We start from the raw sequence: 57,671 nt of genomic DNA on the forward strand, positions 1-57,671 counted from the left end.
ACAGCACGGCTTTCGGTTCCAGCGCCGGGGCGAAAGGCGAATTCCAGGTCTGGAAGGGCAAAACCGTATTGAGCGGTTCGGATCCCGGCTCCGGCGCCGTCAGCAGGATCGGCGGCAGGCGATACGGGATCAGGCCGGATGCGCGGCTCTCGATCGGCTCAGACTCCGGCGGCTTGCCGGTCTTCAGATAGGACAGCAGCTGTCCCATGGCCGCCAGCAACTGATAGTCGGCGAACACGGTGACGCCGCGTGCGGACACCAGCGAGACGTTGGCGTTGAAGTACTGGTTCTGCGAGTTCAGCAGATCAATCAGCGTGCGCTGGCCGAGCTCGTATTCCTTGTTGTAGGCCACGAAAGTACGACGCGCGGCTTCAACTTCACGCACCAGCGCTGCAGCACGCTCCGTCGTGATCGTGCGCGCAGCCCATGCCTTGTCGAGCGACTCCAGCGCATCGCGCTGCAGGCGTGCATGGCGCTGCTGCTGCTCAATCATGCGTTCGCCAGCTTCGGCGCGCTTCCACGCATCCTGACCGCCGCGGAAGATATCCCAGCTCACAACAACCTTGCCGCTGACTTCGTCGCGGTTGCCCGGATAGGTGATCGAGTCCTTGCCGCGCAGCGCGCGGCCTTCCAGGGCGACGTTCGGAACGAATGCGCCGGCGGTCGAGTCGAAAGCACGCTTGGCCGCATCGACATCTGCACCAGCGGCGCGGATCGTCGGATTGTACTTGAAGGCGACGTCAAGCGACTCGTTCTTGGTTGCCGGCATATCCGGCAAGCGACCGGGGAAACGCACATTGAACGGCTCAAGACCGACGGTCTTGCGATACTTGGCGCGCGCAAAATCGAGGCTGAGGCGGAAATCCGACAACACGGCTTCTGCTGCAGCCACCCGCTCTTCCGCCTGCTGGGTATCGCCCTCACCGGCGCGACCGCCAGCGAAACGCGCACGGACGTTGGCGCGCAGTTCGAGATGAACCTTGAGATTTTGTTCGGCCAACGCGACCAGACGCAAATAGCGCGTCACATCGACATAGGCTTCTGCCGCATCGAGCGCGATCAGTTCGGTCCGTTCAAGCACCCGGAACGCAGCAGCATCGACGCGCGCAGCCTGACGCCAGATGTCGTTGATCGACGCAAAGCCGTCGAACACCAGCTGGCGCACCGTTACCGACGCCTCGCTGCCGTTGACATAGGAGCCATTGCCGGCCGGCGCAGGAACGATTGCCCGGTTCAACATCTCGGGACCGGTATTCGCCTGCAGCCTGATCTGAGGCAGCAAAGTACCTTGGCTCTGGCGAAGTTCCGCTTCGGTGGCGCGGCGATTGGCAGACGCCTCGCCGACACCTGGGTTCGTCTTTACCGCCTGATTGATGGCGTCAAGAATGAAAAATGGTTCGGCTGCATGAGCGAACTTGCCGCTCGATCCCAGCAATACAACTACAAGGAAAATCTTTGCGATCTGCTTCATGGATTGAGCGCTAACAAGAAACGGAACTTGCCGCAATCCGAAAGCCACATTTTGGATCGAAAACTGACTCATTGTTGCAAGAATGCATTACCTCGTCCGGAGGCGGCACGGTCCGCTTATCCGTCACGGCGCTGTCATTTTCGTCTCTGATTTCAGGCATTTATCAATACCTAACAACAGGTTAATACGATTTCGTGAGTGGCAGAACCGGCCCCAGGACAACGAATGCGCGTTGGCCGGACCAGCGCGCGCCCAATTGTGGCAATCATCGCTATTTCGTAAAATGGAAAAAGATACGACATGAAGGGATCGTGGTAGCCCCTCACCGGCACCAATTCAGGCGAATGCACGCTGTGGGTGCATCGATTCGGGCGAGTATCGCCCGGCGCCCGCTAGCTCCGCTTGTAGTCATCCTCGATGCGAACGATGTCGTCCTCGCCAAGGTAGCTGCCCGTCTGCACCTCAATCAGCTCGAGCGGAATTTTACCAGGGTTTTCCAGACGGTGCGTGGCACCGAGCGGGATGTAGATCGACTCGTTCTCGTGGACGGTCTTGTTCTGATCGTTGATCGTCACCTTCGCGGTACCACGCACAACGATCCAGTGCTCGGAGCGATGGTGGTGCATTTGGAGTGACAGCCGCTCTCCGGCTTTCACCACAAGGCGCTTGACCTGATAGCGCTCGCCATCCTCAAGGGCCTGCACGGATCCCCATGGGCGATGCACCTTGAGATGATTCTCGGTGACCTGCGGCGCCGTGACCTTCAGCTTCGCCACAAGCCGTTTCAAGCCGTTGGCATCCTTCTGACGGGAGACCAGCACGGCGTCGTGCGTCGCCACCACCACGAGATCGTCGACGCCCTCCAGCGCCACCACCGGACCATCGCTGGCCACGTTGCAGTTGCGCGAGTCCTCGAACACCGCCACCCCCTGCGCGGCATTGCCCTGCGCATCCTTGTCAGACAGCTCCCACACTGCGAGCCACGAGCCGACATCCGACCAGCCGCAGGACACCGGCACCACGGCCGCCTTCCTCGTCTTCTCCATTACGGCATAGTCGACAGAGATCGATTTTGCCTTCCCGAAAGCGTCCGCATCGAGCGTAAAGAAGCCGAGATCGCGGCCGGCCTTCGCCACAGCGCTGGTGATGGTCTCGACACTATCGGCGTCGACACCACGATATTCATCGAGCAGCATCCCCGCCCGAAACATGAAGTTGCCGCTGTTCCAGAGATAGCCGGCCTCAATATAACCGGTTGCCGTCTGCAGGTCCGGCTTCTCGACGAATTTGGCGACACTCTTCACCTCGCCGGAAAGCACCTGGCCTGGTGAAATATAGCCGTATTCGGTGGCCGGACGCTCCGGTTGCACGCCGAACGTCACGATGTGCCCGGCATCGGCAACCACCAGACCAGCCCGGCACGCCGCCACGAAAGCCGGCACGTCGCGCACCACGTGATCAGCCGCAAGTGCAAGCACGACCGCATCCTCATCGCGGGTTTGGGCGAACGCGGCACCGGCGGCAATGGCCGGGCCTGAATCGCGCCGCGCCGGCTCGAGCAGAATGTCTGCATCGAGCCCGATCTCGGCGAGTTGTTCGCGCACCATGAACCGATAGGCGGCACTGGTGATGACAATGGGACGATCGAACAAGCCAGTATCGGATACACGAATCACGGTGTCCTGAAAGGTCGAGCGCGGTCCGAACAATGGCAGAAATTGCTTCGGGCGCCCCTCACGCGACGACGGCCACAGGCGCGTACCGGCACCGCCACACATGATCAGGGGAATAATGCGCTTGCTCATCAGTCGCTCTCAACCCTTCGCGTTCAGATTACCGTAGTGGCTGCGATACCACGTCACGAATTGCCGAATCCCCTCCTCGATCGAGGTATCCGGTTTGAAGCCGACGTCACGCATCAGATCGTCCACATCGGCAAAAGTCTCAGGCACATCGCCCGGCTGCATCGGCAGCATCGTCTTGATCGCCTCAAGCCCCAGTTCCTTCTCAAGAACCGAGACCACATGCAAAAGGTCCTCTGGCTTGTGGTTACCGACGTTGTAGATTCGCGCTGGCGCCTCGTCCTCGCTACCCGTCGGCACATGATCAATCAGCCGCCCGATAGCACCGACAACGTCGTCGACATAGGTGAAGTCGCGTCGCATGTTGCCGTGATTGAAGAGCTTGATCGGCTGCTTGTCGAGAATCGCCTTGGTAAACAGGAAGATCGCCATATCCGGCCGACCCCAGGGACCATAGACGGTGAAGAAACGCAGCCCGGTGGTCGGCAGGCGATAGAGATGGCTGTAGGAATGCGCCATCAACTCGTTGGCCTTCTTCGTCGCGGCATAAAGGCTGATCGGATTGTCTACCCTGTCGCTGACGGAAAACGGTTTCTTCTTGTTGGCGCCATAGACCGACGATGACGACGCATAAAGCAGATGTTCACAGCCATTGTGCCGGCATCCTTCGAGGATATTGAGAAAACCCTCGAGATTGGCATCGGCATAGGCGTGCGGCTGATCGATGGAATAGCGCACACCCGCCTGCGCAGCGAGATGAATGACAACAGGGAATTTGTATTCGCCAAACAGCGCCGAGATCGCGGGACGATCTGCCAGATTCGCTCTCACAAAGGTAAAGCGAGGCTGGCCCTCCAGCAGCTTCAGCCGCGCCTCCTTCAGCGCCGGATCGTAATAGCTGTTGACGCTATCGAGACCAACGACCGTTCGGCCTTCGGCCAGCAACTGCCGCGTCACGTGGAAACCGATGAAGCCGGCAGCACCGGTGACAAGGATGGGTTGTTCAGACATCGTGTCCCCAGACATTCGCCAGAAATCGCCATGTTGCATGACGATCCGTGTCGCATTCCATTAGCCATCCAGGCGATGATGTTGCAACACTTCGGCATCGCAGCATCCGATTGCGTCAGAAGCGCGGCCTTCGCCGCTAGCTATGCCATGAAAACAGGGTAAGAAGAGCCGCCGTGCATAACTCAGAACTATTTGTCTCATTGCGACCCAAATCTTCCCCGCAACGCATGTCTTTCCTGCGATCAATGTCATCCCGATGTCGTCATTCGAATTGATTACAACCTTCGTCGCTCTGGTTGTAGCCGCCGTTCTGTCCGCGGTTTGCATCAACGCTATTCATCCGCTGCTCATCCGCTATGCAATGGCGCGACCGAATGCCCGATCGTCCCACAAAGTGCCGACGCCGCAAGGCGCCGGCATCGCGGTGATATCAGTCACACTGCTGGTGGCCGGGCTCTCCGTTGCAGTTCTTCCCGCCTCAGCGACACCGGCACTGTGGGTGCTGTTCGGTGCAACGATCCTGATCGCGACCATCGGCGCGATTGATGATCTGCGTCCGATTTCCGTGACGCCGCGACTGCTGCTGCAAGCCGTGAGTATCGCTGCGATCCTGTTTGCCCTGCCCCCGACACTGCAGATCACACCGGACCTGCCTCTCTGGATCGAACGCGGCTTGCTGCTGCTGGCCGCACTCTGGTTCGTCAATCTCGTGAATTTCATGGATGGGCTCGACTGGATCACAGTGGCCGAAGTGATTCCGATCACCGCAGCGCTGGTGCTGATCGGCTTCTCCGGGCAACTGCCGTTATCGACGGCGTTCATTGCCGCTGCGCTCTGCGGCGCCACACTCGGCTTCGCGCCGTTCAATCGGCCCGTTGCGAAGATGTTTCTGGGCGACGTCGGCAGCCTCCCCATCGGGCTGTTGCTGGCTTGGTGCTTCCTGCAACTCGCCTATGCGCACCATCTGGCTGCCGCCATCCTGCTGCCGCTGTATTACCTTGCCGATGCGACCATCACCCTGCTGCGGCGGTTGACAAAACGCGAACCGGTATGGCTGGCGCATCGCTCGCACTTCTATCAGCGCGCGACGGACAATGGCTTCACCGTGATCGAGGTGGTGCGAACGGTGTTCGTACTCAATATCGGGCTGGCGGCCCTGGCCGGGTTGTCGATCTATTTCCGCTCAGGCGTCGCCGACACAGCTCTGCTTGTCCTTGGCAGCGTCGCCGTCGCCACGGCATTGCGGGCATTCTCGACGCCGCGCCGCTGACGCAGACTCACTGTGCCGCCGCCCGATATTCCGGCACCGCATCCTTCAGCGTCGCCACAGCGACCTCGTGTTGATCCGCCTCAATGGCTTTCCGCAAGATCGCAAGCCAGCTGTTCAGCGTCTCCAACGGCAGTTCGTTCGGGCGGGCAGCGACGATGCCGGCAATACCGATCTCGCTGGTTGGCTCCTGCTCGGCGAACAATATCTCGTTGAGCCGCTCGCCCGGTCGGACACCGGTGAACACGATATCGATATCGTAGCCGGGCTGAAGACCGGACAGCCGGATCATGCGGTCGGCGAGATCGACGATCTTCACCGGTTGCCCCATGCTGAGCACATAGACCGATGCGTCGGCATGCTGCGCATTCATCGCATGGGTTGCAGCGGTGACGACTAGATCGCAGGCCTCGCGGATGGTCATGAAGTAGCGCACCATATCGGGATGCGTCACCGTCACCGGCCCACCGGCTTCGATCTGCGCCTTGAACTTCGGCACGACGGACCCATTCGACGCCAGAACATTACCGAACCGCACCGAGATTAGCCGCATGGGTGATTTGGCGTCACTGCCGCTGATGGCGTCGCCATCGAGCGCCTGGCAATACATCTCGGCAAAACGCTTGGTGAGGCCGAGCATCGACACCGGCTCGATTGCCTTGTCGGTCGAGATCATCACCATCGCATCAGCGCCCGATGCGAGCGCCGCATCGGCGACATTCACAGAACCGAAGATGTTGGTCTTGACACCCTCGCCCCAGTCACGCTCCAGGATCGGCACATGTTTCAGCGCGGCTGCGTGAAACACCGCATCCGGCTTGAAGGCGATCATCAGTTGATGAATGCGCTCGCGGTCCCTGACATCGGCGATGCGGCCCTCGATCGCTGCGCTGGTGACTTTGGCCGCCAGCTTTTCCATAGCCGCATGAAGCGCCGGCTCCGAATTCTCGATAATGAGCAGCCGTGCCGCGCCGAAGGTGATGACGCGGTCGCAGATCTCGTAGCCGATCGAGCCGCCACCGCCGGTCACGACGATCGCCTTGCCGCGCACGAAATTCTCCAGTCGGGCATAGTCGATCTTGACGCTCGGCCGCAGCAACAGATCCTCGACTGCCACCGGCGCCAATTGCGGCGTATCGCGGCTTTCCTCGAGCGACGGAATCCGGCTAACCGTCAGCCCGAGCTTGCGCGCACGCATCAATACCGACTCGGGCAACGCCTCTGCTTCAAACGCCGACGGCGTCATCACGATCCGTTCGATCGGGCGTTGCCGCGTGCTGAAGTCATCAACGACATTACCGAGATCATCGATGCCGCCCAGGACCGGCACACCTCGGATCGCCTGTCCGCGGTCGGACATCGCCGGCGACAAGATACCAACCGGCCACATGCGCTTGACGGCACCACTCTCAATGCCGCGCAAGAACACCTCGGCATCGGCCGCACGACCGATCAGCAGTGCCGGTGACGCATCCATCGCGCGCGCCTGATTGCGCGTACGTGTATAACGGAAATAGCGATAGGCCAGTCGCGATCCGCTCAGAAAGAAGATCTGGATGAACCAGTAGATAATGATCGTTGTCTTGCCGAGGAAGAACGTGCCGTACACGTTCGGCGCCAGGAAGATGTAGTCGAGCACCAGAAGTGCGCCCGTCAACACCGTGGATGCCTTGATGATATTCAGCAAATCGGGCAGCGAAATGAAGCGCCACTTCGTCGTCGTCAGATTGAACAGGTAACAGACGAAAAAGCTGAAGACGACGAAATACGGCAGGATCTTCAGGAGCAGCGGCAGCCGATCCCACAGATTTTCGCCATCGAAACGCAGCACGAAGCTGAGAACGACCGCGGCCGCCGTGACGATGGCGTCATGCGTCGCAATCAGCCAGTTACGGGCAGAAAACTGTGTGATGCGTGTCATGACTGTCCGCTGCGCGCGCGCTCGACCAGCGACGTCGTGCTGTGGCCTTGGAGGATATCGATCAGGATCACCTCTCCGCCGTTGGCGGCGACAACCTCATGGCCAACCACCTGCTCTCGCGTGTAATCGCCGCCTTTGACCAGCGTCGCCGGCGCGATCTGCGTAATCAGGTTCAGTGGGGTATCCTCTTCGAAAATCACGACCAGATCGACCGCCTCCAGCGCCGCAAGCACTTCTGCGCGAGCGCGTTCGTCCTGCACCGGGCGCCCCTCGCCCTTCAGACGCTTCACCGACGCGTCGCTGTTGAGGCCGACGATCAGGCGATCGCAAGTCGCGCGCGCAGCCGTCAGAACCTTTACATGACCGGGATGCAGGATATCGAAACAGCCATTGGTGAAACCGATCCGCAACTGCTGTTTGCGCCAGTCGGCCAGTTGCGCATTGAGCTCAGTCGATGCCACGATTTTCTCTTCAGCGGCCAGAAATGCATGCGGCAAAATCCGGCGACGCAGTTCGGACGGTGTGACCACCGCCGTCCCCTTCTTGCTGACAGCGACCGCTGCTGCGGCAGTTGCCGCGCGCAATGCCGCTTCCCAGTCAGCTCCGGCCGCGAGCGCTACAGCCAGCATCGCCGCCACCGTGTCGCCGGCACCCGAGACGTCGCGCACCTTGACCGGCAGCGCTGGCACATGGATGGGCTCGCCATCGCGCGGCACCAGCGTCATGCCATGCTCGCTCTGGGTCACCAGCATCGCGGCGCAGTCCGCCAGAATCATCGCTTCCTGCGCGGCGGTCGCGATGTTGATGTCGCTGTCTGCACGGCTACGCGTTGCCTCGGCGAATTCCTTGCGGTTCGGCGTCAGCAAGGTCGCGCCGCGATAAATCGCAAAATTTGCACTCTTGGGATCGACGATGACGCGCTTGCCGAGCTTCTTCGCCGCGTCGATGACGTTGCGGATCACCCGCGCGGTCAGCACGCCCTTGGCGTAGTCGGACAGCAGTACGATGTCGACACGCGCGAGTTGCGGCAAAATTGTATCGATCAATTGCTTCTCGATGGCGGCGGACGCGGGCGCAGCCAGTTCCCAGTCGGCGCGCAGCATATGCGTCGCGAAATGCTCGGACACGAAGCGCACCTTGCGCGTCGTCGGGCGCGATGAATCCGTGACCAGCAATGCTTCGATCAGAGGCTCCTGCGCGAGCGCATTCTTGAGCGTTGCACCGGCATCGTCCTCACCGACCAGACCGACAAAGATGCATTTCGCGCCGAGGGCTGCAATATTACGTGCGACATTGCCGGCGCCGCCAATATTGATCTCGCTGCGCTGGACCGCGATGACCGGCGCAGGCGCTTCCGGCGAAATCCGCGACACCTCGCCATAGACGAATTCGTCGATCATCAGATCGCCGACGCAGAGCACTGTCTGGTCGGCAATCGCGTGCGACAGGGCGTCGAAATCAAACATCACACCGGTACCTGTTGTGCCGTCAACGGAAGCGATCGGGCTGGTCGAGGAAGCCCCTCACATAATGCGAGACCGCATCTTCCAATGTTGTAAAACCGCCGTTGTAGCCGGCGCCGCGCAACCGATCGACTTCGCTCTGCGTGAAGTACTGATAGCTGCCGCGAATCTGCTCGGGCATGTCGATATAGTCGATGTTCGGCCTGGTGCCGAGTGCAGTGTAGGCAGCCAGCATCAGATCCTTGAAGCTGCGCGCGGTTCCCGTCCCGACATTGAAGATGCCGCTGACACAGGGCGACGCCAGCAGCCACATCATCACGCGAACGACGTCCTCGACATAGATGAAGTCGCGGCGCTGATCGCCGTCCGCAATGCCCTCGCGATGCGACTTGAACAGCTGAATACCGCGGCCGGCCTTGATGTCGTCGAAGCGCCGCGCCAGCACGCTCATCATCGAGCCCTTGTGATACTCGTTCGGCCCGAACACGTTGAAGAACTTCAGACCGGCCCATTGCGGCGGCATCTTCTCGCCCTTGGCGACGCGCTCGGCGACGGCGAGGTCGAACAGGTGCTTGCTCCATCCGTAGAGATTCATCGGCCGCAGTTTCTTGAGTTCCGGAACGGTCTGCTCGTCGCGAAAGCCCTGCGCACCATCGCCATAGGTCGAAGCGGACGATGCATAGATCAGCGGCGTCGCATTGGCCGTGCACCAGTCCAGCAGGCGCATCGAGAGGCGGAAATTAGTCTCGATCACAAGATCACCGTCGGTCGCGGTGGTTTCCGAAATCGCGCCGAGATGAATGACCGCATCGAGCTTGCGGCCCTTCAGCCAGTCCATCAGTTCGGTTGGCGGCACCACATCCGCAAGTTGCCGCTTGGCGAGATTACGCCATTTTCCATCATGGCCGAGCACATCGCAGACGGCCACGTCCGCGCGGCCGGCGTCGTTCAACGCGGCCACGACATTCGATCCGATAAAACCGGCCCCTCCGGTCACAAGCAGCATGAAGTCCCCGATCTCATGATTGACCCACCTTTGCCTCAACCCTGCCCCACAGGCAACTTGGGCAACGGGATGTTCGTCGTCGCCATGGGGACATGGTTGGAAACATCCCAAATGGCTTTACCTGTCCGAATGGAGCGGGTACCGACGTGAGCCGGATATAGCCCGCGGCAGAACAGCGAAGTCCTTGAAAGAATGAACGTAAATTCCCCATACCAGGGCGTGATGGTCGATCCGGACGATACCCGGCCGATCCTGATCGTGCCCTATATGTGGATCGGTGATTTCGTCCGGGGTCATACGGTCGTCCGGGTCCTGAAGGAGCGCTGGCCGAACCGGCCGGTCGATTTGCTGGTGACCAAACTGGTCGCCCCGCTGGTCGACTACATGCCGGGCGTGCGCTCAGGCATCGTCTGGGACCTGCCCCGCAGCCAGCTTGCGCTCGCCAAACAATGGGAACTGGCCGCCACCCTGCGCGCTCGGAACTACGGTACCGCGCTGGTGATGCCGCGGACCTGGAAATCGGCTCTGGCACCCGCTCTGGCCGGCATCCCGGAGCGCATCGGCTTTGTCGGCGAGGCGCGCTTCGGCCTGATCAATCAGTGGCGCTGGGGCGAAAAGAAGCTGCCGCGCATGATCGACAAGAAATGCGCGCTGGCGCTGCCGGACGGCACGCCGCTGCCGCCGGAATGGCCGGTGCCCCAGTTCCGCGTGCCCGCCGACGAGATCGCGCGCTGGCGGCAGGCCAATGGGCTTGGAACCGGTCCGGCGGTCGCGCTCGGTCCCGGCTCGGTCGGTTCCTCCAAGCGGTGGACCTATTATGCCGAGGCGGCAAAACTGCTGGTCGAGCGCGGGCTGGACGTCTGGGTCATCGGCGGCCCGGGCGAGAAGGACCTCGCCAATGAGATCATTGCTGCCGCTGGTCCCCGCGCGCGCGATCTTACCACCAACGACCTGCGCAATGGCGTGATCGGCATGGCCGCCGCCAATGTCGCCGTGGCCAATGATTCCGGCCTGATGCATATCGCGGCGGCTGTCGGCACGCCGACCGTCGGCATTTTCGGACCGACCAGCCCACAGCTTTGGGGACCGCTCAATCCGCTGGCGGCAACCGTGCAGACCAAGACCATCGTTCCGTGCCAGCCGTGTCACAGACCGGTCTGCACCATGAACAACCATGCCTGCATGCGGGACATTCCGGCCGACGATGTCGCCGAGATTATCCAGAGCGTGATGGCCGAGGCGTCCAACAGAAGCGCGCAGATATGACGACCACGCAAGCAAAGCCCGCAGCGTTTCTCGATCGCGACGGCGTCATCAATTACGACGACGGCTATATGGGCACATCCGATCGCATCCGCTGGATGCCGAACGCGGCCAAGGCTATTCGCCGGCTCAACGATGCCGGCTATTTCGTCTTCCTGTTTTCCAACCAGTCCGGCGTCGCACGCGGTTATTTCACCGAAGACGAACTCAATACACTGTTTAAGTGGATGCGTTCCGAACTCGCCGCACAAGGCGCCCGCATCGATGACGTCCGCTATTGCCCGCACCATCCGGCCGGATCAGTTGCGGGCTATCTGGAAGATCATCACTGGCGCAAGCCGAGCCCGGGCATGATCCTCGATCTGATGCAGCACTGGCCTGTGCAACGCAAAGGCAGTTTTGCCATCGGCGACCGCGATACGGATATCGAAGCGGCCAAGGCCGCGCATCTACCCGGCTTCCTGTTTGCCGGCGGTGACTTGGACGCGTTCGTTGCGGATATCCTGCAGGGTCAGAGCAGCCTGCGATAAACTTCCGCGATTCCGCGCGCTTCTACATCGAGGCTGAATTTGTCGAGCACACGCTGGCGTGCACGTTCACCCATGGCTGCAGCGGCATCGGGATCGCGCATCAGCGGCTCCAATGCCAGCGTGAGTGCCACTGCATCGCCGGTTGGCACGAGCTTGCCGGTCACGCCTTCCTCGACCACGATCTCCGCGGCGCCCGCACGCGTTGCGACCAGCGCGGCCCCCGCCGACATCGCCTCGATCAGCGTCAGACCGAAGCCTTCATTGCGCGAAGTGAAAGCGTAGATCGTCAGGCGTTGATACCATCGCTCGACCTCTTCGATCGGCAACTCGCCGGTGATAACGATGCGCGACTGCAGACCGGCATCGGCGATCTTCTTCTTGAGGTCATTGGCAAAGCCGATCTGGTCCGGCGTGATTGCGCCGACGATGACGGCGATGAAATCGGGATAGCGCGGCAACAACTCGCACATCGCCTCGACAAACAGATCGGTGCCCTTCTGCGCGCGCACGCGGCCGAAGCAGCCGATTGCATAGCGCCCCGGTAGCTTCGCCTCGGCAAACGCCGCTCGGCGATCGATGGGCGGCGCGTAGCGGTCGGTATCCACACCATGCGTCACCACCGTCGCAGACCGTTTCAGATATGACGCGGAAATGTCGCTGGTCGCGATGATGGCATCCATCCGGCTGATCAGCCAGCGTGTGATCCAGGTATGACGGCGCTGCGCTGCCGAGGTGAAGAGCAGTTTCATCGGCCACCCGAGCGCCTTGAGCAGAACGCCGGCAATCATCTCGTTGTTGCGCCGCGCGTGCCAAATCACAGGCTTGCGGCGCAGCCACAATTTCACGAGATCGCCGATATCCATGCGCGCAATGCCGGCGGGCGCGTCGGATCCAAGCCAAGCCGCGTCGAACATGTCTGCGAGTTTCGGCGCCACCATGCGGTTGGTCGCCGTCACACCGGAGTAGCGCCAGTGCAGATTCGTGACGATCAGCTGCAGTTTATCGGCCGTTTTGCCCGCAATCGGCACAGGTGTCTCCATTTCGCCCGATTTCCTATACGCAACATTAAGCATAGTGGCCAGTTGCCGGCCGTCGAAACCCACTCTTCATCCCGGGCGCGATAGCGTTCCCAAAACGGGAGAGTGAGTAAATCCAATGACCGTCCTTGTCACCGGCGGCGCCGGTTATATCGGAAGTCACATGGTCCATGCGCTGGTGGAAGCCGGCGAGAGCGTGGTCGTGATCGACAATTTGTCGACGGGCTTCTCAACATATCTCCCGGAGGGCGTTCCGCTGTTTATCGGCGATGTCGCTGATGAGAACCTTGTCGAGGGCGTCATTGCTGCCCATGGCATCGACGCCATCATCCATTTTGCGGGCTCTGTCGTCGTGCCGGAATCGATGCGCGACCCGCTTGCCTACTATCGCAACAACACGATGACGACACGCAACCTGCTCAGCGCGGCAGTGAAATGCGGCGTCAAAAAATTTATCTTCTCGTCGACCGCTGCCGTCTACGGCAATCCCGATTTCACGCCGGTGGCAGAAGATGCCCCAACGCGTCCGCTGTCGCCTTACGGATCATCGAAGCTGATGACCGAGATCATGCTGCACGACATCGCGCCGGCCTATGGCATGGAGTTTGTCGCGCTGCGTTACTTCAACGTCGCCGGCGCCGATCCGCAGGGCCGCACAGGCCTCGCCACCATGGGCGCGACGCATCTGCTCAAGATCGCCGTCGAGGCCGCAACCGGTCAGCGCAGCAAGATCGACGTATTCGGAACCGATTATCCGACGCCCGACGGAAGCTGCATCCGCGACTTCATCCATGTCAGCGACCTCGTTCAGGCCCACCGCGCCGCACTGAGCTACCTGCGCGAAGGCGGCGCATCCACGACCCTCAATTGCGGCTATGGCCGCGGCTATTCGGTGCTGGAAACCATCGAAGCCGTACGACGTGCATCGGGCCGCAACTTCGCCGTTCAATACGCGCCGCGCCGCGACGGCGATATCATGACCATGATCGCCGATACGTCCCGGATCCGCGCCACGCTAAACTGGACGCCGCAATATGACGATCTAGAAACCATCGCACGCCACGCGCTGGCCTGGGAAGAGAAGCTCGCCCGCGAGCGCCATGGCATCGAATTGATGGCGAAATCGGCCTGAGTAGTTAGATCAGCGCCGGCACTGCGTCGGCGTCTCGCCGAAACGCCGCCGAAATCGCTGATTGAAGTATGAGATCTCGTTGAAGCCACTGGCTAGCGCGATTTCGCTGATCTTCAGCCGATCACCCTGCTCGCTCGTCAGCAGACGCATTGCATGTTGCAAACGGTGCTCCAGAAGGCGTTCTGTGAAACTCGATCCGGTATCTTGCAGAAGGTCCTGGAGATAGCGCGGCGACAAATCCAGCCGGCGCGCGACCTGCCCCACCGAGAAACCCGGATCCGCGAAATGGCGGTCGATCTCAGCAATAATCTCCTGCGTCCGTGACGCGCGCAGACCGCGCATCGAAGCGAGTTGCGCGGCGTCGCCGCGCGCGCCAAGCGCCAGCGCAGTCAGATCCAGCAGGGTCGTGCTGATATGGCTGTCGAGCTCCGCATCATGCGGATCGCGCAGGAGATCGACAGAGATTTCGATGTAGCGCCGCAAATGGGCCACGACTGCGCGCCGTTCGTCGAGCGGTTGGATCAGGAGATCGTCGACATTGCCAATGAGGGGCAACAGGCGCTCCCTACTGACTGTCAGCGTCGTCGACGAAAAATTCGCATCCGACCGCAAATCGGCCGGACGTCCGTTTGTACCAATAAATGCGCGGTCAGACGACAAGGCCGTCTCGCGCCCCACCTGATCGACAACCAGCGTCCCCTCGCCTCGATGAAACATCAAACAGAAATCATCGTCCGGTCCGCGCGAGATTGCCGTTCTGGATCGCCGGATTCGACTGAACGTGCCGCCGAACCGGGTGACCCGCACATTCGAATAATCTGCCCAGTGCACGAACGCCGAGAACGGCCGTTCTTCAGCACGTGTGATGTCCACGCAGCAGGTGAGCGCTTCCATGTTTTCGCACCACAGCGCGAATTTCTGGTGATCCGGTAATTCCGGACCAAATCCATCTGAGACGAAACTGGCTTGATGCATACGTCCAACTCATTTCCGACGAATAGTGTAGCAACACAGAACAAACTCATCACGAAAAATCTCGGCAGTGCGACGTTCTGTAACCGTGGTTGTATAGTGCGCATATGTGCTGTTGCGATAACGCCACATCGACGCGAAGTTTAGTGGCAGTGCGCGAGAGCCAAAATCTGCTACGCGCATGAACAAGACCTCTCCGCCAGCCCTGTCATTGTGCACGTGGAAGCCGCGAGTCCCGGCATCATTCGCAGATGCCTTGGCTCGACGACACTTCACATGCGATCGCCGATGACGGCGATGCATCGGAAATCACTTGCCGCGCGCAAGAAACTGAGGGGCCTGATCATGAAGAGAGTATTCGCTGGCGCAGCACTGCTTATCGGTGCAGCCGTTCCTGCCGTTGCGGCCGACATGCCCTATCCGGTGAAGGCGCCAGTCGCGCCCGTCCAGGTGTTCTCCTGGACAGGCTTCTACGTCGGCGCCAATGTCGGTTTCGGCGGCGATAAGTTCGACTATCCGTTCCAGGCTACACAGCGGCAGTTGCAGGCCGAGGCAGCCGCGCTCGTTGCCAGCACCAACGGCAATTTCAGCCTGACCTCGAGCGGTTTCTTCGGCGGTGGACAGGCTGGCTACAACTATCAATACAATGGCGGCTTCGTCGTCGGCATCGAGACTGACTTCCAGTGGTCAGGCATCAAGGGCCGCTTCGAGGGCAATCAGACGCTGAACAATAACGGCGTGACCACGTCCGCAGCATTCGGCACCGGCTCCGAAGTCGAATGGTTCGGCACGATTCGCGGCCGGCTCGGCTATGCATGGGACCGCGTGTTCCTGTACGGCACCGGCGGCGGCGCCTATGGCCGGGTCAACACCAACGGGAACTTTACTCTGACCGGCCCGAATGGTGTGCTCGGCCAGGTTGCGGCGGTGTCGGCCGGCCAGACACAGTGGGGCTGGACCGCCGGTGCAGGCCTCGAATACGCATTCACCCCGCAGTGGTCGTTCAAGACCGAATATCTCTATGTGGATCTTGGCCGGAGCACGCTGTTCTCCACCGCCGTCAACGACGTCGCCAATGGTTTCTCCTCCAACTCCAGCATCGCGGTCGATACCAGGTTCCACACCATGAAAGCGGGTGTGAATTACCGGTTCTGATCGGGTTACACCCCGCCAACCGGAAGCACGGCGCGTACCCGTCGCGTGCCGTGCTTCCGAGAGATTCTGGGACCAAATCGGCCCGAATCCGGCGGCGGACGCCACCGGGCCAACGGGTTAACAAAGTCTTGGCAAGCCCGATTTTGGCTTGAAAAACCGCGATTTAACGGGCAATCAGGCGGCTGTTTCGCAAGCTGACTGGGCGCCCTGGCAAATCCCTGCCCGGCGCCGTCGCTGGACCGCGGATGGCCAAGATTACTCGCAAAGTCACTGACGATCCTTACGGCGCCTGGGCGCTGATCCGCCGCTTGGTCGCCGAACAGGCGGTCACCTATTGGCGGCGCTACCTCCTGGCCTTCCTGCTGATGGCCGTCTCCGCCGCGACCACCGCAGGTGCCGCCTATATGCTCGGCGAGGTTATCAACCAAGCCTATGTGGACAAGAGCATCGAGCGGATCGCGCTGTTCTCGGGCTTCGTGGTGGTGATCTTCCTGATCAAGGGCGCGTCGACCTACGGCCATACCGTCATTCTTTCGAAGATCTCCAACGCCATCGTTGCCAACAATCAGCGCCGGCTTTTTGCCAAGCTGATGAACGAGAGCATCGGTTTTTTCTCGGAGCGACATTCGTCGGAATTCCTGCAGCGGCTCACCGCCGGCGCCAATTCGGTGACCCAGGTGCTCAGCCTGCTGATCAACGCCGTCGGCCGCGATCTGCTGTCGCTGATCGCGCTAGTCGGCGTGATGGTGATGCAAGATCCCTATATGGCGCTGTTCGGTTTCCTGGTCGCGCCGCCCGCGATGCTGGTGCTGCGCAAACTGGTCCGCCGCATCAAGGGCCTCGCTCGCAACCAGTTCACCGGCACCACCGAGATTCTGGAAGTGATGCAGGAATCGCTGCAGGGTATCCGCACGGTGAAGGCGTTCACGCTCGAAGCGACCATGCAGCAGCGCATGGAAGCGAGCATCACGGCCGTCGAGCAGAACGCCAACAAGATGGCGCGCGTCTCCAGCCGCTCCAGCCCGCTGATGGAAACGCTGGGCGGCTTCGCCATCGCCGCATCGCTGATGTATGGCGGCTATCGCGTGGTGGCGATGGGCGCAACGCCGGGCCAGTTCTTCTCCTTCGTCACCGCCTTCCTGCTAGCCTATGAGCCTGCGAAGCGGCTGGCGCGGCTGAACATCGATCTCAACAGTCAGATCATCGGCGCGCATACGCTACTTGAGATCGTCGACAGCCCGGCTTCCGAGCCGAATGACGACCACAAGCCGGCGCTCAAACTGACCGATGCGCGCGTCGAGCTGCATGACGTGACGTTCCGCTATCGCCCCAACGAAGTCGTTCTGAATCGCATGAGCTTCGTCGCCGAGCCCGGCAAGGTCACTGCACTGGTCGGCCCCTCCGGCGGCGGCAAGTCCACCGTGCTAGCGCTGCTGCTGCGACTCTATGAGGTCAGCGAAGGCGACATTACCATCGACGGCCAGTCGATCGGCCAGGTGTCACGGCGCTCGCTGCGCGGCCAGACCGCCTATGTCGGCCAGGATGTCTATCTGTTCCGCGGCACGATCCGCGAAAACATTGCCTTCGGCAAACCGGGCGCGACGGAAGACGAGATCGTGGCGGCAGCCAAGGCCGCCTGCGCCCATGATTTCATCATGGGCTTCCCGCTCGGATACGAGACGCCGGTCGGCGAGCATGGCGCACAACTCTCCGGCGGCCAGCGCCAACGCATCGCCATTGCGCGCGCGCTGGTGAAGAACGCACCGGTCATCCTGCTGGACGAAGCTACCGCAGCGCTGGATTCCGAATCCGAAAAATCGGTGCAGGAAGCCATCGAGCATCTCTGCCAGAATCGCACCACGATCGTCATTGCGCACCGCCTGCACACCATCATGCATGCCGACGCCATTCTTGTGGTCGAGGGCGGCGAGATCGTCGAGCGCGGCCGCCACGACGACCTGCTGCGCCGTGGCGGACGCTACGCGTCGTTCTTCCGCTTGCAACATCGTGATGCTTCGCCGCTGGCACCGCTTCATGCGTCGGCGTAAGACTTGCCTCTGTTTTCTGCCGCGCAAGCGCGGCATCCGTTTTGATCCCAGCCTTCACAACCAGCCCGAGAGCCGTCCATGACCGCATCGTTCTTTATCGCCCCTCCGCCACAGGCCGCCATCGCCGTTCAGGGCGAGACTTCGAAATTCCCGGTGCGCCGTGTCTGGTGCGTGGGCCGCAACTATCTCGAGCACATCCGCGAACTCGGTAATGACGAGCGTAACCCTCCCTTCTTCTTCGCCAAGCACGCCGACATGATCGTCCCGGATGGCAGCAAGATCCCCTACCCGACCCTGACCAAGGACATGCAGCACGAGGTCGAACTCGTTGTCGCGCTGAAGAGCGGCGGCCTCAACATCTCGCCGGAAAAGGCACTCGATCACGTCTGGGGCTATGGCGTCAGCGTCGATCTCACCCGCCGCGACCTCCAGACCATCTCGCGCAAGAAAGAGCAGCCCTGGGAAATCGGAAAGTCGTTCGACATGTCAGCGCCCACCGGCGCGCTCGTCCCCGCCTCGAAGGTCGGCCATCCCTCCAAGGGCAAGATCTGGCTCTCGGTGAACGGCACCGAACGCCAGAAGGGCGACCTGTCCGAGATGATCTGGAATATCGCCGAGATCATCGCGAAGCTCTCGCTGCAGGTCGAACTCGGCGCCGGCGACGTCATCCTGACCGGTACCCCGGCCGGCGTTGCGGCGCTGCAGCCTGGCGACAAGGTCGAATGCGGCGTCGATGACATCGGCACCTTGAAGTTCGAAATCACCGCGCCCAAGTAAGGGCCGCACGCCTTTACTGCGAAAGGCCGCGCATGATGCGCGGCCTTTTTCGTTTCGGCTCCATCAGGGAAGCGATCCATGCCGCTCGAACTAGGTCTCGACACGTTCGGTGACGTCACACGTGGCGCAGACGGCGAAATGCTGTCACATGCACAAGTCATCCGGAATGTCATCGACGAGGCCGTCCTCGCCGATCAGCTCGGCGTCGACTTCTTTGGCGTCGGTGAGCATCACCGCGCAGACTTTGCCGTATCGGCGCCCGAAGTCGTGCTGGCAGCGATCGCCACGCGCACGAAGCGCATCCGCCTCGGATCCGCCGTGACCGTGCTGAGCTCCGACGATCCGATCCGCGTTTTCCAGCGCTTTGCCACCGTGGATGCCGCATCGAACGGCCGCGCCGAGGTCATCCTCGGCCGCGGCTCGTTCACCGAATCCTTCCCGCTGTTCGGCTTCAAGCTCGACCAGTACGAGACGCTGTTCGAGGACAAGCTCGATCTGTTCGCAGCGCTGGCGTCCGAGCCGGAAGTAACCTGGAGCGGCACGACCCGACCGCCCCTCACCAATCAGCGCGTCTATCCGCCCGTCGAGACCGGCACGCTCAAGACCTGGATCGGTGTTGGCGGCAGCCCTGAGTCGGTCGTTCGCGCGGTGCGCTATGACATGCCTTTGATGCTGGCGATCATCGGCGGCGAGCCCGAGCGGTTCAAACCCTATGTCGATCTCTATCATCGCGCCTATGCCGAGATTAAGCTGCCCGTGAAGCCGATCGGCGTGCATTCGCCGGGCTATGTCGCCGCCAGCGACGAGCAGGCACGTGAGGAACTGTGGTCTGATTACAAAGCCATGCGCGATCGCATCGGCAAGGAGCGCGGCTGGCCACCGATGCAACGCCGCGAATTTGATCAGGAAGCCGAACGCGGCTCGCTCTATGTGGGATCGCCAGAGACCGTGGCGAAGAAGATCGCGAAAACCGCGAAAGCGCTCGGCATTTCACGCTTCGATCTGAAATACAGCGCTGGCGCCCTGCCGCATGAGAAGCTGATGACGTGCATCGATCTCTATGGCCGCAAGGTCATTCCTATGGTGCGGGAGATGTTGGCTTGAGAGCCACCGTCTCAACTACGGCCTGCGAGTAAAACTTAAACAAAAAGCCCCGGATTACTCCGGGGCTTTTCTTATTCAAACCGTCAGACCGAACTCAGTAGCGGTAGTGATCCGCCTTGAACGGGCCTTCGGTCTTCACACCGATATAGGCGGCCTGCTCATTGCTGAGCGTGCTCAGCTTGACGCCGATCTTGGCGAGATGCAGACGGGCTACCTTCTCGTCGAGCGACTTCGGAAGGACGTAGACTTCCTTCTTGTACTTGCCGTCCTTGTTGTTGGCATAGAGTTCGATCTGCGCCAGCGTCTGGTTGGTGAACGAGGCCGACATCACGAAGGACGGATGTCCGGTCGCGTTGCCGAGGTTCACCAGGCGGCCTTCGGACAGCAGGATCATGCGCTTGCCGTCTGGGAAGGTGATTTCGTCGACCTGCGGCTTGATGTTGTCCCACTTCAGGTTCTTCAACGTGGCGATCTGGATCTCGTTGTCGAAGTGACCGATGTTGCAGACAATGGCACGATCCTTCATCGCGCGCATGTGCTCGATGGTGATGATGTCCTTGTTGCCGGTCGCGGTGACGAAGATGTCGGCGCGCGGTGCGGCGTCTTCCATGGTCACGACTTCATAGCCTTCCATCGCCGCCTGCAATGCGCAGATCGGATCGATTTCGGACACCAACACGCGGCAACCAGCCTGGCGCAGCGAAGCGGCCGAGCCCTTGCCGACGTCGCCGAAGCCGGCAACCATGGCGACCTTGCCGGACATCATGACGTCGGTGCCGCGACGGATGCCGTCGACCAGCGATTCACGGCAGCCATAGAGGTTGTCGAACTTCGACTTGGTCACGGAGTCGTTGACGTTGATCGCGGGCCACAACAGCGTGCCAGCCTTCTGCATGTCGTACAGACGATGCACGCCCGTGGTGGTCTCTTCCGAGACGCCCTTGATGCTGTCGGCGATCGCCTTGAAGTAGCCCTTCGGCTTTTCCTTGAGCTGCTTCTTGAGCAGCGCGAAGAACACTTCCTCTTCTTCCGAACCCGGCTTGTCCAGGAACGCCGTATCGCCGTTCTCGGCCTTGAGGCCGAGATGGACATACATGGTGGCGTCGCCGCCGTCGTCGAGGATCATGTTGGGATGACCGCCGCCATGCCAGTCGAACAGCTTGGCGGTGTAGTCCCAATATTCAGTCAGGCTTTCGCCCTTGATCGCGAACACCGGAATGCCGGCGGCTGCGATCGCGGCAGCGGCGTGATCCTGGGTCGAATAGATGTTGCAGGAGACCCAGCGGATGTCGGCGCCGAGCGCCTTCAGCGTCTCGATCAGCACACCGGTCTGAATGGTCATGTGCAGCGAGCCGGCAATGCGCGCGCCCTTCAGCACCTGCTTCGGGCCGAATTCCTCGCGGGTGGCCATCAGGCCAGGCATCTCGGTCTCGGCGATCGAGAGCTCTTTACGGCCGAATGGCGCGAGATTGATATCCTTGACGATGTAGTCGGTGAAACCGTTGGGGGCGGTCATGTTTTAATCCTTGATGAGAGAGCGATTCCGCAGCGCTCGCGCCTTCGCGAGCGAACACGGAATCTCGATGTGATAGTCACTTCTGGGTTCCGGGTTCGTATGCGCGAAGATGCGCACACGACCCGGAACGACGCTTTGTGGTTAGACGTTGCGCTTCAGCGCATCGACGAGGTCGGTCTTCTCCCAGGAGAAGCCGCCGTCGGCATCCGGCGTGCGACCGAAATGACCGTAGGCCGATGTGCGGGCGTAAATCGGCTTGTTGAGGTCGAGATGCTTGCGGATGCCGCGCGGCGTCAGGTCCATCGCGGCAGCTACGGCCTTCTCGATGGCATCGTCAGCGACCTTTCCGGTGCCGTGGGTATCGACATAGATCGACAGCGGGCGCGCCACGCCGATGGCGTAAGCGAGCTGCAACGTCGCCTTGTCGGCGAGGCCTGCGGCAACGATGTTCTTGGCGACGTAGCGCGCGGCGTAAGCGGCCGAACGGTCCACCTTGGTGGAGTCCTTGCCTGAGAATGCACCGCCACCATGCGGAGCTGCGCCGCCGTAGGTGTCGACGATGATCTTGCGGCCGGTGAGACCTGCGTCGCCATCGGGGCCACCGATGAAGAACTTGCCGGTCGGATTGATGTGCCAGATCGTCTTGTCGCTGATCCAGCCATCCGGCAGCGCCTTGCGGACATAGGGCTCGACGCGTTCGCGCACCTGGTTCGAGGTCATGTCCTCGACGAGATGCTGATGCGAGACGACGATTTCGCGCACGCCGACCGGCTTGCCGTTTTCGTATTGCACGGTGACCTGGCTCTTGGAGTCGGGGCCGAGCACCTTTTCGGTACCGGCATGACGGGCTTCCGAGATCAGGCGCAGGATCTTGTGCGCGTAGAAGATCGGCGCCGGCATCAGCTCGGGCGTTTCGTTGGTGGCATAACCGAACATGATGCCCTGGTCGCCAGCGCCTTCTTCGGCATTGGTCGGCTGCTTGGCATCGACGCCCTGTGCGATATCTGCCGACTGCGGATGCAGCAGAATCTCGACGTCGGCAGTCTTCCAGTGGAAACCGTCCTGCTCGTAGCCGATGTCCTTGATGGCGGCGCGAACGACGGCTTCGATGTGGTCGTTAGTGACGGTGGATGGACCGCGGGTCTCGCCGGCGATCACAACCTTGTTGGTGGTGGCAAGGGTTTCGCAGGCAGCGCGAATATCCCAAGGATCAATGCCCGCCTTCGGGCCTTCGCGGAAGAACAGATCAACGATCTCGTCGGAGATACGGTCGCAGACCTTGTCGGGATGGCCTTCGGAAACCGATTCACTGGTGAAGAGATAAGACGCGCGCATCAACTGGTCCTCTAGGTTGCGCCGGAGCCCGGCAGCCTTCGTCAGATTGTTCCGGAAATGTCAGTCGCGACGCCGCGAGATGACGTAGGATTCGTCGTAGAACCAGAGACCGTTGTGCTTGCGCAGAACCTCTCGGGTGGCATCCAGGTAACGGCCGCTCTCCGTCACTTCCGTCAAACGGTCATCCTCGATTTGGGCCACGTAAACCGCCGCGTTCCACGCTGCAAAAGCCGTCGAAGTTCCGATCGATCCGGTCACCTCGTTCGGCAACGCCTCCATGGCGTAGCGAAAGATCGACCGCTGGTCGGAATAGGCATTGAAGTTCAGATCGCGGCCGGCTGAGCCCAGCTCATATTTCACCGCCCGCAATAGCTCATGCCGGCTCACGGCGAAAGGATTTTCTTTGGGCCAGACGGCTTGAACGATCTCCATACCGGGGTCCTGCCCATGCGAGTGGATACCGATCAGTCGCCCACCTGCCCGCAGCGCCCGGGCCAGCGGCGCCATGATCCGTTTGGCCCGAAATTGTACCGAAGACTTCGCCCGATAGGGCTGGGAGGCGATAATCAGGTCAAAATTGGCCTCCGTGCGTCCTGCGCGGGGGATAATCGAATCCAGCAGGAACCGGTGATCCTCGCGATAAACCACCAGCGCCACAGGCCGTTCATAGGTCGGCATGCCTGATCGGGGGTTGATGCTGGCCCGCCAGTTGTCCTCAAGAAAAGCTCCAAGTCCGGCGATCTGGTCGGCGAATTCGCCGGACGAAGCCCCCCGCAGCGGAACCTCGTGCCAGATCATGGCGGCGGCAGCGGCCGGCGATGCCGGGGTGAGCGTGGGCGCCTCGGCATAGTGCATGTTGGTCAGGACGAAGACCGTGGCCGGATGCTCGAACAACCGGTCCGGCACCTTGTCGAGGGTCAGTCGCACATCCTCCAGGCTGAGCTCCTTGCCCGCGATGTAGAACGGCATATGCGGAAAACGGCCGTGCATCGAGCGCATCACCCGCGCCAGCACCGTGCCGTCACCAACGCCGGCATCAAACACCCGCAGCGCTGGCGGGCGCGGATGAATGCTGGCCAATTCGAGCCCGACGCGATCGGCAATCACCCGCTTTTCCGAGCAGGTATGGACAAACAGCAGGTATTTCTGCCGGTTCTCGAAGAAGCGGAAATTGCTGCGCGGATCGCGCCGTTCGATTGGCGGCTCCAGCCCGCGTGGCGGCGGCACGCCCTCCGGCATCGATTGGGCAATGAAGGCCTGAATCCGCTCCAGCGTGTCGATGGTGATGCGCTTTCCCTCACGCAGGCGATTCACCAGCTTGCCGTCGTTGACGGCCCGGCGACCGAAGGTCGACTCCGCCATCTCCGCCTGTCGGCAGAAATCCGAGATGATTCCGAGGATCTGATCGTTCTTCATGTGCGGGGATGTGACCGGAAGTGGGCAGAATTATGCTTGGCCCACTCTTTAGCACGATCTGCCCACAGATGATATACGTGATCCGGCATCGCCGCTGCGATGTGCAAGTCACGGTGTTCTGCTAAAACACAGCCGCGAAGCGCTCTTCAGAATGATCTTCAAGACAAAGGCAATCTCCCATGCATATCGCCATGATTGGCACTGGTTATGTCGGCCTCGTATCCGGCGCTTGCTTCGCCGATTTCGGGCACCACGTGATCTGCGTGGACAAGGACAGCAGCAAGATCGACGCCCTGCTCCGTGGCGAGATCCCGATCTTCGAGCCCGGCCTGGACGCGCTGGTGGCCAGCAATGTGAAAAGCGGCCGGCTCGGCTTCAGTCTCGACCTCAGTGAAGCCGTGAAGACGGCGGATGCCGTGTTCATCGCGGTCGGAACCCCGTCCCGCCGCGGCGATGGCCACGCCGATCTCAGCTACGTGCATGCCGCCGCGCGCGAGATCGCCGCCAACCTGCGCGATTTTACCGTTGTGATCACCAAATCGACCGTGCCGGTCGGCACCGGCGACGATGTGGAGCGCATCATCAGGGCAACCAATCCCGACGCCGACGTCGCCGTGGCGTCAAACCCGGAATTCCTGCGCGAGGGCGCCGCGATCCGCGACTTCAAGCATCCCGACCGCATCGTTGTCGGGACCGACGACGAGCGCGCCCGCACGGTGATCTCGGAGATCTATCGCCCGCTTTATCTCAATCAGGCGCCCATCATGTATACGGGTCGGCGCACCGCCGAGCTGATCAAATACGCCGCCAATGCGTTCCTCGCGACCAAGATCACCTTCATCAATGAAATCGCTGATCTGGCGGAGCGGACCGGCGCGGATGTCCAGGACGTCGCGCGTGGCATCGGTCTCGACAACCGCATTGGCGCGAAGTTCCTGCATGCAGGCCCCGGCTTCGGCGGCTCGTGTTTTCCGAAGGATACCCGCGCACTGGTGAAGACCGGTCAGGACTACGACGCGCCGTTGCGGATCGTCGAGGCCGTCCTCACCGTCAACGATAACCGCAAGCGCGCCATGGCCCGGAAGGTGTCTGCCGCGCTAGGCGGCAATCTGCGCGGCAAGACCGTCGGCGTGCTCGGACTGACGTTCAAGCCCAACACCGACGACATGCGCGAGGCGCCGTCGATCCCCTTGATCACCGCGCTTCAGGATCTCGGCGCGACCGTGCAGGCCTACGATCCCGTCGGCATGGAACAGGCCAGGCACGAACTGCCGGATATCACCTATTGCGATGATGCCTATGCATGCGCGACTGGCGCCGACGCGCTCGTGATTGTGACCGAATGGGAACAGTTCCGCGCACTCGACCTCGCGCAAGTGAAGCAGAAGATGAAGCAGCCGGTCATCGTGGACCTGCGCAACATCTACCGTCCCGAGGAGATGGAGAAGGCCGGCTTCACCTATGAAAGCGTGGGCCGCGGCAAGTCCTGAGAGCTCATCGTCAGGAGACTAAATGCAAATGCCCGGCAAAAGCCGGGCATTTTTGTTGGCGAGCCGCCGGTCAGGCGACAGCGGGCTTACTTGCCCCACAACTCGTTCGCGACATCGACCGCGAGCTTGAGCTTGGCCCACTGCTCTTCCTCGCTGAGGATGTTGCCTTCCTCGGTGGAGGCGAAACCGCATTGCGGCGACACGGCCAGCTGCTCGAGCGGCGCGAACTTCGAAGCCTCTTGCAGACGCGCCTTGATGTCTTCCTTCTTCTCGAGCTCGCCGAACTTCGAGGTGATGACACCAACCACGACGACCTTGTTGCCCTTCGGCAGGAAGCGCAGCGGTTCGAAGCCGCCTGCACGGTCCGAATCGTATTCGAGGAAGTAGCCGTCGTAATTGGTACCAGCGAGCAGCGTTTCAGCCACTGGCTCGTAGCCGCCCGACGAAATCCAGGTGGAGCGGAAGTTGCCGCGGCAGACATGCGTGGTGATCACCATATCCGCAGGACGCTCGGCGATCGCGTAATTGATGATGCGCGAATAGATCTGCTGCAGATTGTCGGCATCCTCGCCGCGCGCACGGACCTTGTTCAGCTCGTCTTCCGAGCAGAGATAGGCCCAGACCGTGTCGTCGAACTGCAGGTAGCGGCAGCCGGCGTCATAGAACGCCTTCACCGCCTTGCGATAGGTCTTGGCCAGATCCTCGAAGAACACTTCGATATCCGGATAGACCTCCTTCGAGATCGCCTTGCGACCGCCGCGGAAATGCAGAACAGCCGGCGACGGAATGGTCATTTTCGCGGTGACGCCCGCCGTGTCGCAATGCTTCTTCAGGAACTTGAAGTGCGCCAGCATCGGATGATCGTCGGGGAAATCCACCTTGCCGATCACGCGCACCGAGTCATGACGGGTCTCGACGCCGGTGAACTGGATGCCGGTGTCGGGATGATAGAGTTCGCAGCCGGTCAGCTTGGCGAGGAAGTCGAAGTGCCACCACGAACGACGGAACTCGCCGTCGGTGGCGAGCTTGAGGCCGGTCGAGGCCTGGCGATGCACAACCTTCTCGATCTCGATGTCTTCGACCTTGCGCAGGTCGTCGGCCGAAATCTCGCCCTTCTCCAGCTTGGCGCGCGCTTCCTTGATCGATGCGGGCCGCAACAGGCTGCCGACTTCGTCGGCACGGAACGGGGCTTTGGTTCTCTGCATAGTCGTTACTCCAGAATGCTCGGTTTGCAGATCAGCCGGGTGTGCCGGCCGTGTGTTTATTCTTGCTGCCGGCCGCGCCGGCGACGCCGAGGAAATGCTCCAGCACGGCAGGATCGGATTTCAACGCTGCACTCGTTGCATCATGCACGATGGTGCCGCGTTCCAATATCACGACACGATCGGCGAGCCCGAGTATTTTTTGGGCATTCTGTTCCACGATGATGGAGCAGATGCCGCCGGCACGGGTGATCTTGCCCAGCGCTGCCAGCAACTCATCGACGATGATCGGTGCAAGGCCTTCGGTCGGTTCATCCAGCAACAGCACCTGCGGATTGAGCGTCAGCGCACGGCCAATCGCCAGCATCTGCTGTTCACCGCCAGACAGCTGATTGCCGAAATTGTTCTTGCGCTCTTCGAGCCGTGGAAACATCTCGTAGATCTTCTTGACGTCCCATGGCCCGGGCTGCGCCACGGCGGTCATGTTTTCTTCCACGGTGAGCGAGCGGAAGATATTGCGCTCCTGCGGCACCCAGCCGATGCCGGCTCGCGCACGCTGGTCCGGCCGCAGCGACGTGATGTCCTTCCCGCCGAGCTTCAACGTGCCGCTGAAGCGGCGGGTAACGCCGACGATGGAATTGATCAGCGTGGTCTTGCCGGTGCCATTGCGCCCGAGCAGTGCCAGCACCTGGCTTTCGCCGAGTTGCAGCGTCATCTTGGGAATGACCACGGCTTCGCCATAGCCCGCGCGCAGGTCATTGATGTCGAGAAGGTCAGACATCGGCGCCCTCGCCCAGATACACGGCCTTGACGCGCGGATCGCGCGCGACTTCGTCCGGCGGGCCTTCCACCAGCATGGCGCCCGCGACCAGCACAGAGATGCGATCGGCAAAGGAGAATACCAAATCCATGTCATGCTCGATCAGCAACACGGTGACGTCGCGCGGCAGGCTGGCGACGGCCGAGAGAATATCGTGGCGCTCGCTTTCCGGCACACCTGCAGCCGGCTCATCGAGCAGCAGCACACGCGGCTTGGTGGCGATGGCGACGGCGATCTCAAGAAGGCGCTGCTTGCCATAGGGCAATGTCGCCGTCGGCTCGTTCATCACGTCGAGCAGATGAAAGCGCGCGAGGTTTTCCGCGATCGCGTCATTGACGTCACTGCGGGTGCCCATGCGACGCCACCAGTCGCTGCCATGGCCGAGATGTTCGGACGCAGCGAGACCGACCGTCTCCAGCGGCGTCATGTCGGGGTAAAGCTGATTGATCTGGAAGGTCCGCGACAGCCCGCGCAGCACGCGCTTGTGCACCGGCAGACCGGTGATGTCGTTGCCTTCGAGCAGAATGCGGCCGGAATTCGGCTTCAGCACGCCGGTCAGCAGATTGATCACGGTTGTCTTGCCAGCACCGTTCGGGCCGATCAGCGCGTGGCGCGCACCGGCCTCGATCTTGAGCGACAGATCGCGGGTGACGCGAAGGCCACCGAAGGATTTTTCGAGATTGACGGTTTCCAGCGCAATGGTCATGGCGCTTCACCTTCCGGCGCAACGACCGGCGTCTTGGCGCGGCTGAACTTGCTTGCGATCAGGCGCGGCAGGAACATCGCCCAGCGATGCATGCGGTCGCGGCCGATCAGCACGATGACCACCAGCACGGCGCCGATCCAGAACTGCCAGTATTGCGGCGTCAGTGTCGAGAACAGCTCCTGCAGCAGTTTGAAGATCACCGCACCGATCAAGCCGCCATAGAGATAGCCGGTGCCGCCGATGATCAGGACCAGCATCAGGTCAGCCGAGCGATCGAAGGCAAAACCGTCGAGCGAGGCGAGCGCCGTCGTCTGCGTCGAGAGTGCACCGGCAACGCCTGCATAGAAGGCGGCGATGGTGTAGATCGCGATCAGCCGACGATTGACGGGAATGCCGATCGCCGAAGCGCGCAGCGGATTGTTGCGGATCGCTCGCAGCGACAGGCCGAACGGCGAATGCACGATGCGTCGCGCCAGCAGGAACAAGACCAACAGCACGCAGAGACAATAGATGAAGCCGACCTTGCCGAAGATATCGAACGAGAACTGGCCGAGGATCGGCGCCATCTCGATGCCTTGAAGGCCATCGGAGCCACCGGTGATATTTGAAAAACGGTTGGCGAGTTCGCGCAGTAACAGCGCAATACCGAGCGTCACCATCAGCCGCGTCAGATCTGACCCGCGCATGACGAGAAAGCTTGTCACGAAGCCAAGCGCCATCGCGGCAAGACCAGCCACGACCAATGCAATTACCGGCTCGGTGACGATGCCGTGTAATGCGAGGAGTCCCGCCGCATAGCCGCCAAAGCCAAAGAATGCGGCGTGGCCGAGCGAGACGATGCCGGCATAGCCGAGGATGAGATCGAGCGAGAGCGCAAACAGCGCGAGCCAGGCGATCTCGGTCAGGATCAGGTAGCGGTTCGGGAACAGCAGGATGCAGCCTGCGGCGGCGAGCCAGAACACGACTTCGGGCCAGCGCCATTGCGCGCGCGCCATGGCGAAGGTGCCGACTTCCGGATGGGTGGTGCTGTTCGCTGTCATGACGCCCTCACCGCGCCGCCGTACGGCCAAACAGGCCGTTCGGGCGCCAGATGAGGATCACGATCATCATGGTGTAGATCACGAAGGCGCCGAGCTTCGGCACGTAATATTTGCCGGCGACGTCGCCGATGCCGAGCAGCAGCGAGGCCAGGAACGGCCCGGTGATGCTCGACGAACCGCCGACCGTCACCACGATCAGGAAGTAGATCATGAACTTCAGCGGGAAATACGGATCGAGGCCGAGGATTTCCGCGCCAAGTGCGCCGCCCATGCCAGCCAACCCGCAGCCGAACGCAAAGGTCAGCGCGAAGACCTGCGGGACGTTGATGCCCAAACCTGACGCAGCCCGCGGATCATCGACCGCGGCGCGCAGCCGGCTGCCGAAGCGCGTCTTCGACAGGATCATCTGCAATGCGATGGTGAGTAATCCGCAGATCACGATGATCATCAGGCGATAGCGGCCGACACCAAGGCCGAACAGATTGATCTGACCCTGCAGATAATCCGGCAAATGGATAAAGGTCTGCGACGAGCCCATGAAGTAGTCCATCGCCGTCACGGACATGAAGACGAGGCCGATGGTGAACAGCACTTGGTCGAGATGGCTGCGCGTATAGAGATGGCGATATAGCGATCGCTCCAGCACGGCGCCGATCGCAGCGCTCACCACGAAAGCAATCGGCAAAGCCGCAAAGAATGGCAGGCCGGCGCGATTGACCAGGATCGCGCAGGCATAACCGCCCGCCATGGCGAAGGCGCCGTGCGCGAGATTGACGAAGTTCATCAGGCCCAGCGTCACCGCCAGCCCGCACGCCAGCACGAACAGCAACATGCCGTAGGCGACGCCGTCGAACAGAATGGTGAGAAGGGTCATGCAGTCTTCGCGCTTTCTTGTCCCTCCCCCTTGCGGGGAGGGTGGCCGGCCGCAAGGCCGGTCGGGTGGGGGTGCCGCATACTCCGCAGAGCTCGGGGCACCCCCACCCCGGCCTCCGCTTCGCTCGGCCGCCCCTCCCCGCAAGGGGGAGGGAGACCATTAGCGACGTCGCGCCACTTCAAGCTTGATACTTACTTCTTCGTCTTGCCGGGATCCTTCACCGCCTCGAACGTGGCGAATTCGATGTTGTAGAGTTCACCGTCCACCTTCTTGACCTCACGGATATAGATGTTCTGCACGATGTCGCGGGTCTCCGGGTCGATGGAGATCGGGCCGCGCGGGCTTTCCCACTTCATGCCCTTCATCGCCGCGATCAGACTGTCACCGTCGGCCTTGCCGCCGGTCTTCTTCAGCGCCTCATAGACGAGATGAATGCCATCCCAGCCGCCGACGGCCATGAAGCCCGGACGGGTGTTGTAGGCCTTCTTGTAGGCCGCAACGAACTCCTTGTTCATCGCCGACGGATGGGCTGCCGAATACAGATGCGCAGTCACGGCGCCCAAGGCTGCGTCGCCCATGTTGTTCAGCAGGTCGTCGTCCATCACGTCGCCGGGTCCGATCACCTTGATGCCGGACTTGTCGAGGCCACGCTCGGCATACTGCTTCATGAAGTTGCCGCCCTGCCCGGCGGGCACGAACACGAACACCGCGTCGGGCTTGCTGTCCTTCATGCGCTGCAGGAACGGCGCGAAGTCCGGATTGGCGAGCGGCACCTTGACCTCTTCGACGATCTCGCCGCCGCCAGCGGTGAAGTGCTCCTTGAAGAACTGCAGTGCGTCGTTGCCCGGTGCGTAGTCGGAGGTCAGCGTCGCGACCTTCTTGATGCCGTTCTTGGCGGCCCAGTCACCGATGATGGTGGAGGACTGCGCCAGCGTGAACGAGGTGCGCACGATATAGGGCGAGCGCTCGGTGATGATCGAGGTACCGGCAGCCATCACGATTTCCGGCACCTTGGCCTGGGTCGCGAGCGGCGCAGCGGCCAACGCAGCCGGCGTGACGCCAAAGCCGGCGATGATATTGACCTTCTCGTTGACGATCAGTTCCTGCGCGAGGCGCTTGGTGTTGTCAGGCAGCGCCGCGTCATCCTTGAGGATGATTTCGACCTTCTTGCCGGCAACGGTGTCGCCGTTCTTCTGCTGATAGAGCTTGATCGCGTTGTTGATCTGCTGGCCGGTCGAAGCTTGGCCACCGGTCATCGGCACGATCAGGCCGATCTTGACGGTCTCCTGCGCCTGCGCGAGCCCGCCGATGGACAGCACGCTGACAGCGGTCACGGTCGCGGAAATCAAATTCCTCAGCATTAATTCCTCCTCTGTAGGTGATGCCGGCTCTTCAAGGCCGTGAAGTCATAGTCCCCATACGCTGTCGCCCGCGATGATGATCGCCCGCGATAACGGAGCCATGTTGACCTGTCAACGGCTGGGTTGACAACACAACGCGGTCTGTTGAACTGCGTAATGCCGACGCATCGTGGCATGCTGCTAAAGTCTAGCCAAGCATCCGCGATCGGCTCGACTTCCGTTCATTTCAGATTGTAGATCGTATCCAGATGACAAAGCCGGTGATCAACCATGGACGATATGTACCGGCACTCATCAATTTCCTGGGCAACAAGCTCGCCGCGGGTGCCTCGAGCGCCTATCGGCGCGAATTCGGCGTCGGCGTCACCGAATGGCGGATCCTCTCGAAACTCGCCAGCGAAGACGCGTGCACCGCACAACAGATTTGCCAGTATTTCGATCTCGACAAGGGGCTGGTCAGCCGCACCCTTAAATCACTGGTGGACAACGGCAGCGTAACGGTCAGTGACCTGGCCGGCGACAACAGGCGCGTCGTCATCCTGACCAAATCCGGCCGCGCGCTGCATGACCGGATCATCGAGCTGGCGCTGGATCGCGAAAAGGTCCTGCTGGAGTGCCTCGATGAGAAGGAAGTCGAAAAGTTGATCGACATGCTGGGCCGCCTGCTGGCACAGGCACCGGCGGTCAACGCGGTACAGGTTCGCAAACCATCGACACCGCGGCGGAAGACTACGGTCTGAGGCACATTTTGGTAATGGAGAGGTCGACAGTTCAATCCTGTCTGGCAGCACCGGTCATTTCAATGACTTAGGGCGTAAACCCGCCTTCTCTGTTTTGTCGGAAGCACCCCGGAAGCACACCCGCTAGGATCCTGCCTTTTAGGCCGTTCGAGAAGCCCGTTTAGATTCGCCTAGCGCCTCGGATCTAGCAGCCAAAACTTGTGCAGCCATCGTGTGGGTCATAACGGCGTCGATCCCCACCATATTGTCTGGTATGCAACGGACTGGCCAATGGCCTGGCCTCCGAGCGGAGCCAGCATCCGTGCGGCCATACCCGACTTTACGTGAGCCCGAAGCAGGACGCCGCAGTCTTCGCTCCAGATGAGCATTTCGACGCCCTTACAGTTCAGTTGATCCGCGATGGCGCTGTGGCTGACGATTGGAACGCCGGCGAGGATTGCTGTTGGTGATTTGCGCATAGTGATTTTCCTTTCGAGCAGTTGTGAAAGTCCAGAGGCGAAATGACCGACACTAGACGGCCCCGCACGCCTTTAGGCTCGCGCCTTGGACATGCGCGTGCGCCCCCTGGACAGATATTTGATGATCGCCGACTTACTGCATGGCTCTTCGGCTAGTGTAGTTGGGCTTCCGACCCGTGATCAGAATGCGCGGAATTCCTCTGTTAGCAACGATTATTCTGTCTGAAAAATACGCATCTTAGAATACGACAAGCAGACGGTTGCTATCACTTCGATTCTTGTATTTCGTTTTGTTAGTTGTTTGGCGGAAGACTCGCTAGTTCAGACAGAAAACGACGTTTCAAGCTCTTCAAGACACTCTGCGACATCGAAAATGAGTCGCGACAGGCGTATCGTGATCGCCGGCAAAGGGGCTCAACACCGAGTTGAGCGATGGCAAAGCCAGAAAAGATTCCAAAGAGTTTGAGAGAAAAGCCGGCTGCGAAAGGGTGGCGGCTCATCCAAGAAGCAGGCGAAGCCGACAGCGCTTATGACGAAGCGATTGAGATTTTGGAACGTGCCCGCATTACACGCCGACAGGACTGAAGCTGAAACAAACTTGCTTCGAACGCGCCGAGCAAACTGTCCAATGGCGACGAGCAGACCTTGTCAGGCAAGATGCGATCGGAGCGCCTATCCCCTCCCCTTCAGCACCAGTTGCATGGTCTTCACGGCCGGCCCCGCTGCGCCCATGCGAAAGGGTCCCGGCGCAACGAGTGCGGCAATTGACGTCATTGGATCGTCCTGATGTTGTGCTACGAGAAGGTTTTGAAAGTTTGCTCATATGACCGCTAGTGGTCAATCGGCCCTAGATTGCATGGGCTGCGCTTTTGTCATCCGTCTTGACGTGCCCGATCCGCTGCCAGCGATGTTCAGCCTTAAGTGCCCGAGATGCACCAAACTTTGGCTCTACTCTCCGCGAGATATTCGAACTGTGGCAGCACCGCCTAGTCCGCCACCGGACGAGTGAGACCGCCCGCCACAAGGGCAGCGACGCTCATCATGAATCTCCATGTTTCAAGTCTGGTGCTTAGCTGTTAAGCGCAAGCACTCTGCAGATTTATCCAGCTGGGGCTTTCGGAGACTATGGTCGTCAGAAATATCCAGTTAGATGGGCTTCGCGGCGTCGCCGCACTCAATGTTGCGGTATTCCACACGATCTTGGGTATCGACGGCGATCTCAAGGATCGTTACGGGAAACTGTCTGATTTATCAGGCCCGCATGACTGGTTCGCTAAGGCAGTTCTCAAGCTCTTCAACGGCGAGACCGCAGTCTTCGTTTTCTTCGTGCTGAGCGGGGTCGTCCTCTTCAATAGCTTGATGCGTGAGCGCGCACCACTTCTTGCGAAGAGTTTCACATTTTCAATTCGGCGCATTTTCAGAATTTATCCAGCAATGATCGCCAGCTTGCTGTTCAACATGGCAGTTTTTGTGTGGTTCGAAAATCCATTTACTATCTCCGATTTTCTGATCAACTCAACGCTCTACGACTTCCGCATTAATGGCGTCACTTGGACGCTTAACGTCGAGATGGTGGGTGTGGCGTTCGTGCTTCTCGTATATCTCGCTTGGCGTATTGGCGGCGTCGCTGGCATGCTCGTTACGTTCATAGGCTCCTGGGTATTTTTTCGGATGCCCGATCTTCCATTTCCCGGTACGTTCCGAGGCTTTTGGATCTACTTCGCTCTCGGAATGATCGTCCCCACGAAAGTCGGCAAAAATATCGCCAGCCGCCTCCCGAGTTGGTCGATCGCGCCAGTCTTACTAATAGCGATCATATTTAAGGGCACCCTGCAGCAAATCTCGATCGGGTTGCTCGTCACCATGATTTATTACAGTCGCGCCGGTTTTTTCGGACGTTGGCTGGAAGCACCAGTCTGCCAGTTCCTAGGGCGGATCAGCTACAGCTTTTACCTCTTTAACTTTGCGATCTTCGTCTACGTTTGCGGGTACGCAAAAAGGTTAGACTGGATCAACCTTCATCCGATCGAGGGTGGTCTTTTGACCTCCCTTTTCACAGTCGGCCTGACGATTCCGATCGCGTATCTCTCGATGCGTTACGTCGAGATCCCTGGAATTGCGCTTGGGCGACTAGTCACGTTCAAGTCGCGGATGCCGCGCCGACGCGAAATAGACGGTCCTCAAAATGCGTCATAGTTAGGCGGCAACCTCACAACGGCCGGCCCCGTTGCGCCCATGCGCAGGGGTCCCGACGCAACGAGTGCGGCGATTGTCATAGGTTGTTCTCCAGTTATGTAAGTGTTCTCAAGCCAAGACCGAAGCCGCCTAGCCGTCTTAGGCCGGTGCTTTGGGAACCATGGGTGCCTGTGCTATCCTGGCCCGATGATCGAAGTCTTCCAAATCATTTTGATATTGAGCATCGCTGGAATGCTCATCGCGGCCCTTGTGAGATGGATTAGCGGGATACGGCACCGCCGCTACCTTTCACGGCTAAATCACACAGCTAAACCCGACGAAGATTGACAAGCCCGCCACGAGGCAGCGACGGTCATCGCGTTGCCCTGGGTTGTTTCACCAGCTAAATACGCGGATGGCGAGCCGTGGTCTCCGCGCCATCGGCCAGCATGACCAGGCTCAGTCCGTAGCCGATCACATCGTTCAAAATCTGCGGCACTATTCGCTCGATCTGGAAAGCTAGGGCGAGTCAGCAACGGCATCATCGAGATGCACGAGTGCGGCAGCATGTTCATGGGGAAGGGCCAGACGCCGGAAGTCGACCGACCGCTCGACAATTAACCTTTTGCCTCATTAGGACGGTTTCTTAATGTCGTCCGGTACGCGATGGAACGGAACGTATATATCGTCGCTACAGCCATCCGGATTGAGAGCAAGCCTCTGAACCACCGGATCTTTTCTCTTGAAGAAAAGGGCGTACTCTTTTCGGCCACTGCCCGGCTGAACACCCCGTAAGCAAGCCACAAAGGCGCCCGGTGCACCAGGCGCCAAGGGGCCGGCCGGACGCGCTGCGGAAACTTCCAGTGGATCAGAAAGTTTTGCGTCCTTCGCTGCTACCGTGAATGCCTTCGTCATAGCAACGGTCTCAGGTGGCGCGATTGGGTCCAAGTCTGCGACCGGCGTTTGGATTTGGCCTGAGCAAGCGCACAGTGCGAGGCAGAAAATCAACGCGAATTGCCGAGTGAGATTCATACCGCTCCCTATACGCCCGCCCGAAAGACCGGGCAAGCAAGCCAGAAGGCCCGATGCCGGAACTAATCAGCCGTACCCCCTTTGCAGGACGCCGGCGAGTATATCACCCGCCTACCAAAGCAGACGCACGACGCCCCGCCGTGGCAGAACGCGATGCACGTCTTGATCCAAGCCGCCGAGTACGACGGGCCGATCGAGTTCGCACGGCTCGATATGATGCAGGCTCTCTTTCCGAAAGGCCCTCCGGTCTACCACTCCGTCGACAAAGACCCGAAGTGGCACAACCGCTACAAGCTCGTGAGGGATCAGAAATGCGCGACATCGACATCATCAACGACGCCGTCGAGGACGCTCGGGCTGTCGTGGGCAGCTACGTACAGTTCAAATCGCCTGACCCGCAGTTTGTTTTAGAACGGATGTTTGAAACACTCGAAGCGCGCACGCAAGACATCAGGCTAGCTCGCCTTCATCATCTGCCCGTAGATGCCGAAATACTGGTCGCGCATATTGGCGATATCGAATTCGGTGACGAAATCCTTCGCCGTCCTTGCGATCTTCGCGGCGAGCTCGGGCTGCGCCGCAAGCGCCGCGATCTTGTCGGCGAGATCCTCGGCGGATCCGACCTTGAATTTGATACCATTCGAGCCGTCCACCAGCAATTCGGCCGGGCCATCGACATCCGCGGCGATGACAGGCAGGCCGACCGCCATGGCTTCGAGCAACACCAGTCCGAAACCTTCGAAACGCGATGGCAGAACGAAGATATCGGCCTCGTCCAGCGGACGGCACACATCGGTACGCCCGCACAGAAAGCGAACGCGATCGGCGACGTTCTCGGCGATCGCCTGGGCCTTTAAACTCAGGAGGGTCGACTCGTCGCCCTCCGGTGGGCTGCCGACGAAATCGCAGCGAATGTCGAGCCCGCGCGCGGCGCAGAGACTGACCGCCTTGATCAGGATGTCCTGCCCCTTCTGTTTCGGATAGATGCGGGCCACGTTGATCAGCCGCAGCGGCGAGCCGAAGCGACGTTCGCGGGCCACGGCGCGGAAGGCGCCCAGCGGAATGCCGTTATGCACCTTGAACAACCGCTGCAGATGCACGGCCTGACATTCGCGTTCGACGGCGGCGGAGATGGCGATGTTCCAGTCGACGAAGCGGCGGTGCAGGCGCAGCTTCACGCGATCCCAGGTACCTGCGATGCCGGTATTGTGGATCGTGTAGCCGACGCTCATGGGCCGATACAGTTTGCTCAGCATCGCGAAATGTTTCGCCCCGCTGTCATGAGCGTGAATGACGCGAATGTCATGGCGGCGAATGATATTGAGCAGCGTCAGAATGATGCGCGGATTGCGATTGCCCGGCTCGCGTTTCAGAAAATAGATCGGGTGACGGGTGGCGGAGAGTTCGGCGGCGAGATCGGGATTGAGTCGGTCATTGATGACGACAAACACCTGCGGCACGCCCGCACCCGGTTCGCAACTGGCCGCAAAGTTGATCAGCAGCCGTTCGGCCCCACCCACGGTCAGGGATGAAATCAACTGAAGTACAGACGCCACGTTTAAAATGCCCCCGGCCCGGATGCCGCGCAAATTCCAAGCTAGACCTTCATCCGGATTATTCCGCCGCAGCAATTGCGTGGAATTTCACAGGCGTCCGGACCGTGTTTCGCAGCCTATTTCGGCTGACGCTCGTGGCTATTCTGCGGCGCACAAAATGCGCTGCGCAGACGAATTGTGGCGAAAAGACGGCAGCGCTGCATCTGATTAAAAAATGGCGCTATATGAATATCAAACGGTCACGCTTCCGTACAACTCCGCGCTTCTTCGCCACAAAATCTGTGGCGGCGGCTCGGTTGCCCGCGATCCAAATAGGGGGTTTCCGCGGGTGCAGTTTGCTGCGCTTTGCTGGCGGGTCGATTTGAGGAGATTGGCTACTCAACCGCTTCAAAGATGAGGGACAGCTTGTCTTTCCCTCACAGAGGGCCATAAAGAGAGCGGAAAGCAGAAAAGGCCATTAATTTCAGTTATCCTGCAAAAATCCCCTGCATCCGAAACCTTGTGAAAGACGTTCCCTCATGCTTGGTAATATTTGACCATTGATTTGCCGTGAATTTTCGGGAAAGCACGTTGCAGAACTGCTATCATCCGCAGACCGCCTCAAACGATGTTATCGTCATGCCAGTAGCCCACCGCGTTCCCGCCCTCGTCTGTGTTGTGCTGCTGTCCTGCAGCCTTGGCGGTTGTGGCTCGATCAGTTCGTTCATGGCCGGCGGCATGGCTGACCTGATCCCGGCATGGGCTGGCGGCCTGCCAGCAGACGCGCCGCCGCGTCCGGGCTCTCCTGAATACGAAGCCTATGCGAAGCGGCACGAGCATCAGCAATCCGGCGCCATGACGGGGCCGGACCCCGCTACATCGCCGTCCGCAGAGGCCGTTCGCTGATCGCGCCATCGTCCGGCGCCGCGACGGCGTTGTTCAGTTCATGAAAACAACGGTCTTCATGCCGTTGAGGATCACGCGATCCTCGAGGTGATAGCGCATGGCGCGCGCCAGCACGCGACGCTCAATGTCGCGGCCCTTGGCCACCAGTTCTTCCGGCGTGTCGCGGTGGCTGATGCGCTCGACGTCCTGGTCGATGATCGGACCTTCGTCGAGATCGCTGGTCACGTAATGCGCGGTGGCGCCGATCAGCTTGACGCCGCGCGCGTGCGCCTGGTGATAGGGCCGTGCGCCCTTGAAGCCCGGCAGGAACGAGTGGTGGATGTTGATGCACTTGCCGGACAGTTTCGCCGACATCTCGTCCGACAGGATCTGCATGTAACGCGCCAGCACCACGAGCTCGGTCTCGGTCGTGCCGACCAGATCCCAGATCGCCTGCTCCTGCTCGCGCTTGGTCTCCTTGGTGATCGGCATGTGGTGGAACGGGATGTCGCCGAAATCGAGATCCTTGAAGGCTTCGCGCGGATGGTTCGAGACGATCGCGGTCGGGATCATGTCGAGATCGCCGGTGCGCCAGCGATACAGGATATCGACGAGGCAGTGATCGGACTTCGACACCAGCAGCATGACCCTGCGACGGGTCGCCCGGTCGCGCATCTGCCAGTCCATCTTGAAGCGCTCGGCAATGGCCCCGAAGCCGGTCTGCAGCGCCGCCAGACCGACATTCACGTCGGCGGCGTTGAACACCACGCGCATGAAGAAGTGACCGGTTTCGACATCATTGAACTGCTGGGCATCGAGAATATTCTGGCCATTATGGGCCAGGAAGGTCGATACAGCCGAGACGATGCCGGGGCGATCTGGACAGGACAGGGTCAGGACGAATTGATGGGACATGGCTTATAAGAACCTGGGGCGAGCTGATCTGCTTCAAGTGAAGCGAAAATTGGAGCCCTGCTCTATCATCCGAAGCAAGCTTGCGCCAATCCAATTGCGCGCTGCAATATGGACGTCATTGCCAGCGAATTAACGTGCGAAAACAGGCAGAAAACATAGATGGCTGACAAGCTCAACGGTTACCGCATCCTGATCCTGGAGACCCGCGAGGAAGCGCAATTCTCCCGGCTGCTGACCGAACAGGGCGCCAATGTGCTGCAATGTCCGATGTTCACCATCGAGGACGCGCCGGATTCCGCCCCGGTCGAGGCCTGGATCGGCCGGTTCATCGCTAACCCGTTCGACGACCTCGTTTTAATGACCGGCGAAGGGCTTCGCCGGATGATGAAAATCGTGCGCCAGCGCGGCATCGAAAAAGAGTTCGTGGCGGCGGTCGGCAAATCCCGCAAATTCGCACGCGGCCCGAAGCCCGGTCGCGCCTTGCGCGAGATCGGCCTCGAGGCTGACATCACCACCGAGAAGCCGACCTCCGAAGGCGTTGCCGAGATGCTGTCGCGGCTCGATCTTAAAGGTCACCGTCTCGGCCTGCAGCTCTATCCCGAGAAGGACCACAGCGTTCTGATATCAGCGATCACCTCCTGCGGCGCCGAGGTCGATACGGTGCTGCCTTACGTCTACGACTCCAAGGCCGCTGAAACGAACATCCTCTCGGCCATCGACGAAATGGAAGCGGGCCGCGTCGATGCCATCGCGCTGACGAGTTCGGGTCAGGTGCGCCGTCTCGTCGATGCTGCGAAGGCGCATAACCGCGAGGATCAATTGCGCAGTGCACTTGCAAAGACACCGATCGCATCGGTTGGTCCGGTCGTGTCTGACGAATTGAAATCGTACGGCCTCGAAGCTGATATCTATCCGGCCAATGATGCGTTCTTCATGAAGCCGCTGATCTCGGCGATGTCGATCGCGCTCGACAAGGCTGCAGCGCGCGCCGAATGACTTGACGCCCGCACACATCTCGACATGATGCCCCGACACATAAAAAAAATGATCGGGCGGAAATGCCAAACTTGCCATTATCGGATTTGCGTGTCGCGGAAATCGGATCCGGCGATACGCTGGATTACTGCGGCAAACTGTTTTCCGATTTCGGCGCCGAGGTCATCAAGATCGAACCGCCGGGCGGCGATCCTGCGCGGCACTATCCGCCGCTCGTCGATGCCGGCGATGGCCGCCGCGAGAGCGGATATTTCGCCTGGCTGAATACCAACAAGCGCAGTGTCATCGCCGATCTCGATAAGGCCGATGATGTCGCGCGGGTCCGCGCATTGCTTGCGACATGCGACCTGCTGATCGACGCGCGCGCGCCTTCGGAGATTCCGAACTCACTCCTGACGCATGATGACTTGCGCAACGAGCAACCCGGCCTCGCGATCACCGCGATCTCGTGGTTCGGCGAACACGGCCTCTACAGCAATTATCAGACGACGGACTCCGTCTGTCGCAGTCTCGCGGGCAGCGTGAAGCTGGTCGGTGCGCAGGAAGGCCCGCCGGTGCTGCCGCGCGACGGCCAGATCGCCGTCATGGCCGGCCTCACCGCTTTCATTCCGACGCTGGCCGGCATGTATGGTCGCAACACCGGCGCGCGGCGCTTTGCCGTCAGCGCGCATGAGGCGATGTTGCAGATCAGCGAGTTCGACACAGGACTCGCACTGGAAGTCGGCTTCACGCGGCCACGCATGGCCATCAACCGGTTCGGCCGCGGCTATCCCGTCGGCAATTTCCCAACCAAGGACGGCTGGCTCGGCATCACCGTCGTGACGCCGGCGCAATGGGCTGCGTTCTGCGTGATGCTCGGCCTTCCCGAACTGGAGACAGAGCCGCAGTTCAACGACGGTCTCGCGCGCACCAACAATTCCAAAGCGCTGTTCGATATCTTCCAGCCCATCCTGATGCACAAGAGCGCAAACGAATGGTTCGAGATGGGCATCAAGCTGCGTCTTCCGCTCGCGGTCGTGCCGGACATGGAGACGCTGCTGAAGCAGCAATACTACCGCGATCGTGGCGCCTTCGCGAAAGTCGAGATTGGAACGGCATCGTTCGATGCGCCGGTGCTGCCGCAGACACTCACCGGCTCGCGCCCCAAACCGAATGGCCGCGCGCCATTTGCCGGCGATGACACAATCGACGCCCTGCCCACGCATCAGCGCGTGGCGACACGGCAGGCAACGCCGGATGATCCGCAGCCGCTGAAAGGCCTGCGCATTATCGATCTCACCATGGGCTGGGCCGGCCCATCGGCCACGCGGCAGATGGGCGATCTCGGCGCCGACGTCATCAAAGTCGAGTCCTGCCAGTATCCCGACTGGTTTCGCGGCACCGATCCGCGCGGCCCGTATTTTCCCGAGCGCACCTACGAGAAAATCTACTGGTTTCAGCAGATGAACCGCAACAAGCGCGGCATCACGCTGGATCTCACCAATCCGCGCGGCAAGGAGCTGCTGAAACAACTGCTCGCCGGCGCGGATGCGGTGATCGACAATTATGCCGCCGACGTGCTGCCGCGCATGGGTTTCGATGCGGCAGCCATGCACAAGATCAATCCGCGTCTCGTGGTGGTGACGATGCCGGCCTTCGGCATGACCGGTCCATGGAGCGGTGTGCGCGCCTATGGCTCGACGCTGGAGCAGGCCTCAGGCCTGCCATCGGTCACCGGCCGCGAAGGCGATCCGCCGACCATGCTGCATGCCGCGCTCGGTGATCCCTTCGGCGGTGTCAGTGCTGCGGCGGCATTGATGCTCGGCTTCATGCATCAGAAGAATACCGGCCTCGGCCAGCACATCGACCTCAGTGCGACGGAAGCCCTGCTGCCTCTTGTCGCACCCTCGGTCATTGAGCAATCCGCCACCGGCAAATCCGGCCCGCGCATTGGCAACCGGCATCCGCGCTTCGTGCCGAACGGTTGCTTTCCCTGTCTTGGCGAAGATCAGTGGATCACCATTGCCGTGCGTAGTGACGACGAATGGCGAGCACTGTGCAAGGTCATGCATCGCACTGACCTGGCCGATGACGCCGCATTGGCCACAGCCGAAGGCCGCCGCGCCGAGGAAGACCGTATCGAGGTCGCGGTCCGGCATTGGACGACGACCGTGCGACCGGATCTGGCCATGGTGACGCTGCAGGACGCCGGCGTGCCCGCGGGTACCGCGCGACTGCCGCTGGATCTGGCCGGGGATCCGCACCTGCTCGCAGTCGGACATTGGCAGCCTGTGACCAAGGTATTTATGGGCCCGCATCTACTGCCCTCCGTTGCCTATCGCGAAGGCAGTGCAAAAATGCCCTATCCGATCACCCGGCTGGCGCCGACGCTCGGCCAGCACAACGAGGAAGTCCTGCGCGATCTCCTGGGCCTCAGCGCAGCGGACATCGACGAATTGCGCGCCGCGGAAATCAGTGGCGACGCTGCGATATCCAAGAAAGCGAAGGCCGCGCCTACGACCAAGTGAGGCTGCAAGTGAGGCTTGCAGCTTCGGCGGCCATGGCTCACACTCCCGGCATAAGGCCAGCGACGGATGGATCAAAAGATTCGGCGTCGCGACAACGGCCAGCACAAATGCTTCCAGGGAGAAACACCATGCGCAAACTAGCCCTCATTGCGTCCATTGCGCTGCCTATGCTCGGCGGCTCGGCGATGGCGCAGGAGACCGTAAAGATCGGTTATATCGATCCACTGTCCGGCGGCGGCGCCAGCGTCGGCGAAGTCGGCCTCAAGACCTTCCAGTTTCTCGCCGATGAGCTGAACGCCAAGGGCGGCATCCTCGGCAAGAAGGTCGAGATCGTCCCCCTCGACAACAAGACCAATCCGCAGGAAAGCCTGATCCAGGCGCAGAAGGCGATCGATGGCGGCATTCGCTACATCACCCAGGGCAACGGCTCGTCGGTCGCCGGTGCACTGTCGGACTTCGTCACCAAGTTCAACGACCGCAATCCCGGCAAGGAAGTCCTGTACTTCAACTATGCCGCCGTTGATCCGGTTCTGACCAACGAGAAATGCAGCTTCTGGCATTTCCGCTGGGATGCCAATTCAGACATCAAGATGGAAGCGCTCACCAATTACATCAAGACCGTGCCCGCGGTGAAGAACGTCTACCTGATCAATCAGGACTACTCGTTCGGTCAGTCGGTGCGGAGCCAGGCGCGCGCCATGCTCGGCGCCAAGCGGCCCGACGTGAAGATCGTCGGCGACGAACTGCATCCGCTGCTGAAGATCACCGACTTTGCGCCATACATTGCGAAGATCAAGGCATCTGGTGCCGACAGCGTCATCACCGGCAACTGGGGTCAGGATTTTGCCCTCTTGCTGAAGGCAGCGGCTGACGCGGGCCTGAAGGTGAGCTGGTTCACCTATTATGCCGGCGGCACCGGCGGCCCAACCGCGATCAAGCAGGCCGGCCTGAACCACCAAGTGTTCCAGATCGCCGAAGGCATCCCGAATCTCGGCCACGCCTCGGCCGACGTGTTCGAAAAGGCACTGCGCGCGAAGTATGACTTCAGCCTGTTCTATCCGCGCGCTGTGAACGAGATGCGCATGTTCGCAGCGGCCGCCGAGAAGGCGAAGTCACTCGATCCGGTGAAGGTGGCCGCAGCCCTCGAAGGCATGGAGTTCGAGGTGTTCGACGGCGGCAAGGGCAATATGCGCAAGGACGACCATCAGTTCTTCCAGCCGATGTATATCGCCTCGTTCGGCGAACGCACCGACAAGGAGCCGTTCGACGAGGAAAAGACCGGCTGGGGCTGGAAGCTGGCCGCCAAGATCGACACGCCGCAGACGGTGCTGCCGACGACCTGCAAGATGGAACGGCCGTAAGCCCTGCCTTCTCCCCGCCTGCGGGGAGAAGGTGGACCGAACTTGCAGAGCAAGTTCGGGACGGATGAGGGGGGACTCTCAGTTTCACTCACTGCCTCCCCCTCACCCGGATTGCTGCGCAATCCGACCTCTCCCCGCAAGCGGGGAGAGGTTAAGACGCCGCCGCACTCCGGCACACTCCTCACCCGAGAGGCAGATACTTCGTGCTTGAACTGATCGTCATTTCCACGCTCAACGGCGTCCTCTACGGCATGCTGCTATTCTTGATGGCCTCTGGCCTGACGGTGATCTTCAGCATGCTTGGCGTGCTGAACTTCGCCCATGCCAGTTTCTATATGCTCGGCGCATTCTTCGGCTTCCAGATCAGCCGCTGGTTCGGCTTCTGGCCGGCGCTGATCCTCGCACCGCTGCTGGCCGGCGCGCTCGGCGCCGCCGTCGAACGCTACGGCCTGCGTCACGTTCACAAGAACGGCCACGTCGCCGAGCTCCTGTTCACCTTCGGGCTTGCTTTCGCCATCGAGGAGATCGTGCAGATTATCTGGGGCAAGAGCCCGGTCGATTTCCGCGTACCGCCGCTGCTCGACTTCCCGGCCTTCACGCTGTTTTCCACCAACTATCCGGCCTTCAAGATCTTCATGCTGGTCGTCTCCATCGTGATCTTCATCGGATTGCTGGTAGTGCTGAAGCGCACGCGCATCGGCCTGATCGTGCAGGCGGCGTTGACCCATCCGCATATGGTCGGCCATCTCGGGCACAATGTCGGGCGTATCTTCATGCTGGTGTTCGGCGTCGGCACAGCGCTTGCGGCCGTCGCTGGCGTGATCGCAGGCCCGGCCCTGGTCACGCAATCCAACATGGCCGGTCTGCTGGGTCCGATCCTGTTCGTCGTCGTGGTCGTTGGTGGCCTCGGCTCGCTGCCCGGTGCCTTCATCGCATCATTGCTGATCGGCCTCGTGCAGACTTTTGCTGTGTCGATGAACGGCTCGCTGGCCGGCGCCTTCGGCCCGCTCAGCCCCGACTATGCCGCCACCTGGCTGTCCGACATCTGGAACGTCACCGTCGCCCAGATCGCGCCGATCATGCCCTATCTGCTGCTGGTGCTGATCCTGATCTTCCGCCCGATGGGCCTGCTGGGAACACGCGACACATGAGCGACGCCACCGCCAAAATTCCGGCAACCATCGCGCCGCCCCGCCCCGCCGCCTCCGACCGGCTGAAGTTCTACGGCATCTGGATCGCCGCCGCGCTGGCGCTGCTGGTGCTGCCGAAACTGTTCTCGTCGGGCGGATCGCTGACCACCTTCAGCCTGATCGGCATCTCGATCATCTTCTCGCTGTCCTACAACATCCTGCTCGGCCAGACCGGCATGCTGTCGTTCGGCCATGCCGTTTATTACGGCCTCGGCGGCTTCCTCGCGATCCACGCCATCAACATCATCGCCAGGAACAAGTTCGCGATCCCGCTGCCGCTGGTGCCGCTGGTCGGCGGCGCGGCTGGCCTCATCTTCGCCATGCTGCTCGGCTGGGTGTCGACGCGGCGCTCCGGTACGGCCTTTGCGATGATCTCGCTTGGCGTCGCAGAACTCGTCGCATCCTCGGCGCTGATCCTGCGCACCTTCTTCGGTGGCGAAGCTGGCGTCTCCGCCAACCGCACAAAGGTGCTTCGTCTGTTCGACTGGAGCTTCGGCCCGCAGATCCAGATCTATTATCTGGTCGCGGCCTGGACGTTGATCGCCGTCATCGCGATGTATGCCCTCACCCGCACGCCGCTCGGGCGCATGTGCAACGCCGTGCGCGACAATCCCGAACGCGTGCAGTTCGTCGGCTACGATCCGCACATCATCCGTTATATCGCCTTCTGCTTCTCTGGCCTGTTTGCCGGCATAGCAGGCGCGCTAGCCGCGATCAATTTCGAGATCGCCAATTCGGCCTATCTCGGCGCCGTGCAATCGGGCACCGTGCTGTTCGCCACCTATATCGGCGGCGTCGGCTTCTTCATCGGCCCGATCGTCGGCGCGATCTTCGTCACGCTGCTGTCGCTCGGCCTCTCCGATCTCACGCAGGTCTGGCAGCTCTATTTCGGCCTGATCTTCATCGCCGTCGTGATGTTCGCGCCCGGCGGCATCACCGGCCTTCTGATGATGCATCGTCCATTGCTGAAAGGCGGCACGCTCAGCCGTGTGCTACCGAGCTATCTCGTCGCCTTCATACCGACGCTGGCAATGATCACCGGCCTCATGCTGGCGATCGAGACCACTGTCCACTTCACCGTCAATCCCGGCGAGGATTCACACATCAAGGCGTTCGGGATTCCGTTCGACGCAGCGAACCCGGCAATCTGGGCCGTTGCCGCCGTGCTGCTGATCGGCGGCTTTATCGTCGCGCGCGAGACCTGGGCCCGCGTCGCGGCAAGCTGGGACGACGCCCTCACCGCCGCACGCGAGAAGGGAGTGGCCGCATGAGCACCGCCATCGAGCTGCGCGGCGTCGAGAAAACCTTCGGCATCACCTCCGTGATCCGCAACGTCAACCTGACGGTCGCGCAAGGCGAACGCCACGCGCTGATCGGCCCCAATGGCGCCGGCAAGTCCACCCTGTTCAATCTGATATCAGGCTATATGAAGCCATCAGTCGGCAGCATCCTGCTGCGCGATCAGGTGATCTCGGGCCTGCCGCCTTTCCAGATCAACCGCCGCGGACTGTCGCGCAGCTTTCAGGTCACCAACGTCTTTGCCAAGATGAGCGTGTGGGAGAACCTGCGCTGCGCCGTACTCTGGGCCACCGGCCATCGTTATGCGTTCTGGAAGAATGTCGACAACCTGCCCGAGGTGTGCGACCGCACCGCGCAGATCCTGCAGGATATCAACCTCGTATCGCGCCGCGACGTGCCCGCGGGTCTTTTGACCTATGCCGAGCAGCGCGCGCTTGAAATCGGCATCACCATTGCGGGCGGCGCCGATGTCATCCTGCTGGACGAGCCCACGGCCGGCATGAGTCACGCCGAAACCGAGCGCGCCGTGGCGCTGATCCGACGTCTCACGGAAGGACGCACGCTGCTGATCGTCGAGCACGACATGAGCGTGGTGTTCGGCCTCGCCGACCGCATCTCGGTTCTGGTCTATGGCCAGATCATCGCCTCGGGCACGCCGGAGGAAATCCGCGGCAATCCCAAGGTCAAGGAAGCCTATCTCGGCGAGGAAGTGGCGTGATGCTCCAAGTTCAGGACCTGCACGCCTATTACGGCAAGAGCCACATCCTGCAGGGCGTCGATCTGCATATCGATGCCGGCGAAGTAGTCTCGCTGCTCGGCCGCAACGGCGTCGGGCGTTCGACCACCGTGAAGGCCATCATGGGTGAAGTGCCGCCACACGGCACCATCACCTTCAAGGGCGCCAATATCGCCGGCCTGCCGAGCTTCAGGATCGCGCATCTCGGCCTCGGCTATGTACCGGAGCATCGCGACATCTTTCCGGGCCTCACGGTACGGCAGAACCTGATGCTGGGGATCAAGGATCCGCGTCATCCCGGCAAGTGGAAACTCGACGACATGCTCGGCATGTTTCCGAACCTCGCCGCGCGCGCCGACACTGCGGCCGGCGTGCTGTCCGGCGGCGAGAAGCAGATGCTGACGATCTGCCGGACGTTGATGGGCGATCCTGAACTCGTGATGATCGACGAGCCCACCGAGGGCCTTGCACCGATCATCGTCCAGCAGGTCGGCGACCTCATCGCCGAGATCGCACGCCGTGGCGTCGCGATCCTGCTGGTCGAGCAGAAGCTGTCGATCGCGCTGCGCATCTCGCATCGGGTCTATGTGATGGGGCACGGCCGTATCGTGTTCGAGGGAACGCCGGCCGAACTCAAGGCCAATGACGCCGTGCGCAGGGAATGGCTGGAAGTCTGAGCATCGCTTAATCGCCGTAGCTGCCCAGCTTCTCTAGATCGACCACTGTCACGCCACCATATTCGAGGCGCAGCAGACCCTCCTTCTCCAGCGTCTGCAGGCACTGGTTCGCCCTCTGCCGCGAAATGCCGCTGATGGCACCGAGCTCTTCCTGGGTGATATCCAGATGCCTGGTCGCGTCGCGATAGAGGATCGGGTTGAACAGCGAGGCAATGCAGCGCGCGAGACGCCCTGTAGCGTCGAGCCTGCGGCCATATTCAGTCAGTGCGATGAACTGACCGAGCCGTTCGTTCAACAGCGAAACCAGGAAGCGGTTGAAGCCGACACTGTTCTCGAACAGCCACATGAATGCCGGGCGCTCCATGAATGCGAGCTTGGAGTCGCGTAGCGGGACAATGTCGTAACGTCGCGGTTCGTTCTTCAGCACGCTGCCCTCGCCGAACCACGCACCGGCCGTCAGGCCGGTGATGCTGACTTCCTTGCCGCTGCGCGAGATGGTGCCGATCTTCGCCAGACCGCTCACCACGCCGGTCCAGTATTCGAACTGGTCACCGCGCATGCAGACGAATTCATTCGCCTTGAACGACTTCTCGACGATGCCGGCGCGCGCGACCTCGATCTCCTTTTCGTTCAGGTCCCGCGCCCACGCCGCGATGCGCTTGAGATGATCTGCAGCAATCATAGGGTCCGGCTTCACTTTGAATGTTGCAGCGCAAAAGAACGCGCGCGCGACAAATTGGCAGGCAGATTGTCCGCCGCGAGACATTTCAGGATACCGATTTGACGTAGGGAAGACCACCGCGAAAGGTCATTAGTAGAATGGCTTAGCGTGACCGGGCGATATAGGCTCGGGACCATCCGAGGAACGTGGATAAAGAGCGCGACAAGCGCCGTATCTGGGAGGATTTGAGTGGCGGTTGCTCTGGACGTGCGCGGGGTGTCACTGCGCTTTGGTGGCGTTCGCGCGCTCACCGATGTGAGCTTCGCTGTCAATGACGGCGAGCTGTTCTCGATCATCGGGCCAAACGGCGCCGGCAAGACCTCCATCGTCAACTGCATCTCCGGTCGCTATCGCCCAACCGAAGGCCAGCTGTTCTATCACGGCAAGGATATCACCGGGCTCAATCCCAACGCCCGTCCCGGCCTCGGCATCGGCCGCACCTTTCAGAACCTCGCGCTGTTTCATCATATGAGCGTGCTCGACAACATCATGGTCGGGCGCCATCACCTCCTGAAGAACAACTTCCTCACCGGCTCGCTGTACTGGCTGACCGGCGCGCGCAAGGAAGAGCTGGAGCATCGCCGCAAGGTCGAGGAGATCATCGACTTCCTCGATCTGCAGAGCGTGCGCAAGGCCACCGCTGGCACCCTTCCCTATGGTCTCCGCAAACGCGTCGAACTCGCCCGCGCGATGGCGCTGGAGCCCAACCTCATCCTCCTCGACGAGCCGATGGCCGGCATGAACTTCGAGGAGAAGGAGGACATGGCGCGTTATATCGTCGATCTCAATGAAGAATACGGGATGACGGTGATGATGATCGAACACGACATGGGCGTCGTGATGGATATCTCCCATCGCGTGATGGTGCTGGATTTCGGCCGCAAGATCGCCGAGGGCGATCCGGCTGCCGTGCTCGCCGATCCGCACGTCAAGCGCGCCTATCTCGGTGAAGAAGACGAAGCCCTCGTCGATCCCGACCATGCGCCTATCGCTGCGGAGAGTGCCGCATGATGGACTATGCCGGACGCATCAAACAGGCAGATACCTATCCGAAGCTGCTGCGCCTCAACGCCAAAGAACATGGCCAAGAGATCGCGCTGCGCGAGAAGGATTTCGGCCTGTGGCGGGAGTTCACCTGGGACGATTACCATGCCCGGGTGAAGGATTTCACGCTCGGCATGGTCGAGCTCGGCATCGCGCGTGGTGATGTCATCGGCATTATCGGCGATAACCGGCCGGACTGGGTCGCTGCCGAGATCGCCGCGCATGCCATCGGTGGCATGAGCCTCGGTCTCTATCGCGACGTACTGGATGAGGAAGCCGCCTATCTCCTCAACTACGGCGAAGCCAAGATCGTGTTCGCCGAGGATGAAGAACAGGTCGACAAGCTGCTCACCCTCGCCGAGCGAGTCCCTGCGCTGAAGCACATCGTCTACAGCGATCCGCGCGGCATGCGAAAATACGATGATCCACGTCTGCTGGAAGCCGACAGGCTCGCCCAGATGGGCCGCGACCGTGCGGCGCGCGAGCCGGGCCTCTACGATCAACTGGTCGATGCGACGCAGGGCGAGGATGTCGCGATCCTCTGCACCACGTCAGGCACGACATCGAACCCGAAGCTCGCGATGCTCGCCGCAGGCCGCGTGCTCGGCCACTGCGCGGTGTATCTGTCGTTCGATCCGAAGGGACCGGACGACGAATATGTTTCGGTACTGCCGCTGCCCTGGATCATGGAGCAGGTCTACGCACTCGGCAAAGGTCTACTGAGCCGGATGAAGGTCAACTTCGTCGAGCAGGCCGACACCATGATGAACGATTTTCGCGAGATCGCGCCGACCTTCGTGCTGTTCGCGCCGCGGGTCTGGGAAGGCATCGCAGCGGACGTGCGCGCACGGGTGATGGATTCATCGCCGCTGAAGCAGAGCCTGTATGAACTCGGCATGAAATCCGGGCTATCCGCACTCGCGCAAGGAAAGCGCTCGGCCGTCGCCGATACGCTGCTGTTCCGTGCCCTGCGTGATCGTCTCGGCTTCACACGGCTGCGCTCGGCCGCCACCGGCGGCGCCGCGCTGGGCCCGGACACATTCAAATTCTTCCGCGCTATGGGCGTGCCGCTGCGCACACTCTATGGCCAGACCGAGACGCTCGGCGCCTTCACACTGCATCCGCCGGATGCCGTCGATCCCGACACCACCGGCATCGCGATGGGCAGCGGCATCGAGATCGAAGTCCGCGATCCCGATGTGCAGGGCGTCGGCGAGATCGTTGTCAGGCACCCCAACATGTTCCTCGGCTATTACAAATCGCCCGAGGCCTCCGCCGCCGATCTGCGCGATGGCTGGATGCATTCCGGCGATGCCGGCTATTTCAATGACAACAAGCAACTCGTCGTCATCGACCGCATCAAGGATCTGGCACAGACCGCGCGCGGTGAACGCTTCTCCCCGCAATATATCGAGAACAAGCTGAAATTCTCGCCCTATATCGCCGAGACCGTGGTGCTTGGCGACAACCGCGATGCGCTCGCGGCGATGATCTGCATCCGCTTCTCGATCATCTCGAAATGGGCCGAGAAGAACCGCATCTCGTTCACGACCTATACGGACCTGTCGTCACGCCCCGAGGTCTATGAGATGATCCGCAAGGAAGTCGAGACGGTCAATGCCACGCTGCCGCCCGCGCAGCGGATCGCCAAATTCCTGCTGCTGTACAAGGAGCTCGACGCCGATGACGGCGAATTGACCCGCACGCGAAAAGTCCGCCGCAGCGTCATCAACGAGAAATACGCCGATATCATCGACGGCATCTATGGCGGCGCGCGGGATATCCCCGTCGACACCACCATCCGCTTCCAGGACGGCACGTCGCAGCGCATCCGCACGCGATTGGTTGTGGTGGACATGGCGCGGGATAGCGCGCGCATGGAGGCGGCGGAATGAACGTCTGTTCGCAGCATAGCGCGATGCGCATAATTATCCCCTCTCCCCTTGCGGGAGAGGGGAGCGCCGAAGGTCGACCCAAACTCACCCGGGAGAGGGGGCGCCAAACGCAGCGCTCTCGTTCGTGGCGCCCCCTCTCCCGCCTTCGCTACGCTCAGGCACCCTCTCCCACCCAGCGTGGCTTCGCCACGCTCGGGGGAGAGGGGACGATCGCATCTTCTGTTGCGGAAGCCATCGCATGAACACGCAGTTCCTCCTCCAGCTTCTGGTCAACGGCCTCGTGGTCGGTACGCTCTACGGCGTGGTCGCGATGTCATTCGTGCTGATCTACAAAGCCACCCAGGTCGTAAACTTCGCGCAGGGCGAGTTGCTACTGATCGGCGCCTGGGTGTGCTGGACGCTGCTGACCAAATATCAGGTGCCGTTCTGGCTCGGCATGCCGATGACGCTGGTGTTCATGTTCGCCTTCGGCATCCTCATCCAGGTCGTGATCCTGCGGCCACTGGTCGGCGAGCCGGTCATCTCGGTGATCATGGTGACGATCGCACTCTCGGCCGTATTCCAGGCCGCGCTGAAATGGATCTATGGCGTCAACCCGCAGCCATTCCCGCGTGTCTTCACCAGCCAGTCGGTGACGATCGGTAGCCTACAGATCCAGACCGTCTATGTGATGAGCCTCGTAGTATCGGTCGCGATGATGATCGGCATGGCGTGGTTCTTCAAGGTGTCGAAATGGGGCCTGGCGATGCGCGCCACCGCGTTCAACCAGCAGGTGGCGCAATCGCTGGGCATCTCCGTCAAGACGGTGTTCGCCATGGCCTGGGCGATCTCGGCGATGGTCTCCGCCGTCGCCGGCGTGGTGGTTGCCGTGGTCAACGGCGTATCATCGGGCCTGTCGATCTACGGCATCAAGGTGTTTCCCGCGGTGATCCTCGGTGGCCTCGACTCCATTGGCGGCGCGGTGGTCGGCGGCATCATCATCGGACTGCTGGAGAACTTCGCGCAATTCATCGACAGCGAATATCTGCACTGGGGCAATCTCTATGAGGTCGCGCCATTCTACGTGCTCATCATCATCCTGATGATCAAGCCTTACGGCCTGTTCGGCACCAAAGACATCGAGCGGGTGTAAAGCATCATGGCAAGCCCCTCCCTCATTCCCGCCGGTGACTTCCGCAGCAGCTATGCGGTCGACACCACCATCTTCCCGACCACCACCAGCCGCAACGCGGCGATCCTCGGCGTGGTGCTGATCTGCTTCGCGCCACAACTGCTCAGCGAATACTGGCTCAGCCAGCTGATCATGATCGGCATCTACGGCATCGCGGCGCTGGGGCTCAATATCCTGGTCGGCTTTACCGGCCAGATCTCCATCGGCCACGCCGCGTTCTTCCTGTTCGGCGCTTTCACCTCGGCCTATATCTCCAACAACTATCCGATCCCGGTGTTTTTCTCGATTCCCATCGCCGGCGTAGTAACGGCCATCGTGGGACTCATTTTCGGCCTGCCTGCGGCACGGTTGAAAGGGCTGTACCTCGTTATCGCCACGCTGGCCGCGCAATACATTCTGCTCGACTTCTTCTCCCGCGCCGACTGGTTCAGCGGCGGCTCGGTGCCGGCGACGGCCAAAGCGTTCTCGATCTTCGACTATACGCTGCGCGGCGACCGGCAGTATTTCTATGTGGTGCTGGCCTATGTGGTGGCGAGCTATCTGCTGGTTACCAACCTGATGCGCTCACGCGACGGCCGCGCGCTAGTGGCTGTGCGTGATCACTATCTCTCGGCCGAGATCATGGGCATCAATCTCACCAAATATCGCACGTTGTCCTTCGGCCTCGCGGCGTTCTTCGCCGGCATCGCCGGCGCGCTGTACGCGCATAACCAGCTCGTGGTCTCCAACGAGGGTTTCGGCATCGAGCGCTCGATCCTGTTCCTGGCAATGGTCATCATCGGCGGTACCGGCTCGATCATGGGCACGCTGATGGGCACGGCCTTCGTCGTGCTGCTGCCGGAAGCGATGGAATGGATCAGCATGGAGCTGAAGGGCGGCGTCATCGACAAAGCGCTGGCGCTCAACAACAACCTGACCTTTCTGCGCGAGATCGCCATCGGCCTCGTCATCATCGCGTTTCTGGTGTTCGAGCCGGACGGGCTCGCGCATCGCTGGCGGCAGATCAAGACCTACTGGAAACTCTACCCGTTCTCGCATTGACGCTTGAACGGGACGGACGACACGAGACCACAAAATATAAAATCCAACGGGAGAATGCTCATGACGATGAAATCTTTTCTAACGTCCGCATCCATTGCCCTTCTCATCGCAGGCGCGTCCGCCAGTGCGCAGGCGCAGATCGCCGTCGGCCACCTCGCCGATTATTCCGGCGGCACCTCCGACGTCGGCACGCCCTATGGCCAGGGCGTGGTCGATACCTATGCCTGGATCAACAAGAATGGCGGCGTCGGCGGCAAGCAGGTCAATCTCGATAGCAATGACTATGGCTATCAGGTGCCGCGCGCCATCGCGCTGTACAAGAAGTGGTCGGGTGCCGACAAGGTCGCGGCGATCATGGGCTGGGGCACCGCGGATACCGAAGCGCTCACCGGTTTCCTCGCACAGGACAAGATCCCGGACATCTCGGGATCCTACTCGGCGGCGCTGACCGATCCCACCGGTGCCGGCGGCAAGGCGAAGCCTGCGCCGTATAACTTCTTCTATGGCCCGAGCTATTCGGACGCGCTGCGCGCCGAGCTGACCTGGGCAGCGGAAGACTGGAAGACGAAGGGCAAGACCGGCAAACCGAAATATGTCCATATGGGCGCCAACCATCCCTACCCCAACGCGCCCAAAGCGGCTGGTGAAGCGCTTGCCGCCGAACTCGGCTTTGAAGTCCTGCCGCCATTGGTCTTCGCACTCTCGCCCGGCGATTACAGCGCGCAGTGCCTCAGCCTGAAGAGCGCCGGAGCCAATTACGCGTATCTGGGCAACACCGCAGCCTCCAACATCTCGGTGATGAAGGCCTGCAAGGCGGCCGGCGTTGACGTGCAGTTCATGAGCAATGTGTGGGGCATGGATGAAAACGCTGCGAAGGCCGCGGGCGATGCGGCCGACGGCGTGATCTTCCCGTTGCGCACGGCGGTGAGCTGGGGCGGCAACGCGCCCGGCATGAAGACGATCATGGAGATTTCGAAGATCTCCGACCCGTCCGGCAAAATCTATCGCCCGGTGCATTACGTCGCGGCGGTCTGCACCTCGCTCTACATGAAGGAAGCGCTCGACTGGGCCGCGAAGAACGGCGGCGCCACCGGCGAGAACGTCGCCAAGGGCTTCTATCAGAAGAAGGACTGGGTGCCGGCCGGCATGGAAGGCGTCTGCAATCCCTCGACCTGGACCGACAAGGATCACCGCCCGACCACCAAGGTCGATCTGTATCGCTCGAAGGTCTCCGGCGCGACCGATGGCGATCTCAACGACCTGATGGCCAAGGGCACGATCAAGCTCGAGAAGGTGAAGACCGTGGAACTGCCGCGCAAGCCGGAATGGCATGGGTGGTAGTTTGAACTAAGACGCCAGTGGCCTCCCTCCCCCAAGCAGCGTAGCTGCGCAGTGGGGAGGGTCGGCCGTAGGCCGGGGTGTGGTGTCTCCGCAAGCGCCGTCGGAGTTTGCGACTCCCCACCCGTCACGTTGTTCGCTTCGCTCTCAACGCGCCACCCTCCCCACTGCGCGGCTTCGCCGCTTGAGGGAGGGACAAGAAAGACGGAGTTCATCCTGTGCAGCCAACCATCGACACCGGCACGCGACCAGCAGCGGCCTCCACCACCGCCCCCCTGCTCGATATCCGCAACATCGAGGTCGTCTATGACGACGTGATCCTCGTGCTGCGCGGCTTGAGCATGGAGGTGCCGAAGGGCGCGATTGTCGCGCTGCTTGGCGCCAATGGTGCCGGCAAGTCGACCACGCTGAAGGCAATCTCCGGCCTTCTGAAAACCGAAGACGGCGAAGTCACGCGCGGCGAGATCCTGTTCGACGGCGCGCGCATCGACGGCATCGATCCCGACAAGATCGTCCGCCGCGGCATCTTCCAGGTGATGGAAGGCCGCCGCATCGTTTCCGACATGACCTCGCTGGAAAACCTGCGGCTCGGCGCCTTCACGCGGAAAGACAACGAGGTCTCCACCGACATCGAGATGGTCTACGATTACTTCCCGCGCCTGAAGGAGCGCACCGGCCTCGCCGGCTATCTCTCGGGCGGCGAGCAGCAGATGCTGGCGATCGGGCGCGCGCTGATGGCGCGTCCGAAGATGATCCTGATGGACGAGCCCTCCATGGGCCTGTCGCCACTGCTGGTGAAGGAAGTGTTCGCCATCATCAAGAAGATCAACCGCGATCTTGGCGTCACCATTCTGCTGGTTGAGCAGAATGCCCGCGCGGCACTCTCCGTCGCTAGCCACGGCTACATCATGGAACAGGGCAAGGTGGTGCTCGACGGCACCGCCGACGAATTGCGCGACAATGAGGATGTAAAGGAGTTCTATCTCGGCGGCGCCGGCGACCAGCGCAAGAGCTTCAAGAACCTGAAGAGCTTCAAGCGCAGGAAGCGATGGCTTTAGCTGCTCACGGCCCCGCAGGTCGCGATGCCGGTCTTGCGCGCAAGGATCGCGCGAATGCGACGCGACACCAGCAACAGGATGACGAGCACAATGATCAGGGCCATGGCAATCAGCACACGGTTGAGCGGCATTGGTCCATCATCGAGCAACAACGCCCGTCCGGACGCACCGAGATACACGTAAAACACGATCTGCGGCAGCGTGAACAGGAAAGTGACCAGGGCGAACGGGAGCAGTCTGATATTTGTCAAACCGAACAGATAATTTTGCACCGAATTGGGCAATGGTCCGCCGAACCGCATCAGTGCGACGATCCGCCAGCCTTCGTCATCGACGGCCTGGGCAACGAGGCGCCAGGCCGCATGTTTCTCGGTCTGCCGCTCCACCCAGCCGCGCAGAACGGAGCGCGCCAGCATGAAGGCCAGAGCGGATGCAGCCGCGGCGACTGGAAGAATGACGACGAGAGAGCGCAAACCGAATGCAGCACCGGCACCGAGCACGACGAATGTTCGTGGGACCGGCAAAAACGAAGAGGCAACAACCAATGCGGCGAGCACAACGGCAGCGGGAAAATCGAGCTGGCCGAAGCTTTCGAGCCATTGGACGATGCGTTCTGACGACATGATTTCCCACTAGCACGGCGCCACAGGCTACCGGAACAACCGCGACGACGCCAAACCACCAGGACACACCCAGATGCGCCACTTCGACACACTCGAGAACTGCGACCCGTCGCAGCGCCAAGCCAATCTGTTCTCGCGCCTGCCGGATGTACTGCGCCACGCGATGCAGGCGCCCGCTTATGCGGAGCATCTCAAGGGTATCGATCCCGCCGCCATCATCAACCGCGCCGCGCTGGCGGAATTGCCGGTGCTGCGCAAATCCGACCTGCCAGCCCTGCACAAGGCCAGCCCACCGTTCGGCGGCTTCGTGTCAGGCGCGACCGGCTCGTTCGGCCGGTTGTTCACCTCGCCGGGGCCCATTTTCGAGCCGGAGTCGAAGCAGGCCGATCCCTGGCGCGGCGCGCGTGCGCTCTATGCCGCCGGTTTCCGCGCGGGCGACGTGGTGCTGAATACTTTCAGCTATCACCTGACCCCCGGCGGCTTCATCTTCGACGGCGCCGCGCGGGCACTCGGCTGCGCTGTGATCCCCGCCGGCCCGGGTAACACCGAACAACA

At 61.1% G+C, this 57,671-nt stretch carries 48 protein-coding genes (2 of these 48 running past the window's edge); 27 read left to right on the top strand and 21 right to left on the bottom strand.

Annotation, left to right across the window (positions count from 1 at the left end; translation table 11 throughout):
- The 3 genes from AB7951_RS17810 to AB7951_RS17820 form a co-directional block, all read right to left on the bottom strand.
- Positions 1-1,471: the 5' portion of a TolC family outer membrane protein gene (locus AB7951_RS17810; RefSeq protein WP_093761952.1), read on the bottom strand. 113 nt of this gene lie to the left of the window's left edge; the window shows 1,471 of its 1,584 coding nt (coding positions 1-1,471); it begins with the start codon at positions 1,469-1,471; the stop codon falls past the left edge of the window.
- 392 nt (positions 1,472-1,863) lie between these two features.
- A complete protein-coding gene (locus AB7951_RS17815; RefSeq protein WP_439066365.1) occupies positions 1,864-3,276 on the bottom strand; it encodes a mannose-1-phosphate guanylyltransferase/mannose-6-phosphate isomerase in 1,413 nt (470 codons plus the stop codon).
- Positions 3,277-3,285: 9 nt separating this feature from the next.
- Positions 3,286-4,284, bottom strand: a complete 999-nt coding sequence (locus tag AB7951_RS17820; protein WP_439068185.1) for an NAD-dependent epimerase — start codon at positions 4,282-4,284, stop codon at positions 3,286-3,288.
- Positions 4,285-4,540: 256 nt separating this feature from the next.
- On the opposite strand from AB7951_RS17820, the gene AB7951_RS17825 reads away from it, so the two are divergent.
- Positions 4,541-5,554, top strand: coding sequence for an MraY family glycosyltransferase (locus AB7951_RS17825; RefSeq protein ID WP_439068184.1), 1,014 nt, complete (start codon positions 4,541-4,543; stop codon positions 5,552-5,554).
- Positions 5,555-5,561: 7 nt separating this feature from the next.
- Here the strand turns inward: AB7951_RS17825 and AB7951_RS17830 are convergent, their stop codons facing one another.
- The 3 genes from AB7951_RS17830 to rfaD are packed head-to-tail and all read right to left on the bottom strand — an operon-like array spanning position 5,562 to position 9,941.
- Positions 5,562-7,472: an SDR family NAD(P)-dependent oxidoreductase gene (locus AB7951_RS17830; RefSeq protein ID WP_439068183.1), complete on the bottom strand. Its 1,911-nt coding sequence runs from the start codon at positions 7,470-7,472 to the stop codon at positions 5,562-5,564.
- Positions 7,469-8,938 (bottom strand): D-glycero-beta-D-manno-heptose-7-phosphate kinase, encoded by a 1,470-nt coding sequence (gene rfaE1, locus AB7951_RS17835; RefSeq protein ID WP_439068182.1) that lies wholly within the window; start codon positions 8,936-8,938, stop codon positions 7,469-7,471. Before rfaE1 ends, AB7951_RS17830 begins: the two co-directional genes overlap by 4 nt.
- 22 nt (positions 8,939-8,960) lie before the next feature.
- Positions 8,961-9,941: an ADP-glyceromanno-heptose 6-epimerase gene (gene rfaD, locus AB7951_RS17840; RefSeq protein ID WP_439068181.1), complete on the bottom strand. Its 981-nt coding sequence runs from the start codon at positions 9,939-9,941 to the stop codon at positions 8,961-8,963.
- Between the two features lie 192 nt (positions 9,942-10,133).
- Here rfaD and waaF point away from each other — a divergent pair, with 192 nt between their 5' ends.
- Positions 10,134-11,207, top strand: a complete 1,074-nt coding sequence (waaF, locus tag AB7951_RS17845; protein ID WP_439068180.1) for a lipopolysaccharide heptosyltransferase II — start codon at positions 10,134-10,136, stop codon at positions 11,205-11,207.
- Entirely contained in the window at positions 11,204-11,734 is a 531-nt protein-coding gene (locus AB7951_RS17850; RefSeq protein WP_439068179.1) for an HAD family hydrolase, read from the top strand. Before waaF ends, AB7951_RS17850 begins: the two co-directional genes overlap by 4 nt.
- On the opposite strand, the gene AB7951_RS17855 is transcribed toward AB7951_RS17850, so the two are convergent.
- Positions 11,716-12,774: a glycosyltransferase family 4 protein gene (locus AB7951_RS17855; protein WP_439068178.1), complete on the bottom strand. Its 1,059-nt coding sequence runs from the start codon at positions 12,772-12,774 to the stop codon at positions 11,716-11,718. The two genes, AB7951_RS17850 and AB7951_RS17855, sit on opposite strands and share 19 nt — an antisense overlap.
- A 115-nt stretch (positions 12,775-12,889) precedes the next feature.
- Between AB7951_RS17855 and galE the strand changes: the two genes are divergently transcribed.
- Positions 12,890-13,903: a UDP-glucose 4-epimerase GalE gene (gene galE, locus AB7951_RS17860; RefSeq protein ID WP_441255950.1), complete on the top strand. Its 1,014-nt coding sequence runs from the start codon at positions 12,890-12,892 to the stop codon at positions 13,901-13,903.
- Between the two features lie 9 nt (positions 13,904-13,912).
- Here the strand turns inward: galE and AB7951_RS17865 are convergent, their stop codons facing one another.
- A complete protein-coding gene (locus tag AB7951_RS17865) occupies positions 13,913-14,797 on the bottom strand; it encodes a helix-turn-helix domain-containing protein (protein WP_441255951.1) in 885 nt (294 codons plus the stop codon).
- 423 nt (positions 14,798-15,220) lie between these two features.
- Here AB7951_RS17865 and AB7951_RS17870 point away from each other — a divergent pair, with 423 nt between their 5' ends.
- The 4 genes from AB7951_RS17870 (at position 15,221) to AB7951_RS17885 (ending at position 19,959) form a co-directional block, all read left to right on the top strand.
- Positions 15,221-16,030, top strand: a complete 810-nt coding sequence (locus AB7951_RS17870; protein WP_441255952.1) for an outer membrane beta-barrel protein — start codon at positions 15,221-15,223, stop codon at positions 16,028-16,030.
- Between the two features lie 245 nt (positions 16,031-16,275).
- Positions 16,276-18,078 carry an ABC transporter transmembrane domain-containing protein gene (locus AB7951_RS17875; protein WP_441255953.1) on the top strand — a complete coding sequence of 601 codons (1,803 nt, stop codon included), beginning with the start codon at positions 16,276-16,278 and terminating at the stop codon, positions 18,076-18,078.
- A gap of 78 nt (positions 18,079-18,156) precedes the next feature.
- On the top strand, positions 18,157-18,855 hold the full coding sequence (locus AB7951_RS17880) for a fumarylacetoacetate hydrolase family protein (protein ID WP_441255954.1): 699 nt from the start codon (positions 18,157-18,159) through the stop codon (positions 18,853-18,855).
- 78 nt (positions 18,856-18,933) lie between these two features.
- Positions 18,934-19,959 (top strand): Atu2307/SP_0267 family LLM class monooxygenase, encoded by a 1,026-nt coding sequence (locus tag AB7951_RS17885; protein ID WP_441255955.1) that lies wholly within the window; start codon positions 18,934-18,936, stop codon positions 19,957-19,959.
- 94 nt (positions 19,960-20,053) lie between these two features.
- On the opposite strand, the gene ahcY is transcribed toward AB7951_RS17885, so the two are convergent.
- The 3 genes from ahcY to AB7951_RS17900 form a co-directional block, all read right to left on the bottom strand.
- Positions 20,054-21,475: an adenosylhomocysteinase gene (gene ahcY / locus AB7951_RS17890; RefSeq protein WP_439089575.1), complete on the bottom strand. Its 1,422-nt coding sequence runs from the start codon at positions 21,473-21,475 to the stop codon at positions 20,054-20,056.
- A 141-nt stretch (positions 21,476-21,616) separates the two neighbouring features.
- A complete protein-coding gene (gene metK, locus AB7951_RS17895; protein ID WP_089268239.1) occupies positions 21,617-22,810 on the bottom strand; it encodes a methionine adenosyltransferase in 1,194 nt (397 codons plus the stop codon).
- A 60-nt stretch (positions 22,811-22,870) separates the two neighbouring features.
- Entirely contained in the window at positions 22,871-24,226 is a 1,356-nt protein-coding gene (locus tag AB7951_RS17900; protein WP_089268228.1) for a hypothetical protein, read from the bottom strand.
- Positions 24,227-24,405: 179 nt separating this feature from the next.
- Here AB7951_RS17900 and AB7951_RS17905 point away from each other — a divergent pair, with 179 nt between their 5' ends.
- Positions 24,406-25,716: a nucleotide sugar dehydrogenase gene (locus AB7951_RS17905; protein WP_441255956.1), complete on the top strand. Its 1,311-nt coding sequence runs from the start codon at positions 24,406-24,408 to the stop codon at positions 25,714-25,716.
- A gap of 86 nt (positions 25,717-25,802) precedes the next feature.
- Here AB7951_RS17905 and AB7951_RS17910 read toward each other — a convergent pair whose 3' ends face one another.
- The 6 genes from AB7951_RS17910 to AB7951_RS17935 form a co-directional block, all read right to left on the bottom strand.
- On the bottom strand, positions 25,803-26,921 hold the full coding sequence (locus AB7951_RS17910) for a cobalamin-independent methionine synthase II family protein (protein WP_116660575.1): 1,119 nt from the start codon (positions 26,919-26,921) through the stop codon (positions 25,803-25,805).
- Between the two features lie 31 nt (positions 26,922-26,952).
- Positions 26,953-27,699, bottom strand: a complete 747-nt coding sequence (locus AB7951_RS17915; RefSeq protein WP_120290649.1) for an ABC transporter ATP-binding protein — start codon at positions 27,697-27,699, stop codon at positions 26,953-26,955.
- On the bottom strand, positions 27,692-28,444 hold the full coding sequence (locus tag AB7951_RS17920; protein ID WP_089268231.1) for an ABC transporter ATP-binding protein: 753 nt from the start codon (positions 28,442-28,444) through the stop codon (positions 27,692-27,694). The genes AB7951_RS17915 and AB7951_RS17920 overlap by 8 nt, the downstream gene beginning before the upstream one ends.
- On the bottom strand, positions 28,441-29,484 hold the full coding sequence (locus tag AB7951_RS17925) for an ABC transporter permease subunit (protein WP_441255957.1): 1,044 nt from the start codon (positions 29,482-29,484) through the stop codon (positions 28,441-28,443). The genes AB7951_RS17920 and AB7951_RS17925 overlap by 4 nt, the downstream gene beginning before the upstream one ends.
- A gap of 7 nt (positions 29,485-29,491) precedes the next feature.
- Entirely contained in the window at positions 29,492-30,358 is an 867-nt protein-coding gene (locus tag AB7951_RS17930) for a branched-chain amino acid ABC transporter permease (RefSeq protein WP_231077442.1), read from the bottom strand.
- Between the two features lie 191 nt (positions 30,359-30,549).
- Positions 30,550-31,719 carry an ABC transporter substrate-binding protein gene (locus tag AB7951_RS17935; protein ID WP_441255958.1) on the bottom strand — a complete coding sequence of 390 codons (1,170 nt, stop codon included), beginning with the start codon at positions 31,717-31,719 and terminating at the stop codon, positions 30,550-30,552.
- A 248-nt stretch (positions 31,720-31,967) separates the two neighbouring features.
- Between AB7951_RS17935 and AB7951_RS17940 the strand changes: the two genes are divergently transcribed.
- The 3 genes from AB7951_RS17940 (at position 31,968) to AB7951_RS17950 (ending at position 35,113) form a co-directional block, all read left to right on the top strand.
- Entirely contained in the window at positions 31,968-32,459 is a 492-nt protein-coding gene (locus AB7951_RS17940) for a MarR family transcriptional regulator (RefSeq protein ID WP_441255959.1), read from the top strand.
- 890 nt (positions 32,460-33,349) lie between these two features.
- Positions 33,350-33,502, top strand: coding sequence for a hypothetical protein (locus AB7951_RS17945; RefSeq protein ID WP_439093782.1), 153 nt, complete (start codon positions 33,350-33,352; stop codon positions 33,500-33,502).
- Between the two features lie 540 nt (positions 33,503-34,042).
- Positions 34,043-35,113, top strand: a complete 1,071-nt coding sequence (locus AB7951_RS17950; RefSeq protein ID WP_441255960.1) for an acyltransferase family protein — start codon at positions 34,043-34,045, stop codon at positions 35,111-35,113.
- Between the two features lie 1,466 nt (positions 35,114-36,579).
- On the opposite strand, the gene AB7951_RS17955 is transcribed toward AB7951_RS17950, so the two are convergent.
- The gene (locus AB7951_RS17955) at positions 36,580-37,680 is read right to left on the bottom strand and encodes a glycosyltransferase (RefSeq protein WP_441255961.1); all 1,101 of its coding nucleotides are present in this window, start codon (positions 37,678-37,680) and stop codon (positions 36,580-36,582) included.
- Positions 37,681-38,298: 618 nt separating this feature from the next.
- Between AB7951_RS17955 and AB7951_RS17960 the strand changes: the two genes are divergently transcribed.
- A complete protein-coding gene (locus AB7951_RS17960) occupies positions 38,299-38,565 on the top strand; it encodes a hypothetical protein (protein WP_439093790.1) in 267 nt (88 codons plus the stop codon).
- Between the two features lie 33 nt (positions 38,566-38,598).
- Here AB7951_RS17960 and purU read toward each other — a convergent pair whose 3' ends face one another.
- Positions 38,599-39,459 (bottom strand): formyltetrahydrofolate deformylase, encoded by an 861-nt coding sequence (purU, locus tag AB7951_RS17965; RefSeq protein WP_089268114.1) that lies wholly within the window; start codon positions 39,457-39,459, stop codon positions 38,599-38,601.
- A 159-nt stretch (positions 39,460-39,618) separates the two neighbouring features.
- On the opposite strand from purU, the gene AB7951_RS17970 reads away from it, so the two are divergent.
- The 7 genes from AB7951_RS17970 to AB7951_RS18000 all read left to right on the top strand — a co-directional run bounded on the left by AB7951_RS17970 (position 39,619) and on the right by AB7951_RS18000 (position 48,225).
- Positions 39,619-40,455: a uroporphyrinogen-III synthase gene (locus tag AB7951_RS17970; protein ID WP_441255962.1), complete on the top strand. Its 837-nt coding sequence runs from the start codon at positions 39,619-39,621 to the stop codon at positions 40,453-40,455.
- A 62-nt stretch (positions 40,456-40,517) separates the two neighbouring features.
- Positions 40,518-42,962: a CoA transferase gene (locus AB7951_RS17975; protein WP_441255963.1), complete on the top strand. Its 2,445-nt coding sequence runs from the start codon at positions 40,518-40,520 to the stop codon at positions 42,960-42,962.
- 128 nt (positions 42,963-43,090) lie between these two features.
- Complete coding sequence (locus tag AB7951_RS17980; RefSeq protein WP_093760115.1) at positions 43,091-44,323, top strand: branched-chain amino acid ABC transporter substrate-binding protein; 1,233 nt, start codon at positions 43,091-43,093, stop codon at positions 44,321-44,323.
- A gap of 203 nt (positions 44,324-44,526) precedes the next feature.
- On the top strand, positions 44,527-45,474 hold the full coding sequence (locus tag AB7951_RS17985) for a branched-chain amino acid ABC transporter permease (protein ID WP_068738207.1): 948 nt from the start codon (positions 44,527-44,529) through the stop codon (positions 45,472-45,474).
- A complete protein-coding gene (locus AB7951_RS17990) occupies positions 45,471-46,784 on the top strand; it encodes an ABC transporter permease subunit (protein WP_441255964.1) in 1,314 nt (437 codons plus the stop codon). The genes AB7951_RS17985 and AB7951_RS17990 overlap by 4 nt, the downstream gene beginning before the upstream one ends.
- Entirely contained in the window at positions 46,781-47,530 is a 750-nt protein-coding gene (locus AB7951_RS17995; protein WP_441255965.1) for an ATP-binding cassette domain-containing protein, read from the top strand. The genes AB7951_RS17990 and AB7951_RS17995 overlap by 4 nt, the downstream gene beginning before the upstream one ends.
- On the top strand, positions 47,530-48,225 hold the full coding sequence (locus AB7951_RS18000) for an ABC transporter ATP-binding protein (RefSeq protein ID WP_089268120.1): 696 nt from the start codon (positions 47,530-47,532) through the stop codon (positions 48,223-48,225). The genes AB7951_RS17995 and AB7951_RS18000 overlap by 1 nt, the downstream gene beginning before the upstream one ends.
- A gap of 7 nt (positions 48,226-48,232) precedes the next feature.
- Here AB7951_RS18000 and AB7951_RS18005 read toward each other — a convergent pair whose 3' ends face one another.
- Positions 48,233-48,907, bottom strand: coding sequence for a Crp/Fnr family transcriptional regulator (locus tag AB7951_RS18005; protein ID WP_093760121.1), 675 nt, complete (start codon positions 48,905-48,907; stop codon positions 48,233-48,235).
- 228 nt (positions 48,908-49,135) lie between these two features.
- On the opposite strand from AB7951_RS18005, the gene AB7951_RS18010 reads away from it, so the two are divergent.
- From AB7951_RS18010 to AB7951_RS18035, 6 genes are all read left to right on the top strand, one after another.
- The gene (locus AB7951_RS18010) at positions 49,136-49,957 is read left to right on the top strand and encodes an ABC transporter ATP-binding protein (protein WP_093760123.1); all 822 of its coding nucleotides are present in this window, start codon (positions 49,136-49,138) and stop codon (positions 49,955-49,957) included.
- Complete coding sequence (locus tag AB7951_RS18015) at positions 49,954-51,885, top strand: AMP-binding protein (protein WP_441255966.1); 1,932 nt, start codon at positions 49,954-49,956, stop codon at positions 51,883-51,885. Before AB7951_RS18010 ends, AB7951_RS18015 begins: the two co-directional genes overlap by 4 nt.
- Positions 51,886-52,123: 238 nt before the next feature.
- Positions 52,124-53,017: a branched-chain amino acid ABC transporter permease gene (locus AB7951_RS18020; RefSeq protein WP_089268124.1), complete on the top strand. Its 894-nt coding sequence runs from the start codon at positions 52,124-52,126 to the stop codon at positions 53,015-53,017.
- Between the two features lie 6 nt (positions 53,018-53,023).
- Positions 53,024-54,097: an ABC transporter permease subunit gene (locus AB7951_RS18025; RefSeq protein ID WP_441255967.1), complete on the top strand. Its 1,074-nt coding sequence runs from the start codon at positions 53,024-53,026 to the stop codon at positions 54,095-54,097.
- A 60-nt stretch (positions 54,098-54,157) separates the two neighbouring features.
- On the top strand, positions 54,158-55,438 hold the full coding sequence (locus tag AB7951_RS18030; RefSeq protein ID WP_441255968.1) for an ABC transporter substrate-binding protein: 1,281 nt from the start codon (positions 54,158-54,160) through the stop codon (positions 55,436-55,438).
- A 215-nt stretch (positions 55,439-55,653) separates the two neighbouring features.
- Positions 55,654-56,493, top strand: coding sequence for an ATP-binding cassette domain-containing protein (locus AB7951_RS18035; RefSeq protein ID WP_441255969.1), 840 nt, complete (start codon positions 55,654-55,656; stop codon positions 56,491-56,493).
- On the opposite strand, the gene AB7951_RS18040 is transcribed toward AB7951_RS18035, so the two are convergent.
- Positions 56,490-57,116, bottom strand: a complete 627-nt coding sequence (locus AB7951_RS18040; RefSeq protein WP_441255970.1) for a VTT domain-containing protein — start codon at positions 57,114-57,116, stop codon at positions 56,490-56,492. The two genes, AB7951_RS18035 and AB7951_RS18040, sit on opposite strands and share 4 nt — an antisense overlap.
- 73 nt (positions 57,117-57,189) lie before the next feature.
- Between AB7951_RS18040 and AB7951_RS18045 the strand changes: the two genes are divergently transcribed.
- On the top strand, positions 57,190-57,671 hold the start of the coding sequence (locus tag AB7951_RS18045) for an AMP-binding protein (RefSeq protein ID WP_441255971.1). The gene runs 748 nt beyond the window's last position; 482 of the gene's 1,230 nt are visible here — the first part of the coding sequence; it begins with the start codon at positions 57,190-57,192; its stop codon lies beyond the right edge, outside the window.

This window comes from Tardiphaga sp. 285_C5_N1_2, assembly GCF_052076065.1.
In the GTDB taxonomy this organism is placed as follows: Bacteria; Pseudomonadota; Alphaproteobacteria; order Rhizobiales; family Xanthobacteraceae; genus Tardiphaga; species Tardiphaga robiniae.

Coding starts and splice junctions, on each gene's coding strand:
- AB7951_RS17945 (WP_439093782.1), top strand. CDS start 33,350: ATGGCAAAGCCAGAAAAGATTCCAAAGAGTTTGAGAGAAAAGCCGGCT.
- AB7951_RS17935 (WP_441255958.1), bottom strand. CDS start 31,719: ATGCTGAGGAATTTGATTTCCGCGACCGTGACCGCTGTCAGCGTGCTG.
- AB7951_RS17990 (WP_441255964.1), top strand. CDS start 45,471: ATGAGCGACGCCACCGCCAAAATTCCGGCAACCATCGCGCCGCCCCGC.
- AB7951_RS17820 (WP_439068185.1), bottom strand. CDS start 4,284: ATGTCTGAACAACCCATCCTTGTCACCGGTGCTGCCGGCTTCATCGGT.
- AB7951_RS17920 (WP_089268231.1), bottom strand. CDS start 28,444: ATGACCATTGCGCTGGAAACCGTCAATCTCGAAAAATCCTTCGGTGGC.
- AB7951_RS17880 (WP_441255954.1), top strand. CDS start 18,157: ATGACCGCATCGTTCTTTATCGCCCCTCCGCCACAGGCCGCCATCGCC.
- waaF (WP_439068180.1), top strand. CDS start 10,134: ATGAACGTAAATTCCCCATACCAGGGCGTGATGGTCGATCCGGACGAT.
- AB7951_RS17975 (WP_441255963.1), top strand. CDS start 40,518: ATGCCAAACTTGCCATTATCGGATTTGCGTGTCGCGGAAATCGGATCC.
- AB7951_RS17960 (WP_439093790.1), top strand. CDS start 38,299: ATGCCAGTAGCCCACCGCGTTCCCGCCCTCGTCTGTGTTGTGCTGCTG.
- AB7951_RS17980 (WP_093760115.1), top strand. CDS start 43,091: ATGCGCAAACTAGCCCTCATTGCGTCCATTGCGCTGCCTATGCTCGGC.
- AB7951_RS17925 (WP_441255957.1), bottom strand. CDS start 29,484: ATGACAGCGAACAGCACCACCCATCCGGAAGTCGGCACCTTCGCCATG.
- AB7951_RS18000 (WP_089268120.1), top strand. CDS start 47,530: ATGCTCCAAGTTCAGGACCTGCACGCCTATTACGGCAAGAGCCACATC.
- rfaE1 (WP_439068182.1), bottom strand. CDS start 8,938: ATGTTTGATTTCGACGCCCTGTCGCACGCGATTGCCGACCAGACAGTG.
- AB7951_RS17930 (WP_231077442.1), bottom strand. CDS start 30,358: ATGACCCTTCTCACCATTCTGTTCGACGGCGTCGCCTACGGCATGTTG.
- AB7951_RS17910 (WP_116660575.1), bottom strand. CDS start 26,921: ATGCAGAGAACCAAAGCCCCGTTCCGTGCCGACGAAGTCGGCAGCCTG.
- AB7951_RS17855 (WP_439068178.1), bottom strand. CDS start 12,774: ATGGAGACACCTGTGCCGATTGCGGGCAAAACGGCCGATAAACTGCAG.
- AB7951_RS18020 (WP_089268124.1), top strand. CDS start 52,124: ATGAACACGCAGTTCCTCCTCCAGCTTCTGGTCAACGGCCTCGTGGTC.
- rfaD (WP_439068181.1), bottom strand. CDS start 9,941: ATGCTGCTTGTGACCGGAGGGGCCGGTTTTATCGGATCGAATGTCGTG.
- AB7951_RS17830 (WP_439068183.1), bottom strand. CDS start 7,472: ATGACACGCATCACACAGTTTTCTGCCCGTAACTGGCTGATTGCGACG.
- AB7951_RS17870 (WP_441255952.1), top strand. CDS start 15,221: ATGAAGAGAGTATTCGCTGGCGCAGCACTGCTTATCGGTGCAGCCGTT.
- metK (WP_089268239.1), bottom strand. CDS start 22,810: ATGCGCGCGTCTTATCTCTTCACCAGTGAATCGGTTTCCGAAGGCCAT.
- purU (WP_089268114.1), bottom strand. CDS start 39,459: ATGTCCCATCAATTCGTCCTGACCCTGTCCTGTCCAGATCGCCCCGGC.
- AB7951_RS17875 (WP_441255953.1), top strand. CDS start 16,276: ATGGCCAAGATTACTCGCAAAGTCACTGACGATCCTTACGGCGCCTGG.
- AB7951_RS17900 (WP_089268228.1), bottom strand. CDS start 24,226: ATGAAGAACGATCAGATCCTCGGAATCATCTCGGATTTCTGCCGACAG.
- AB7951_RS18015 (WP_441255966.1), top strand. CDS start 49,954: ATGATGGACTATGCCGGACGCATCAAACAGGCAGATACCTATCCGAAG.
- AB7951_RS17865 (WP_441255951.1), bottom strand. CDS start 14,797: ATGGAAGCGCTCACCTGCTGCGTGGACATCACACGTGCTGAAGAACGG.
- AB7951_RS18005 (WP_093760121.1), bottom strand. CDS start 48,907: ATGATTGCTGCAGATCATCTCAAGCGCATCGCGGCGTGGGCGCGGGAC.
- AB7951_RS17915 (WP_120290649.1), bottom strand. CDS start 27,699: ATGTCTGACCTTCTCGACATCAATGACCTGCGCGCGGGCTATGGCGAA.
- AB7951_RS17905 (WP_441255956.1), top strand. CDS start 24,406: ATGCATATCGCCATGATTGGCACTGGTTATGTCGGCCTCGTATCCGGC.
- AB7951_RS18025 (WP_441255967.1), top strand. CDS start 53,024: ATGGCAAGCCCCTCCCTCATTCCCGCCGGTGACTTCCGCAGCAGCTAT.
- AB7951_RS18030 (WP_441255968.1), top strand. CDS start 54,158: ATGACGATGAAATCTTTTCTAACGTCCGCATCCATTGCCCTTCTCATC.
- AB7951_RS17850 (WP_439068179.1), top strand. CDS start 11,204: ATGACGACCACGCAAGCAAAGCCCGCAGCGTTTCTCGATCGCGACGGC.
- AB7951_RS17885 (WP_441255955.1), top strand. CDS start 18,934: ATGCCGCTCGAACTAGGTCTCGACACGTTCGGTGACGTCACACGTGGC.
- galE (WP_441255950.1), top strand. CDS start 12,890: ATGACCGTCCTTGTCACCGGCGGCGCCGGTTATATCGGAAGTCACATG.
- AB7951_RS18040 (WP_441255970.1), bottom strand. CDS start 57,116: ATGTCGTCAGAACGCATCGTCCAATGGCTCGAAAGCTTCGGCCAGCTC.
- AB7951_RS17995 (WP_441255965.1), top strand. CDS start 46,781: ATGAGCACCGCCATCGAGCTGCGCGGCGTCGAGAAAACCTTCGGCATC.
- AB7951_RS17825 (WP_439068184.1), top strand. CDS start 4,541: ATGTCGTCATTCGAATTGATTACAACCTTCGTCGCTCTGGTTGTAGCC.
- AB7951_RS17940 (WP_441255959.1), top strand. CDS start 31,968: ATGACAAAGCCGGTGATCAACCATGGACGATATGTACCGGCACTCATC.
- AB7951_RS17950 (WP_441255960.1), top strand. CDS start 34,043: ATGGTCGTCAGAAATATCCAGTTAGATGGGCTTCGCGGCGTCGCCGCA.
- AB7951_RS17970 (WP_441255962.1), top strand. CDS start 39,619: ATGGCTGACAAGCTCAACGGTTACCGCATCCTGATCCTGGAGACCCGC.
- ahcY (WP_439089575.1), bottom strand. CDS start 21,475: ATGACCGCCCCCAACGGTTTCACCGACTACATCGTCAAGGATATCAAT.
- AB7951_RS17815 (WP_439066365.1), bottom strand. CDS start 3,276: ATGAGCAAGCGCATTATTCCCCTGATCATGTGTGGCGGTGCCGGTACG.